Source organism: Corynebacterium sp. LK10 (assembly GCF_008042455.1).
Taxonomy (GTDB): domain Bacteria; phylum Actinomycetota; class Actinomycetes; order Mycobacteriales; family Mycobacteriaceae; genus Corynebacterium; species Corynebacterium jeikeium_D.
The window spans coordinates 1-57,339 of record NZ_NOVT01000022.1; the positions used below are offsets into that span (position 1 = coordinate 1).

Sequence of the window (57,339 nt, forward strand, 5' to 3'; positions counted from 1 at the left end):
GGCTATTTTTGACATAAACGCAGTCAGTAACTCACTAGCGCTGACACCAAAAGAAGAATCGGGCTTGAATAAGGTGTGAAACCTCATTCAAGCCCGATTTTTCTAGTCAAGCAGTTAGCCCCTGAACAACTCCAGGTTAAAGCTTTACTCCAAGTAGTCGCGCAGCACCTGCGAGCGCGACGGGTGACGCAGCTTGGACATCGTCTTGGACTCAATCTGACGGATGCGCTCGCGTGTCACACCGTAGACCTGACCAATCTCGTCCAGGGTACGTGGCATGCCGTCGGTAAGGCCGAAGCGCAAGCGGACGACACCGGCTTCACGTTCGGAGAGAGTTTCCAGGACGTCGCCAAGCTGATCCTGGAGGAGCGTGAAGCTGACGGCGTCCACGGCGATAACTGCCTCGGAGTCCTCGATGAAGTCACCGAGCTGAGAGTCACCCTCGTCACCGATGGTCTGGTCCAGCGAAATGGGTTCACGAGCGTACTGCTGAATCTCGAGAACCTTTTCCTCGGTGATGTCCATCTCCTTAGCGAGCTCTTCCGGAGTGGGCTCGCGGCCCAAATCCTGGAGCAACTCGCGCTGGATACGGCCGAGCTTATTAATGACCTCAACCATGTGAACCGGAATACGAATGGTTCGAGCCTGGTCGGCCATTGCACGAGTAATTGCCTGGCGAATCCACCAGGTTGCGTACGTGGAGAACTTGTAGCCCTTGGTGTAGTCGAACTTCTCGACGGCGCGAATCAGGCCGAGGTTGCCCTCCTGAATCAAGTCGAGGAAAGCCATGCCACGGCCGGTGTAGCGCTTTGCCAGGGACACCACAAGACGGAGGTTGGCTTCGAGCAGGTGATTCTTGGCGCGCTGACCGTCACGAGAAATCTCGCGCAAGTCGCGCTTTTGAGCGTAAGCGATGCGCTCGCCGGCTTCCTTGGCCTCGTCAATCTTGTACTGCGCATACAGACCGGCCTCGATGCGCTTTGCCAGACTGACTTCTTCCTCGGCAGTCAGCAGCGCGACCTTACCAATCTGCTTGAGGTAGGCGCGGACAGAGTCGGCGGAGGCGGTGAGGGCAGCATCTTTGCGGGCCTGACGCAGACGAGCGGACTCGTCCTCGTTCCAGACCTCGTCGCCCTCGTCCTCTTCATCCTCGTCTTCGTCCTCGTCGTCCTCTTCTTCATCATCGTCGAGGTCGTCGTCTTCGAGGTCGTCATCATCCAGATCGTCGTGAAGATCATCGTCTTCGAGATCATCATCCAGATCCGGGTCGTAGTCCTGCTCCTGCTCCAAGTCGTGGTCGAGTTCCTCGTCCTCGAGCTCTTCGTTCTCAGTTGCGTCGAGAGCTTGCGCGTCCTTCGCCTTCGCTGCAGCAGCCTTGGCCGCGGTGGCCTTCGCAGCCGTTGTCCGCTTAGTTGCCTTCTTGGCGGCGGCCTTACGCGTGGTTTTCTTAGCGACGGACTTCTTGGCCGCCTTCTTCACGGTCTTCTTGGCCGCTGCCTTCTTAGCGGTCGTCTTCTTCGCCGCAGTTTTGGTAGCAGCCGTCTTTTTGGCAGCAGTCTTCTTCGCGGCAGTCTTCTTTGCCACGGTCTTCTTCACTGCCTTCTTGATGGCCTTCTTTACAGCCTTCTTTGCAGGAGTAGCTGAACCGGTGCCACTCCCGGTGGATTGGTCCTGAGCTTGCCCCAGTTCGTTGCCTGCCACGAACGCCCTTTCACGATGTACGTTGTGTGCGCCGCCAAAGCCGCCGCCAGCTTCTCTCGGTCGAAGAGAAGCTCAACGCGCCAGTGGTGCGCCTTTACTTCGTCTATAGCCAACTAGCCGAATGGAAAACATTCAGAGCTGACCTTTTCGTGCCACGGTCATCAGTGTTGCTTTCTGGCTCCTAGCGAAGAAGTAATCGGTGAAAATCCTCATCGAAGCAGTGCGCTGGAATTCGATTTTCCCAATCCTCCTCGAGCCTGTTGATTATTCAACCTTGCCGTGAGTCAACTTCTTATTGTAAACCAATTCTTAAAATCGCCGCCACGGGGCATGGCTTCAAGCACGTGTCACGCCCGACACGTAGCTACCAATCCCCATATAAGAAATGAAAGTGGTTAAGGGTAAAGTCCCTGGTCAGCTGCAAAGGCGGCGCCAGCAATACCCGCATTATTATCCAGACTTGCGGGGACAACTGGAGTCTTACATGTCAACAGCGGAATCCACTTTTCGTGTTCGCGACTGATTCCGCCGCCGACGATGATCCGTGACGGCCAAAACAGTGCCTCGTAGGTCTTAAGCACCTTGCTCACGCGCTCAGCCCACTCTTCGAAGCCGAGCCCCTCCACATCCTTAACTCTCGCGGATGCAAAGTGTTCGGCCTCCATGCCATCAATGATGAGGTGGCCTAACTCCGAATTGGGGTAGAGCAGTCCGTCATGAATAAGCGCGGAGCCGATGCCTGTACCAAAAGTTAGCAACAACACGGCGCCTGTCTTATTGCCCGGATCGCCAAACTGGACTTCAGCGAGGCCGGCAGCGTCAGCGTCGTTAAGCACGTGCGCCTTGTTGTTGGGCAGGTATTTAGCGAAGAGCTCTTGGCAGTTCGTATTAACCCAAGAACCGTCAATATTGGCGGCCAGCAAGGCAATCTGATTCTGTACGACGGACGGAATCGTGATGCCGACATCGGAATCCCACTTCGCAATGTCCACAATTTCTGCAATGGTCTCCGCAACCGCTTCCGGAGTTGCCGGCTGTGGCGTGAAAATCTTAATGCGGTTGCCAATAAGCTGCCCAGTATCAAGATCCACGCGGCCCCCTTTGATTCCAGAGCCTCCGACGTCGATGCCAAATCCAATTCGTTGTCCCATAGCTCAAATTGTACGAAACAGACACAATGGGGGCATGAGCATTAACTCGCGTGGCACCGAACAACTCGCTAGCAGGGCAGATAATAGGGGGTTTAGTGCGTCGAATAGCCCCGGTTCCGTGCGACCCAGCGTCAGGGATCTGCGTGACCGCGCGGTACTTATCGCCCGCGCAGCCGCGGCGCACATCGCCAGTCGTCGGGTCGAACTCGGCTCCGATGGCGTTTTAGCAAGTTCCGAAACGAAGTCCTCAGCTGTAGACCCCGTCACCGTTGTCGACCGTGAATCTGAGGAGCTCATTCGTTCGCTTATCAAGACGTTTAGCAGCTCTGACCGCATTTTGGGCGAAGAAGGCGGGCTTGACGACGGCGCGAGTTCCCCAGCGCAGGCTGCCAACGAGGGCGAAGCGGTGACCTGGATTGTAGACCCCATCGACGGTACGGTGAATTTCCTCTACGGCATGCCCAATTTTGCTGTGAGTATCGCTTGCGCCGTAGGCGATGAGGTAGTGGCGGGTGCAGTGGCAAATGCGTCCTCGGGAGAGATTTACAGTGCAGCTAAGGGAGAGGGCGCTCAGGTTTCTCGACGGGACGGCACTGTGCAGACGCTTAGTTGTTCCCCAACGGCCGAGCTGGAAAAGACACTTGTGGCAACGGGATTCAGCTATTCCGCTAGTCTCCGGCAGGTGCAGGGCCGGATAGCGTCGCAGTTGCTGGGGGAGTGTCGAGATATTCGGCGCATGGGATCGGCGGCGCTGGATTTGTGCATGGTGGCGCACGGCCGTGTTGATGCGTATTACGAACACGACATCAAGATTTGGGATTATGCAGCTGGTGCTCTGATTGCGGCTGAAGCAGGCGCAAGGATTAGGGTCCCGGAATTCACTCAGTGTGCCAACGTTACTGGCCGGCCGGAGGGAGACCCGCTCGACTTTGGTGTCGGTGCGGCGAACTCTGAAGTTGCCGATGCGTTCTTCGAGGCATTGGATGGTGCTGTCGCGCAGGCTAGGAATTAGTGCGTCGGTCTAGGAGCAGGTGCTCGAGCCTAACGAGCTCAACCCCTCTAGGTCGGCTTGTTCGCCACGGTTCAATGCGGACATCGTTTCCTCAACCTGGCTGGCTACTTCGAGATCCTTAAACCCCTTACCCAAGGACACATCGACGGTTGCATCCGGCCGACCATCGTGGATGAGCTCAAAGCAGGGGAAAAGAGCGTGAAGCGCTGCGGCGTGGCCATTGAAGTCCTCGCCATAACGCAGCTGGCCGAAGCAACCGAGGTCTTGGTTTTCCACAATAGGGTCGTTGCCGTAGGGAACCTGCTCATCGAGGACAAAATCGAGCTGCCGCAATTGCTCGGCGACGGTTGTAGCCTGGCCGACTTTGCCGTTGGCATTATAAACGCGCACATGAACATCCGACGGTGGAACGACGTGCTCTCCGATTAGCGTGGTGGAGGAAACAGGGGGCCCAGCCGCGGGGAGGGAACAGGACACCGGATAACTTGCCGGTTGGCTGCGGAATGCCAACACCCACAACGTAGCGGCAATCACTACAGCAACGACGGAAACCACCACGTAGGGAACAATTTTTCGTCGATGTGACGTGCTCGAAGTGCTCGCGGGGCCTGAACTCATAGCCATCATGTTATCCTCTCCTCGGCTTATTGGCATAGAAACCTATTTTGACCTGCAGAGATGACAGATTGCGTGAATTGCCTTAATATCCGCTGAGAAAGGCGCTGGAGAGTACAGGGTGTCAATCGTCTCAACGCGTTGTATTCTCCGAGAAAAAGTCAGTTCACAATGTCTAGCAAAGGTCCAGAAAGAAGGTTTGGGACATGGCTGTAAACTACGATGCCCCGCGTACTCGTGAAACCGAAGAGCTGGAGACCGATTCCCTCGAGGGCCTTCAGGCTGCATCTGCTGAGAAGGAAATCGACGACACTGACGACGGCGAAATTGTTGAGCCGTTCGAGTTGCCGGTTGCCGACATCGCGGGTGAAGAATTCGATATGGATGTTGCCCCGAAGGGGGAGGATGAATTCACCTGTGGCTCCTGCTTCATGGTGATGCACCGCTCAATGATCGCAATCGATAACGGCGATGGATTCCCCATCTGTCAGGACTGTGCCTAATCCCCGCACAGCCGGGATAGCTTCCTAGGAAAAAGGAAAACCGCCACTACCACGGTTCTGGCGGCGCTGGGGCCGTCGGCAAGCGTGTAGCGGCGGTGAGAGATTTGACCTAGCGGTCGAAGAGACTGTCAAGCAGTGCCTCGGGGTGGCGGGTGGAGACCAGCCAATAGGGGGTGGGGTCGTCCGGATCGTCGAGGACTAGCAGCACCATCGTGGGAATCCACGTGTGTGTAACCAGGAACGCTGCTGGATCGAGCTGACGGCCCAACGCATTGCGCTGCGCGGACTTCGGGACCACCAGGGATTTGGCAACAACCGATGCTGGCAAAACTGCCGTGCCAGCGTGAAGCCAGCGTTCACCAGTGCTGTCCACTTCCACGGACACCGTGGTCTTCGACATAGTCAACAGCACCCACACGCCCACGGCCAGACAAATAATGCCGCCGATGACAAGCCAAATCGGTGAACGGTTAAAGCCAATCTGGGCCGTGCATACAAAAACGGCAGCAGCGCCGAGTACCCAGAACCACCAGGGAACCCAGAGCTTTTCGGAATAGACAATCGATGAATCTCCGCTCGAGCTCATTGCTATTGCCGCACCTTCAGAGACGGATGCTGAGCTGTCGTCGCGACGAGGCTGCAGGTTATCTTTTCCACTCACGGTTATCCATTCTAGGGCACGGCTATGCTCGGTACTGACAAGGCCGAAGTGCGGTTCTTAAAAGACGCGACAGCGAAGGATATACAAAGAGATGACTTATGCCCCGGTGCAAGTGAAAAAGCTCGCTAAAGACGCTGTGATTCCCCAGCGTGCGCATGCCGATGATGCCGGTGTGGATTTGAGCTCAGTGGAGGATGTCATCCTAGCACCAGGGCAGCGGGCGCTCGTGGGAACCGGTATTGCCATTGCTTTGCCGGCGGGCACAGTGGGATTGGTTCATCCTCGCTCCGGATTGGCTTTCAAAAAGGGGCTGTCCATCGTCAACGCACCCGGCACTATCGATGCCGGTTACCGTGGTGAGCTTAAAGTCTGCCTGATCAACTTGGACCCGACCAATGCGGTGGAGATCGCCAAGGGCGATCGAATTGCCCAATTGGTTGTGCAGAAGGTCGAGCTCAGCCCGATGGTGGAAGTCGATGAACTCGATGAAACTGAACGCGGTGCGGGCGGTCACGGGTCAACCGGAGTGTCCACGACGCTTTAAAACACCTCTGATAGCGCGGGGATCCTACTAAGTGTGGTTCAATGCGTGAAGAGCTCAATAAAGTGTTTACAAAGGCGTATACAAAGATTTCGTTTTAGCGAGGTGTCAATAAACCACCATGTGGCCATTTGGAAAGAAGAACCAGCCAGAAGAACCAGCTGCTGAGGCAGAGGCCGTTACCACCGACTCTGCGGCGCCAGCTTCTGAGGAGGCTACCGCAACCGTGCATGACGACGCGTCGGAAACCGCCGCGGAGAACGCACCAGCAAACGGCCCCTTCGATATCAACAGCGCTAGCCCGACGCAGTTTGATTTTTCGGACTTCGCGAAGGCCAGCCTGAACCTCGGTTCGATGCTGCTGCCTATTCCTCACGTTGGTGATATTCAGGTGGAGATGGGGCCGACAGGTCCAACCATGCTGCACGTCGCCACTGAGAATGGCCGCGTAACTCCTGTAGCATTCGCTGCTCCGACGTCGGGCGGTCTCTGGGAGGAGTCCGCTCAGGAAATCAAGGACGGTCTTGAGTCCGATGGCCTCGATGTCCATGTCGAGCAGGGGCCGTGGGGTTCTGAGGTCGTAGGTCGCACCTCCGACATGGAAATGCGAATCATCGGCGCCGACGGCCCGCGTTGGATGCTTCGCATGACGGCCTCCGGTCCAGCTAATCGGGCGGAGGAACTCGCGGACCTCGCCCGCGGTCTCCTTGCCCGTAGCTTCGTCTCTCGCGGTGAGAACCCGATGCCAGCAGGTCAGCCGCTTCCGGTTACGCTGCCGTCCCAGATGGCCGAGCAGATTCGTCAGGCATACCAGCAGCAGACCCAGGCTGCCCAAGCTGAAGGTGAACCCGGGCAGGTGCCAGGCGCTACTGGTATCAACCCAGATGGCTCCACCAATTAGTTTGGTCAACCCGCCAGCAGAGAGAAGCTAGCTGCTTGACCAGTTAGAAAAGGATCTGCAGGCGCGACTGTGCACTGCCCGCCGCCGTCACCCGACAGCGGCTTTTCTCTTGTCAGCGGGTAGTATCACACTGCGTGAACATCGAAGTGACTATTGACCGTCCCGCTGCCGGCGGAGAATTCATTGCCAGCTACGACGGACGAATCGGTTTCGTCACCGGCGGTATCCCCGGCGAACGCGTTGTTGTCGAAATTGCCAAACCTGATGCCAAGCTGTGGCGCGGCAATGTCGTTGAGGTTCTGGATGCCTCAGAGCATCGAATTTCGCAGCGTTGCGAAGCAGCTCAGCAGGGCGCGGGCTGTTGCGACTGGGGTTTTATTGATCCTGAGCACGCGGCGCGTCTCAAGGCTGATGTCTTGACCGATTGCCTGCGCCGTCTTGGACGTTTCACCGCCGACGAGCTGCCAGCTATCGATGTTCTTCCACTGGCTCCGACCTCCCGTTGGCGCACGCGCGTGCGGCTGGGTGTGGATTCCCAGGGACGAGCGGGATTACGGCGTTCCCGTTCCCACGAGCTCGTCATCGGCTCCGAGTGCGTCCAAACAGTTCCCAATCTCATCGCTGGCTTTTCGACGGCCGGAACCATCCCCGCCGCTAAGCCTGCTCGCGGTCGCGGGAGCAAGAAGCCGAAGCCAGGAGAACTCCATGTGGCCATGGACACGGAGGGTAACCGAAGTGCTGTGTACGTTTCCGGCAGCGGCAGGAACCGCAAGCAAACGGTGATTGAAGGCGAGCCAACCACACAGCACACTGTTCACGGAATCACTTTCGATGTGCCGACTACCGGTTTTTGGCAAGCCCATTGCCATGCCCCTGAGTTCTATGGATCGCGCATCATTGACCTGTTGGCCGGTCAGTCTTTCTCCTGTGGTTGGGATCTTTACGGTGGCGCAGGCGTTCTGTCGGCGGCACTTCGCAAGCTTGTTGACGCAGAGGGCTCAATTCTCTCTGTCGAGGGTTTTGCAGCGGCAGCGACGGCGGGGCGCAAGGCCTTCACTGCAGCTGACCACAGTGCGAATGCGTCGCCTGCGGCACCAGTCCGGTTCGTTACTGGGGATGTCGCCGAAGTAGTGCGCCGCGAAGTTGCTAATGAGGAAACTCCAAACCCGGATATCGTTGTTCTCGACCCTCCGCGCTCCGGTGCTGGTAAGGATGCCATTGCCGCTATTGCTGAGGCAAAGCCACGCGTGGTTGTACATTTCGGTTGCGATCCGGCGACTTTTGCCCGCGATGCCCGGTACTGGGCTGACTACGGCTACGCGTTCAAACACCTCGAGGTCGTGGACGCATTTGGTCTAACGCATCACTTTGAAACCATCGCAGTGCTGGAGCAGCTGTAGCTAGAGTGGCTGCCGCATGGGCGCAAGAACGTTGGCGCCGATCACGTCGGCAAGCAAATGTGCCTGCCATGGGCGGAAACCCTGTTCGCTGAGGTGAGCGGAGATTTCGGTAACGGCTGGCAAGCCGCCAGCGTAGTTGTCGTGGTGGCGGAAAACGAATGAGCCGACTGCGCGGCTGTGAATCCACCACACCAGTTCACGTGTCTGCGCGGAGGTAATGAGTGTGTCTTTGCGCAGGTGGATTTGGGCACAGACGTTGTCGATGCAGTCTCGCGTGGTTTCGAAAATTTCGGCGGCTTGTGGGGCATGCTCAGCCCAACGTCGAAAGTGGGGCATCTGGTTGGGAGCCTGCTTCTGGGGCTTCGGCCATGACGACCTGGGTTCCTGACGGGCTTCATTAACGACCTTCAACCAAGCGTCCGCGGCACCGCGACGGCGACGTGGAAATCCACGGATTGCAGTTAGTTCACGCTGCGTACCGGGGAGTTGTTCTGCGATTGTACGTAGAACGCTGTGACCCATGACGTGTGTTGGGGAGACATCACGGCGCTGCGCGATTTCGTCACGCTCAGTCCACAGTGCACGGGCGACGTTAAGTTGTTCGGGAGTGCGCAGCTTCCCAATCCCTTTGAGCCCCTGCCACGAGTGTACGACGTGCAGACCATCGAGGTATTTACGGTTTAGAGCGAGTTCGCGTTCGCATTCCTGTTCCAGCCATTCCAAACGGTCGAGCTCAGTCAGCGCCTGACAAAGAACCTCGGCGAGTTCGATGAGCAGCTCGACATCCAAGGCTGCGTAGTCCAGCCAATCTGCTGGCAGTGGACGAGTAGACCAATCCTCTCGACCGTGCCCCTTGGCAAGTCCAACTCCGAGGAGTCGCTCTGTCAGAGCTGCTAAGTTGACTCGCTCCAGGCCGAGAAGGCGGCCGGCCAGCTCAGTGTCAATGACTTTGGTGGGGTAGAGACCCAGAGCTGCGAGGCAGGGAAGGTCAGAATGAGCGGCGTGAATAATCCAGGTCAGGTCGTTGACTGAGGAACCGAAAACGGCCATCGCCTTGCGACCATCTTCGGGATCGATGAGAAAGGTGCCCGCTCCACGGCGGCGAAATTGAAGCAAGAAGGCGCGGTCGTCGTAGCGATATGCCGAAGCTCGTTCAGTATCGACTGCGAGCCAACCGTGTCCTTTGGCCAGCTGCTCACCGGCGTCAATAATGTCGTCGATGGCAGAAAGCACGCGTGGAGTTCCCTCGGCTGGGGCAAGTCTTACTTCTACGTCGGGACTAGTTTCCACGTCGGAGCTCATCGCACGCCTCTTCGGTCGTCGGTATCAGCAGTCGCCGGTATCAGCCCAGCAGGGAAACGCCGACGGGTGGCAGACCAGCGACGTTCGCTAGTACCTGAGCGAAGGATTCAACGTGGGTGCGCAGGTCGGTGCCACGAGCAGTCCACGATGCGCGCATTTCTAATTGAAAGGCCTGTGGCTTGCCGCCGATCTCGCCATAGCGGACAGAGTTCGTAGTAGTCACCGTGCCACCCAAGTTCGACAGTTCGGCGTTGTTCTCAGCCAGAGCCTCAGTGAGCCATTGCCAGGCAACCTGGGGAAGCAACGGATCTTCCGCGAGGGAGGCATCCATATCCGCCTGGATGTATGCAACCAAGCGCATGTCACCGTCCCAGGTTTCCTCACTGCGGGGGTCATGGAGCAAAATTAAACGACCAAAGGCATCGTCGTCCGAGGACTCGGGGACGATATCAGCTTCGGGCTGCGTGACCTCAAGCGAGACAGCGTGGCTAAACGGTGCCAGCTTCTGCGGTGGCCGAACGGTGCCCAGAGCAATCTCAGGTCGCAGTTCAGCAGAGTGCATTGACTGGACCGCGGCGCGGAAGTTCTGTGGCATTGAATCGGTTCCATTCACGCGCCTGAACTTAGCCATATGACGCTTGCGTTAGTGGGAGGCGCGCCGAAAAGAGTGGGAAGCGACCAAGCGGTTCGTCGAAAACGCACAGCAGGGCGAGAGAATTTCCTGTTCTTAGTACCCCACATATCAATTTCTAAGGTAAGTGGGGCATGATTGTCCGTATGAACAATCGTCGCACTTTGACTGATGCCCCGATTCTTGATGCAGCTTACGGTCGAACTCCTTCGCGCTGCCCGGTGTGGTTTATGCGGCAAGCTGGTCGTTCACTGCCTGAGTACCGTGAGGTGCGCAAGGACATCGGTATGTTGGACTCTTGCTTCCGCCCGGAACTGCTCGCTGAGATTACTATGCAGCCGGTACGTAGGCACGACGTTGATGCTGCGATTCTTTTTTCCGATATCGTCGTGCCGCTGAAGGCTGCGGGTGTCAACCTGGATATTGTTCCTGGCCGCGGTCCAGTAATGGATACTCCGGTGCGCTCGGAAGCAGACATCAAGGCTCTACCGGAAGTCACGGAAGAGCAACTCGCTCCGGTGGCCGAGGGTATCGGCCTCATTCTGCAAGAGCTGACTGATACCCAGGCACTCATTGGTTTCGCCGGTGCACCGTTCACCTTGGCGTCGTACCTGATTGAAGGCGGTCCATCCCGCAATCACGAGCGCACTAAGGCGCTGATGCACTCGGACCCTGAATTGTGGGATCACCTGATGCAGAAAATCACTCCGATGGTGATTGCTTTCCTGCGCGCGCAGATTGGCGCTGGTGTGGACGCTATTCAGCTCTTCGACTCCTGGGCTGGCTATCTCACCGAGCGTGATTACCGCCGCTTTGTGTTGCCGTACTCGAAGGAAATCTTCCAGGCTGTCGCCGACGCCGGCATTCCGCGCATCCACTTCGGTGTGGGCACCGGCGAGCTTCTCGGTGCGATGGCTGAAGCCGGCCCAGAAGTCATGGGCGTCGACTGGCGCGTGCCACTGGACGTTGCTGCCAACCGCATTCGTGCCACGCTTTCCGACGTTCACCGAGGCGCAGACCCGGCGGAAAACAGCCTTGCATTGCAGGGCAACCTTGACCCGGCGATTCTCTTTGCCGGTGAAGATGCAATGACCCAAGAGATTCAGCGCATCTGCTCTGAGGCGGACCGTGCAATTAAGCGTGGTGACGCCCGTGGACATATCTTCAACTTGGGTCACGGGGTGCTACCGAATACCGATGCCGACGCGATTACGCGCGCCGTTGAGATCATTCACGCAACGTAAAAGCCGACGCAACAGGCGTGTAAAACACGCACTAGCTAATTTCCTACAAGTCTTATCGACCGTGCCCGCTCGAGGCGCGGGCATAGAGAAAGCGTACGAAATACCGTGGTTGCACAACCTTCTACCATTGCCGTCATAGGTGGCGGTATCTCCGGCCTGAGCGCAGCGTATGAGTTGCGTAAAAAGCTCGGACCCGCCGCAAGAATAATTGTCATCGAGTCCAGTGCACAGGTCGGCGGCAAGCTGAAGACTCGACCAGGAGCTAACGGCCCTCTTGAGGCGGGCGCTGAGGCGTACCTGGCGTTCCGTCACGATGCCACCGATTTTTTCAAGGAACTCGGGTTGGCAGATCAGCTAGTCGCCCCTTCGGGGCTGCCTTCCAAGCTCTACATTGGCGGTGAACTCAAGGACCTTCCGCGTAACACGGTCACCGGTATTCCAGGAAGTTCAGAAGGGTTGGGCTACCTCCTCAGCGAGGCCACCCTCGCCAAGATTGATGCCGAGTCGAACCCCGAGCTCACTCCAGCCTTGCACTGGGTACTGGGTGACGACATGAATGTCGGCCAGCTGGTCGCGGCGCGGCTCGGTGAGGAAGTCGTTGACCGCATCGTCTCCCCGCTGCTCGGGGGCGTCTACTCAACCACCGCATACGATCTGGGTCTGCGTGCGACCATCCCACAGCTGGCGGCAGCGCTTGATGAAATGGCTAGTGTCGGTGACCATGTCAGCCTCACCGGCGCTGTCCAGCGCGTTCTGGAAGCACGTAAGGAGGCGCAGCAGGCGCGTCTGAGTAGTGAGGCTGCGACAGATTCGACGAAGACGAAGCGACCGGTGGTCTTCCAAACGTTCCGCGACGGCTTCGAGGTTCTCTACAACACGCTTGTCGACGAATCGGGAGCCGAACTCCTCTTGTCGACGAAGGCTACTGGTCTGCGCCAGCATGACAACGGCTTTGAGGTGACAGTGGAACTGCCGTCGGAAAGCGGCACGAGCATTAGCACTATCGACGTCGACGGTGTTGTCGTGGCGGCACCTTCTGCAACCACATCGGAGCTGTTGAGCAATCTTGCGCCAGAGGCGGCCGAGCTCATTGGTGGGGTAGACACGTCGAACTCGGCGGTGGTCGGTATGTGTTTCGACTCGTCGGAAGGACTGCCGGAGATCAACGGCGTGTTGTGCGAGATTGGTGCTGACCTGTCCGCGAAAGCTTTTACAGTGTCGTCCCGGAAGTGGCCACATATTGGTGAGCGCTACGGTGCCGTTGTGAGGGCAAGCTTCGGCCGTTTTGATGATGACTCGCACGTGCATCGTAGCGACGAGGACCTCATCGCCAGGGCAAAAGCAGATTTGGCTAAGGCGACTGGCTTTGATGCCGAACCGACAGCGGTTTTCGTCCAGCGTTGGTGGGCGGGGATTCCACGCTTCGATATGGGGCATGGAGGCCTGATGGATTTTGCTCGCCAGGATTTGGCCGAGGTGCCTAAGCTTGCAGCAACAGGGGCGTGGCTCAGTGGCCCGGGCATTCCGGAATGTATCTCCAACGCCAAGGCTGCGGCCAGCAAGATTGCTGCGGAGCTGGCATAAAGCTGCGAGATTGGTGCTGAGTACGAAACTGGCGCTGACCCATCGTTTTTAAACAAACCTTTCAACCGAACTAGGAGACAACTAATGACCAAGCTCGATTTCAAGAAGCTCAACGACACCATCCGCTACACCATGTGGTCTGCCTTCAAGGTGACCCCAGGTGCACTCGGTGATAACCGCGAAGAGGCAGTGGCTAAGACCAAGGAATTCCTGGCTCGTTACGAAGACACTGATCTGATCATCCGTGGTTTCTACGATGTTTCGGCCATGCGTGCTGAAGCCGACTTCATGTTCTGGATCCACGCAGAGAAGCTGGAAGACCTGCAGGCGTTCTACAACGCCTTCCTGCGCGAGACTCCGCTGGGCAAGGCATCCACTCCGCACTGGTCGAACGCTGCGCTGCACCGTCCAGCTGAGTTCAACAAGTCGCACCTGCCGTCGTTCATCATGGGTGAAGAGCCGGGACGATGGATTGCGGTTTACCCCTTCGTTCGTTCCTACGACTGGTACCTGCTGGAGCCGACCGAGCGACGCCGCATCCTTGCTGAACACGGTATGGCCGGTCGTGACTACCCGGATGTGCGCGCCAATACTGTCCCGGCGTTCGCACTCGGTGACTACGAGTGGATCCTTGCATTCGAGGGGCCGGAGCTCGACCGCATTGTGGACTTGATGTGGAAGATGCGTTACACCGAGGCTCGTCTGCACGTCCGCGAAGAGATTCCGTTCCACACGGGACGTCGCGTCGATGACATCGCAGAGATCATCAACGTTCTGCCGTAGCTCACGCAATCAACGAGAGAATCAGCAGCGCCGCTGGTCAAGCCCCGTTAACTGACGGGATTTTGACCAGCGGCGCTGCTTCTCTATCTAGTTATTCAGCCGTCTTGTCCGGTTCGAGCGTGAGTGAAATTGAATTGATGCAATAACGCAGGTCGGTCGGAGTATTGTATCCCTCACCCTCAAAGACGTGGCCGAGGTGAGACTTGCAACGACTGCACAGCACTTCGGTACGGACCATACCGAGGCTGGTGTCTCGGCGCTCAATAATCCGGTCTCCAGCTAGTGGAGAGAAGAAGGATGGCCAACCGCAGTGAGAGTCGAACTTCTCGTTCGACCGAAACAGCTCGTAACCACAGGCCCGGCAGCGGTAGACACCTTGAGTCTTGGTATCGGTGTACTCACCGGTGAAGGCGCGTTCAGTACCTGCCTGACGCAAAACCTGGTACTCCGCGGCACTGAGGCGTTCGCGCCATTCTTCTTCGCTCAGATTCCAGTCTTCGCTATGCGAATCAACCATTCTGAATAGCCTCCTCAGACTTGAGATCAGATTCCTGATTAGACTTCCTGCCTGCTATCTTCCAGTCGCTCAGCCAGCTGAAGCCGGATGCAAAGCTACGCCCATTGACGGCATCCACAATCGTCATTCGAATGAGTGCTGCCGTGATGGAGAGAATAAGAACGGCCCATCCAATACCGCCGATTGCAACCGTGAACCACGGGAAAAAGAGGTCATCTTCATCAATCCACCAATTGGCGTAGAAGAAACAGAGTACGACTCCGAGTCCTGCGCCCCAATTCAACATGACTGTCGAACCAATATTTCCTTCATTGTCGCGAGCCAAAACCAATGGGCGAAGCACGGTGAGAACCATTGGCAAGAGCGTCATCGAGTAGTACTGCTGGCCCAGGCTGGAAAGGAAGAACGCGCCGGTGAAGAGAACTCCGGAAGTCGTAGCAATCCAGAATTTCTCATCCCTTTCGAGCCAGCGAAGAAGGAGCACGACGGATACCAAGACGAAAATGCCGAAAAAGATCTGCCACAGCAAAATCAGGGTCGGATGGGCACCTAGCCAAACAAGCTGTCCAGTCAGTGAAGCATTTGCAAAGTCACGGACAACTCCCAGGTAGGGGACGGTGATATCTAGGTAGTCACGTGGTTGGACCATGAGCGGCCACGCAATGACATTGGCTGCAATTACCACTCCGATACTGGTCAGTACCGTAGAGAACTGCCTGCGCATGAACGGTAGGAACAGCATTGGCAAGAAAACAGGTTTAATGGTGATTGCGATACCGATGATCAGGCCGGCCAGGATATTGCGCCGCTCGGTCAGAGCAATAAAAAACAGCACTAATGCAAGGAAGAGTGAACCGTTGACGTTCGTAAAATCAAGGGTGTTGGTAACGGGTTCCGTGAGGTAGAGCAGTGCTATCGACGCTGGAATGATGGGGCCAGAGCGCGCAATACCAAGCCACCTCAGCAGCAATACAATTGCCGCAATGATTGCAGCTGACTGAAACACCGCAAACCAGATTCGGCCCGATTCAAGCGAGCCGAACAAATCAATCGGGGCTAAAAGTAGGGTAGCGCCTGGGGAATACAGATAGTGCGGATCGGCTGTTACGTAGTCTTCCGAATAAACGGGTACCTGCGATACGAATCGATTAATTGCCGACCAGACGGTCGTAAAGTCATCTGTGCCAGAAACGTCTTTCGGCAAAACCCAGGTGCGGTGAAAAATCACCACAGCTGCGATAGGCCACAAGAAAGCGCTGAGTCCTCGCGACACGTGCCGAGACAGAGAGCGTGGAGCCACCGAATTTGTCTCTGGCGTGTCCTTGGACGCTTGCGTTAATGCCGTTGCGCTTGCGCTCACGTCGATTTTTGGTTTACTCACAATACTCCACCCTACTGGGTGAAGCTGCGGGAATAGCGTAGGAAGATGTGTGAGTCGGAACGTAGGATATCTCGCACTTCAAAAGCCTGCGGGGTCGTCGAGTTCGAGTCCTCATCAGGGTCGTTCTCGCCGAAAGTCAGGGGGCCGTTACCCACCCACATCGGCGACAATGTCAGGAACAGTTCGTCGACGCACCCGTTTTTGAATGCTTCTCGATATATCGTCGGCCCACCCTCTACGACAATGTCCTGATACCCATGTTCGGCCAGCCACGCTAACGCCGCTTTTACCGAGGGGTCAGGAAGCTTAACGACGCGAGCCCCGGCCGACTCCATCTTTTTAGCTTTGTTCTTGTGAGCGGCTCTTGCCTCTTCATCATTAAAAGCATCTTCAGTCGGGGTGAAGATTATCGGAGGATTGACTTCTGCATTCGTGAAAAAGTCAGATTTTATATCTAAATCCAACGAGCGCGAAAGTGTGGACATCGCCACGTGCTCGGAGCGACCTAGCTTCTGTCGAACGGCCTCTAGGTACTCCGGTATCTCAACTGGCCCGTACCCCTCGGACGCAATGGTGCCTGTACCAACGAAAACGACGTCGGCAAGCGCGCGAAGCGTGTTGAAAACCGTGGCATCGGTGTCGTTGCCAAGCTGGCCCGAGGTGCCTTCGACGGCGCCGCGTCCGTCCAAGCTGGTGACGGCGATGGCCGTGACGGTGGAGGCGTTGTGAGACACCGCCGCTGTATCATGTGTCGTTTGCGCAGGTCGAGAAAGAAACTGCAGAATTTCGTCGGTCGATGGGCTTACGGAGGTGAGTGTAGCCATACCGCCGAGGTTAAGCCGACGATTGTAAAATAGGCAAGGCCTGGCTTATAAGGGAAGTATTATAATCGTTGCCATTTATAAGGGTTGGACTTATAGTAGGGGCATGCGACTAACAGATACTCTTGAGAAGGCATTCAACGACCAGATCACTATGGAGCTCACCGCTTCCCACGTCTACCGCCAGCTGGCAATCGAGCTGGACCTGCTGGATTTCTCCGGCATGGCAGACTGGATGCGTGCACAGGCGGATGAGGAAGTTGATCACGCGAACCAGTTCATCGCACACCTCGATGCTCGCGACAACCACCCGCAGATTGGTGCTGTCGACGCACCGGAGGTGAAGGTCACTTCCGCAATCGATGCATTCCGCATCGCTCTGGAGCATGAAGAAAAGGTTTCGGCATCTATCCGTAACCTCCGCAAGCTTGCTGATAGCGAGGGTGATCTCGACTCCCGCCCGCTGCTGGACAGCTTCGTGGTTGAGCAGATTGAGGAAGAGGACACCGTGCGTGGCATCATCGGTCGCCTGGAGATTGTCGGCGACAACGGTGCTGGCCTGCTGCGTATCGACCGGGAGCTCGGTGCTCGCGACGCAGCTTAATATCGAGCTCGGTTCACAGTTTCGATAGAAATGACCGCCCCAGGCACTTATCCCTGGGGCGGTCATTTCTATTCAGCTGGAGTATCAATTGATGGGCTTGGCGTCCAGGCAAACCGAAATTTGTGGAGCGGTTCTGGGTTGACCATCCATAGCCTTTAGACGAGCGAGCTGCTCAGCAGAGCTCGCCGAATTGGGAAACCTGCCAGCCGAGACGCCTGCCGGACAACATTTTTCCTGCTTAACCCAGGGGAGCGGTAGGACTCAATGAAACTGGTTGCCTAGCAAAGGTTAAACGAAAACCCCCCTCCCGGATACCCGGGGAGGGGGTTAGTCTGAGCGGATGACGGGACTCGAACCCGCGACCCTAACCTTGGCAAGGTTATGCGCTACCAGCTGCGCTACATCCGCAAATACGCTCGCCCATAAGGGCTTACGTGGTGCGCGATACTAGGATTGAACTAGTGACCTCTTCCGTGTCAGGGAAGCGCTCTCCCACTGAGCTAATCGCGCTGGGGTAAAAGCTATATAGAAGCTTTCAAGCGCAACCCCCTTCCAGGGGAAGGGGGTTTTGCACTGAGCGGATGACGGGACTCGAACCCGCGACCCTAACCTTGGCAAGGTTATGCGCTACCAGCTGCGCTACATCCGCAAATACGCTCGCCCATAAGGGCTTACGTGGTGCGCGATACTGGGATTGAACCAGTGACCTCTTCCGTGTCAGGGAAGCGCTCTCCCGCTGAGCTAAACGCGCATTACATCGAAACCTTAAAGGAATCTCTGCTGAGGTGGAAACGGGAATCGAACCCGTGTACACGGCTTTGCAGGCCGTTGCCTCGCCACTCGGCCATTCCACCGTGAGGCTGCCGCCTCAGTGGTTGCCTCGAAGTTATACCACAGGGTCTAACTTCTTGGGAAACCAGAGCGGATGACGGGACTCGAACCCGCGACCCTAACCTTGGCAAGGTTATGCGCTACCAGCTGCGCTACATCCGCATTGCGATGCAAGGAAAGGCGAAAACGATAATCTCATTTGCTCCCTTGCGGTGCGAAAGATACTTTAGCGTGATTGTGTGAGGGATTACAAATGCCCTGGTGAATGTGTTTATTGGGGCAGTCGAGGTATGGCTAGTTTGGTGATTGTGAAGTGTTTAAATGGCAATGATGTCATTTTGAATCGGGCGGACGTTATTTGGCTGGGTCAAGCCATGTGGTAGCGATGTCGGGCGTAGTTGAAGTTCTGTATTTAAAGAGGGTGATCCTCCGAACAGCGTAATTATGGAAAATTCTAAGACGCGTGCTAACTTATTGCGCAGAGCAGTGAGGTTCACTTGAGTCGCCTGCCATAGTCCCATAGCTCAGTGGAAGAGCGTTCCGTTCACACCGGAAAGGTCGCTGGTTCGAACCCAGTTGGGACTACCACGTGTAAGGAGCTCCCAATTTTTTGGGAGCTCTTTTTTGTTACTTCGAACTGCGATGTGTCGCAGGTGCTCGCTGAATTCCATGGAAGCTGAGACATGAAGTCTCATAGCGACTACCGTTTTCCTACAAAACGTTTGTGTGTAAACAAACCTATGGTTTTCAAATATAGGTTTGTGCTGGAGCGGTAGGAGGGTGCCGTAAACATGGGTTACGTGAAGAAGGCCAGGTTTGCTGGGATTTTGAGTGTCGGCCTCTTTGTTGCTGGTGGTACAGGCGTCGCCATGGCTCAAAATGGACTGTCCGCTAACCTTGCTCTGTCTGGCACCGTGATGACACTGACCGTGGACGAATTGGTAGGAGACTCCTCAAGCCTTTTCGTTGGCGCTGAGAAGGCAGGGGAGTCGGAAAAAGGTGTGTCCAAGCTGCGCTTTGGTAAGGCATCCGGCACCGATGTGTGCCTTTCTGCACCAATAAAGAACATACCTGGCGTAGGTGAAGCCACATTCAAATTGCTTGTTCCCGGGAAGAGCTTGTCTGCGGATAATCTACTCGTAGGTGCAAAGGATATTAATGGGGCCATAACCATGAGCCATCCGCAGATCGGCATTGATGCAAGCCAAGCTGACAGTAGAGCCGGTCGGGGGACTTGGGGGTTGGTAGCTACGCAGATGATCGTTCGCAATCAGCGCTTGCAAGTCACTTCGTTAGCTGCAGACTCGCTTACCATTTCGGGAGCCAAGGTCACTGTGGAATCGGGTGAAGGTCATGGATGCTAAATCATCCGCTGGGCCACAGAATAAGGCGTCGTTAAGCGTTCGGTTTAACAATTGGCGCAGAATGAGACCCTTCGGAGCAGGGCTATGCATGATTATCAGTGGGCTGGTTATGCTAACTCCTGCGTATCTGACCATTGATGTGCAGGGCATCCTCATAAGTATTTCCACACTCTCGGGTGTGTCGACACTTTTGATCGGGCTATTGCTCATCGCTGCCGGCGTTTTAACCTGGACGGGCGGAAGCTCCAGGATTCTGACGGGCACCACTGCTCTTGTACTGTCCATTGTCGCTCTTCCGACATCGAATTTTGGTGGATTTGTACTCGGCACAGTTCTGGGGCTGATTGGGGGAGCTTTAGCTCTGTCATGGTACCCGGATTATGAGATGGAAACTGGCGACGAGGGGGACCAGAAAGACGTAGAAACTCCTAGTAGGCCGAAGGGGAAGCAGTTTCTCGTAAGCACTATTTTGGCTGTGGGAGGCGTTCTTATGGGCATGTTAGCTCCAGCTCCGCACGCTTCTGCAGCTCCTGGCTTCGCGCCACTACCGATTCCCGGGATTGCCAACTTTAATCAGCTGCCAACTCTGCCTGAAATACAGCTGCCTCCAGGGAACTCGATTACAGATTCGCCATTACCAAGCGGTGTCTCGAATTCTCTAGTCGACGAAGCGGATGGAATTTCCCTGCGGGAAGCTCCGACGCCACAACCCGGTGAACTAGGGCTTTCGGATACCCTCGAGATGATTACAGCCGATTCTGTTCGACTTATCGGAAACGTTCACTTTTCGCTTGTCGACCTGACTATGCCGGCAGGTGATAGCGTGCAGGCAATTAGATTGGACGCGAATCGAGTGGAATTGAATAATCTGGGGTTGAGCATCCCCGGCGGCGGTGTGCAATTAGCGACGGGTCCCGGGAGCGCCTCAATCTTGGATGGCAACTTCCATATCATTGTGCGGAAAATGACTGTAAGTCCTGAGGTGGCTGGATTGAAAGGCCCGTCCATTTCCCTCGATTACCAGAGTCTCCAGGACAAAGATGTGCGTTCGGTTATGAGTGAGGCTCTTGGGCTACCCGACTGGGCTACTAGTCAATTAGTGCTACATGACGTGATCTTAGAGACATACGTTGTTCGTTCCGACGCGCTCGAGCTACCGTCGACAACCCAGATTTCAAACTCGTAATCACAATCTAGCCGGCTTGTGCCATACGCCGGTCAGATTGCAGCACTCGCTTGAGCTCGGTGATGAAGACATCGTCGGATGTAGCTTCGTATTCGCACACCACTGCCTCAAGTAGTCCCGCAAGCCGTTTCGTGATGAGGTCTGCCGATTCCGTAGTTTTCTTGTCGTTGGCTCGCTGTTGTAGCCAATCACGTACCTCGTACTCGGCAGCTGCTATCCATGCTCTAAGGGCCCGACGACCCAACGGAGTTTCTTCGATGGGATAGATACGCCGAGAGATTTCGGCAGCCACGGCATCGCGCATCCCCTCTGCAATTGAGCCCTGGCCCTGATTGTCCAATAGCAAAATGACATCAGAGCGAAACATATCAGCGATGCGCAGAAACTCCCTGATGCCAGCGATCAGCTCCAGCCACTGATTGTCGAATCCGAAACCTGAAAACATTCGAGTTTGGAATGCTGTAGCAATCCGACCAATAATGCAGGCGCGGAGATCCTCGAGCCCTCGAAATATTCGATAGAAGGTCGCGCGGGAAACTCCGGCTTTTCCAATCACGTCGTCAACTGTGAAATCCGTCGGTTGGCCGGAGACATAAAAATCAGCAGCGGCGTCGAGAATTTCTTCGCGTCGCTGCTGCGCTGATAAACGACGGCGTGGAGGACTACCACCGCCGTCGTCTTCCTGAAATGAATTAATAGAGTCTCGTCTGCGCTTACCCATCACAGAGCCAAGGATAACGGCGCGTGTGAGAAATGGTCCGTAATTCCCGCTACTTGTCGTTCCAATGCTTGCCAACGGTAGCTAGAGTGCCTCGAGGATTTGGCTTTTCTCCAATAGAGACAGCGCCGATGACAATGCCATCCCGAACCACCGCTGATTCGAATGTCCCGGATAGTGGTGAGGTGGCCACGTGTTCTACGCCGGAGGATACGTCTCCGACGGTGGTGACGCGGAGACCTGCTTGCATGCTCCAGCGGCGGGAAACAGGGAGCTCGAAGGAGGGGGAATTCTTCATTTCTCCAGCATCCACGAGGATGCCCGTAGCACTACGTATGCCCGACGCGCGGGCAGATGCTAGATCCTCGTCCCGACGATGGTCATTGCCGATACGTAAAGTAGTGCAGTCGCCTGCCGCATATATCCCAGGTCTGGATGTACGGCCGAGAGCATCGACGACGATTCCATCCATTACTTCGATACCGAGGCTGTTCGCCAATTCGGTATTAGGAGTAATGCCGATGGATACTACGACGGTATCGGTGCTAGCCAATGCGGCGGAGGTTCCCAAAGCAAAGTGAGTGCCACGGCTTTCGTGGATGTGGCGGAGCCACTTTGCGGCTTGACCGGGTAAGAATCGTTGCATTACCTCTGGTGCTATATCGTGGACTACTACCTCGTGGCCGAGGGTCGTCAATGCGCTAGCCGTCTCCATGCCGAGTACCCCTGCGCCGAGGACGTGGACTGTGCGCGCGCCACCGGAAAGATGCTCTCGTAGACGTTGCGAATCTCTATATGTGCGAAGCACGAATCCATTCTCGAACGCTGGGAGTGACTTAGGCGTGCCGCCGGTTGCGAGGACTGTAGGTCCTTCTATGTGCTGGCCATCATTGAAACGAATGAGCCTGCCGTCCTTGACTTTGATCGTCTCACCTTGGTGTAAGGTAACTGACTCAGGTAGTGCGCCTAGCGCAAAATCAACAGGTGTGGCCTCACTGGTCAGAAACGCCTTAGAAACCTGTACTCGGTTGTAAGGGGTCTGTGGCTCTTGGCCATAGAGGTCAACTGACCACCCAGCTCGTCCGAGTTGGCGAGCTGCTGCCCAACCAGCAGGGCCCGCCCCAATTACGTTTGCGTGATTCAAGGGGAAACCTCAACCATTTCGAAGTCAGACTTCGAAGCCCCACAGTCGGGACAGGACCAGTCGTCAGGAATATCCTCCCAGCGAGTGCCAGGAGCAATTCCTTCCTCTGGCCAGCCTTCAGCTTCGTTGTAGATGAAGCCGCACTGGAGACATTCGTAGGTTTTGTATGGCATTGTGAACCTTTCGGATAGCGAAGTGGACTGGGGGAGAGATAGCGGGCAAATTCGCGCGGTACAAACGCTTAGTGTGGCCGCTGAACCTCCCTGTTATGCCTGGTGTCGTGCGGCAATAGCCTTCTCTAACTTTGGTAGTTTGGACGGCATGACGTTGATTCGTTCGACATCTCCTTCCGAAAGGTCAATTACACGGTTGTCCATGATCGCTCGCCACAGCGGTGGAAGCATTGCGACCGCGATCATGGCGGCATAACCCGAGGGAAGATTGCCCGCCTCGTCGAATGAGCGAAGGATCTGGTACCTACGAGTCGGATTAGCATGGTGGTCCGAATGGCGCTGCAGATGGTACAAGAAAACATTTGTCACGATGTGATCAGCGTTCCATGAATGGCGAGGTTGGCACCGTTCGTAGCGACCATTCGGTAGCTTCTTTCGGCGTAGGCCGTAATGCTCGATGTAATTGACCGTCTCCAGGTAAAGAATGCCAATGAGCGCCTGCATAATCAGGTACGGGGTAATTTGCACTCCGAATACTGCGATAAGTGTTCCGAACAAAACGATTGTGATGGCCCAGGCATTGAGAACGTCATTATCTGGGTTCCAGAAGCTGCGCTTTTGCCTTTCAGCGCGCTTTTTCTCAAGTGCGATGGAGTGAAGAAGGCTGCCCCAGCCACTTCGGAGCACGAAGGTGTAAACGGTTTCGCCCCAACGTGCTGACGCGGGATCTTCTGGGGTCGCGACGCGAACGTGGTGCCCACGGTTGTGCTCTACATAGAAGTGACCGTAAGCCGCGGGTGCCAGGGTAATTTTCGACAACCAGCGCTCGAGCTTGTCTTTCTTGTGTCCAAGCTCATGGGCTGTATTGATGCCAATGCCCGAAGCGACTCCGGCGGTGAGTGCCAATCCTATGCAGTCCCACACGGAAAGGTCTCCGCGGCCCCATAGATACGCTGCCGCAATGAGAGAGCCATATTGTAGAGGGACGTAAGCGTAGAGCACCCACTGGTAGTACTTGTCCGCCTCAAGTCGAGCCATGATTTCGTCAGGTGGATTGGAGCCATCGTTGCCGACAAAGTAGTCAAATAGCGGAATGATGATGAACACCACAATAGGGCCGCCCCACCAAACCCAGTCAGCGCCAAGCCCGGTGAACCAGATACTGAGAATCGAGTGGATGCCCCATGCAATAAGTACCGCTGCAGCAGGAATCAACCCCAGAAACCAAAGATAGCGTTTCGGGTCTTTCCATGAGTATGGACTTACCTGGGAATTGAGCTGGGGGTCGGCTGCCACTCGGCGCAACCCCATGGCCTCAGTTCGCGACCGTCGGCGGGACGCATCGATGTGTGAAGTCAATGTTCTGCTCCTGTCTATGTGGAGACACCGCGCAGGCAAAGTGAGCCAACCACGGCGATAGAGGGCTATGAGACGCAATGTCTCATAAGGGGATTTTCTATGACAGGGGTCAAATTGTCAATAGGTTTTGACAACAAAAGTTGAAAATCATGGCCTCACCGGGAACTTTCATCCTCGATGCTACGACTAGTAATTGAACCACTTCGATGCTTCATCCCTCCCTATGGGTTTTATTGGCGTAAGCTTAGGAGTGGTTTGTAATGAACTGGATTCTGACCATGAGATAAATGGGGAGCGGTAGATTCTGTGAATTCTTCACGCAGTCGTTGGGGAAGGTCGAGCGCTGTTAAATCGAGTGTCGCCACGCTTGCCGTATCTGTAGCTATCTCGATTTTTGCCGCTTCACCTGCGGTAGCTCACGACGCGGTGATGTCATCAACGCCAGGCGACAAGCAGGTTCTCGATGAATTTCCGCACCACGTTTCTCTCAAGTTCTCTGGTAACCCCAAGAACAATTTCAACACCGTTGCAATTAGTGATGCGGATGCCAAGAAAGTCCTGTACTCCCATGAGCCAGAAGTAGTGGGTAACGAGGTCTCTTTGGATATCCCTGAGGATATTAATCCAGGCCCTGGTAACTACATCATTGGTTTCCAGATCACGTCCTCGGATGGCCACTCCACTCGGGGTAAGACCACTTTCTCAGTGGCTGATCCGGATGCGGTAGACGCAACTGAAGTTGGTGCAGAATCTCGTCAGACCGGTGCGCACGCCGAGGAAACGAAGTCAATACCACTATGGGCTTATGGCCTCGGTGGTGGACTCATCGTCATCATCGCCGCTGTCGTCACCGTTATTAATCGAAAGGCAAAATAGACACATGAAGCTCAATCGCACTGCAACTGCACTGATCGCTGGTTCCGCAGCTCTGACCCTTGCTCTGGCAGGTTGCTCGTCCGACGATAACACTGCTGCTGAGGTGACTGAGTCCGCAACCTCCGCTGCGACCGCGGCTACTTCTGAGATGGAGAAGAGCGATGCTGCTGTGCAGCTGGCCGATGCCTACATCAAGGAAAAGCCGGCTGACAAGGGCATGACCGCCATCTTCGGTACGCTGACCAACAACACCGATAGGGACATCAAGGTTTCCTCCTTCAAGCTTGAGGGGCTGAAGGAAGGCACGAAGTTCGAGCAGCACGACACCAAGGACGGCAAGATGTTCGAGGTGCCGGAAGGTCTGACGATTCCGGCTAATGGCGAACTCGTTCTCGAACCGGGTAGCACTCACTTCATGATCATGGACAATGATGAAGCTATGGATGTGGGAGCTGAATACAAGCTCGTCATTGAGCTTTCCGACGGCTCTAGCATCACCCAGGATGTTGAGGTTCGTGTCCAGCCGGCGGGCGAAGAGGACTACGGTAATGACGGTGACCTGAACAACCCAGAGCATATGGGCGACGGTGAGATGGATCACTCACACCACTAATTCTTGTGACGAGTTGGTCAAGTAATCGCTCGTCGTAAAGCGGGCGTGAGCTCAGGTACGTCGAGGAATTGACTAACTGGATCTAATGGTGGCAGAAGCGCTGGGGTTGGCAGGTTATTGCGGCATATGCAACGAACTCCGGCGCTTTTCTTTTTCCGAAAAAGGTTTTCGATACGGTCGAATTGGATAGGCCAGTGGTTGCGTTGAAGCCATTGAAAAATTGGTGGATTCCCAGCCACCTCATGGGCTCCAGTTTGAAGTAATCAGGAAGGTAAGAGTGCACAACATGTCCGAAGGCTTTTCCAGAAGGCGTTTTCTTGGCGGGCTTGGCACCGCCGCAGGAGCCTCAGCGCTCGCCCTGGGGGCGCCGGAAGCCCAGGCGATTGGGTTAGAACGTCCACAGGAAGCGCCGCCGAAACCGCCTTTGCAGACAGCAACCGTACCTTTTGATGGCGCCCACCAGGCGGGGATTGCGACGCCCGCACAGGCGAATCTATGGCTAATAGCCTTCAACGTAAAGAAGGGGGTTAATCGCAATCGTCTCCAAAACCTCATGCGTGCCTGGACCGATGACGCTCGCCGAATGACAGCCGGCAAGGCTACTCGAACGGACTTGGAGCCTGAGCTCATGGGGAGTCCGGCCAATCTGACTATCACAGTTGGATATGGGGAAAACTTCTTCACAATCATCGATAGGGAAGACCAGAAGCCCGAGTGGCTGGGGGATCTGCCAAAGTACGTTAACGATGAGCTCCGCCCGGAGTGGAACGGTGGAGACCTGTGCCTGCAGATTTGTGCGGATGACCCGGTAATGGTCTCCCATGCGGCCCGAATGATGATCCGAAATGCGGGCTCTTATTTGGACGTCCATTGGGTGCAGGCTGGCTTCCAGCACGCCAATGGTTCTAGGCAGGAAGGCGAGACCCCGCGCAATCTCTTCGGCCAGAAGGACGGTACGGTCAACCCGCGCACTCGTGAAGAATTCGACAAGCAGGTCTGGATTGACAGTGGCCCGGATTGGTTGCGGGGCGGTACAGCGATGGTTGTCCGCCGTATCGAAATGGATATTCCAGGCTGGGATGTCTTGGACCGCGAAAGCCGCACTGTTATTACCGGCCGAGATATCGGCACCGGTGCGCCAATTGGAGGTAAGGACGAGTTTGAGACCGTCGACCTGGCGAAGACTGATGAATATGGTCTGCCTCTGACGGATCCGAACAGCCATGTTGCACTGTCCATGCCTCCGAAGGAGAAACCTAATCAGCGGATTCTGCGACGGGTCTACAACTATGACCTGCCACCGGAACCGAATGGTCGATTCGAGACCAACACTGGCCTGGTATTCATTTGTTTCCAGAAGGACCCGTTGGAGCAGTTCAATCCGATTCAGGAGCGGCTGTCTAAGAACGACCGTCTCAATCAGTGGATTTTCCACATTGGATCCGCCGTGTTTGTTATGCCGCGAGGAACTTCTGAGGAGGAGTACTGGGCGCAGGACCTTTTCGAGGCCTGAGTTTTGACCGTGCGGTAAAGTGTGTGAACGACTGACGAAGGTCACCAGGTATGTGATTTTCGAAGACATTTTGAAAAGGAGTACACGCACGCCGTGTCAGAAGAATTTGCAACCCCAGCACCGTTTTCCGTGCCCGCAGGAGTTTCTGCGGGCGAGGCGATGAGAGACTTGGGTTTCCCGAACAAGGGCGTTGACGCCATCGTTTGTGTCCGCGATCCTGAAGGCAATTTGAAGGATTTGTCCTTTAAGCCAGAAGTGGAAACCGTCTTCGAGCCCGTTCCGGCGAATACTCCGGACGGTCGTGATGTCATTCGCCACTCTGCGACTCACGTGATGGCTCAGGCCGTGCAGTTGGAGTTCCCTGGGACGAAGCTGGGCATTGGCCCTGCCATCGACAATGGTTTCTACTACGACTTCCGTGTCGATGAGCCTTTCTCTCCGGAGGATCTCAAGCGCATCGAAAAGCGTATGAAGAAGATCATCAAGTCTGGTCAGCGATTCGAACGCTTTGCGTTCGAGTCTGCTGATGAGGCGCAGGAAGCGCTTGCCGACGAGCCGTATAAGCTCGAGCTGATTGTTGAAAAGTCGGCCGGCAAGGTGTCCGAAGATGATGAGGCCAATGTCGACGTCGGTGGTGCAGGCACGACCTTGACCGGCTACCGCAACGTCAATCCGCGTACCGGTGAGACCGAGTGGTTTGATCTTTGCCGCGGCCCGCACGTGCCGACCACCCGCTACATCCCTGCTTTTAAGATCACGCGTTCTTCCGCTGCGTACTGGCGGGGTGACCAGTCTCGCGATAACTTGCAGCGTGTTTACGGCACTGCGTGGGAGTCCAAGGAAGCGCTGGACGAGTATCTTGACCGCATGCTCGAGGCTGAGAAGCGCGATCACCGCCGCTTGGGCTCCGAGCTGGATCTGTTCAGCTTCCCAGATGAGATTGGTTCTGGTTTCCCGGTATTCCATGTCAAGGGCGGCATCATCCGCAACGAGATGGAGCAGCATTCCCGTCGCCGTCATATCGAAGCGGGCTATGACTTTGTGAACACCCCGCACGTAACCAAGGGCGACTTGTTCAAGAAGTCCGGTCACCTGGACTTCTACGCGGATGGCATGTTCCCGCCAATGCAGCTCGACGGCGAATATGACGAACACGGCAACTGCACCAAGGCTCCGCAGGACTACTACGTCAAGCCGATGAACTGCCCGATGCACAACCTCATTTTCGCATCGCGTGGTCGCAGCTACCGTGAACTTCCGATTCGTATGTTCGAGTTCGGCACCGTCTACCGCTACGAGAAATCAGGCGTTATCCACGGTCTTACCCGAGCCCGTGGCTTTACGCAGGACGATGCCCACATCTACTGCACCGAGGATCAGCTGGAAGAAGAGCTCACTAATGTCCTCGACTTCATCATTTCGCTTCTGCGTGACTACGGCCTGGATGACTTCTACCTGGAGCTGTCTACGAAGGACGAAAAGAAGTTCGTCGGCTCGGATGAAATTTGGGAGAAGTCCACAGCTATTCTCCAGCGCGTTGCCGATGCTTCTGGCCTCGAGCTCGTTCCTGATCCGGGCGGAGCCGCTTTCTATGGTCCGAAGATTTCCGTCCAAGCCCGCGATGCCATCGGCCGTACTTGGCAGATGTCGACGGTACAGCTCGACTTCAACCTGCCGGAGCGCTTCGAGCTCGAGTACACCGCACCTGACGGAACCAAGAAGCGCCCGATTATGATTCACCGTGCGCTTTTCGGCTCCATCGAACGTTTCTTTGGCGTCCTATTGGAGCACTACGCAGGTGCTTTCCCGGCTTGGCTGGCTCCGGAACAGGTTGTTGGTATTCCGGTTGCGGATGACTGTATCCCACACCTGGAGGACTTTGCTGCACAGCTGAAGTCTCGTGGCATCCGTGTCCACGTGGATACGTCCGATGACCGCATGCAGAAGAAGATTCGCAACCACACCCAGGCCAAGGTTCCGTTCATGATTCTGGCTGGTGCCCGTGACATTGAGGCAGGTGCCGTCAGCTTCCGGTTCCTCGATGGCACCCAGATTAACGGGGTGGCAGTTGAGAAGGCTGTGGACATCATCTGTGATTGGGTTGCTTCGCGGAATAACGAACAGCCGAACAAGGAGAATGTCTCTGCTCTCTAGAGGTCGTTAACGCTCTCTAATTCGACCGCGTTGTTTTAACTGGTGAACCACGCGTGGTAATCCAAAGAAGTTGACCGCGAGGTCGTAAACTACAGCAGAGAAATATATGTGGTCGGGGCTCGAATGGGGACCCGGCCACGCAACGAAGGGGATGGCAGTGAATCAGTCGGGAAGTGAAGAGTTGCCTCCGCAGCAGCAGGGCAATGCCGGCCAGCAGGAATCGTCTGATGGCGTATACGTCGACAGCGGTTACGGCGAACCGGATCGGCTCACGCGCTTATGGGCACCGTACCGGCTGGATTACATCGTCAAGCGTGGTGTGCATAACTCCAAGCCATCCCGTAACCCCTTCGTTGATTTGCCGAAGCAAAGCGATGAGGAAGCACTCATTATCGCTCGCGGCGAGTGGGTGTACGCCGTTTTGAATCTGTTCCCGTACAACCCAGGGCACCTCATGGTGGTTCCATATCGCGAAGTTGCCAACCTTGAGGACTTGACCGACGAAGAAACGGCCGAGATGATGCGGTTTGCCAAGCATGCGGTTCGTACCCTCAAATCGGTTTCGCGTCCGCACGCCGTCAATGTAGGTTTCAACTTGGGCAAAGCCTCCGGCGGTTCGGTCGCCGATCACCTGCATATGCACGTCGTACCGCGCTGGTCGGGTGACAGCAATTTTATGACCGTGATCGATGGCACCAAGGTGTTACCGCAGGCTCTTCGTCAGACTCGCGAGTTGCTTGCCGACGGCTGGCGTGCCCTTAATCAAGAGGATGGGGCAGCATGCTGAGTGTCCGTGGCAGGGCTCCAATCCGCCCAGTAGTTGAACCGATTGCCGCTGCACTTTTGCGGGTCGGCATTAGCCCGAACACGGTCACCCTGGTGGGAACGGTAGTTTCCGTTCTGCTTGCGGTAATCCTGATTCCTACCAACCATCTTTTCGCAGCTGCGGTGTCAATCGCTATTTTCACTGCTTTTGACCTGCTCGATGGCACGATGGCCAGACTGCGAGGGCGGGGAACGAAATACGGAGCGACGCTGGATGCTTCCTGTGACCGTATTACGGATGCTGCACTGTTCGGGGCGATAGCGTATTGGGTGGTGTATCACCATGGCGCGGATTCAGTGCTGCTTATTCTGACACTGATTACCATGGGATCGTCCCAGGTCATTTCCTACGTTAAGGCTCGAGCAGAGGCTAGCGGCCTCAAGGTCAACGGTGGTCTCGTCGAACGTGCGGAGCGCCTGATTATCGGTCTAATTGGCGTCGGGCTCCAGGGGCTTGGCGTGGACTATGCCCTCTACGTCGCGATGTGGCTCCTGGCGATTGGGTCGGTCTTCACCGTCGTTCAGCGCTTGTACATGGTGGCTAAGCAGCCAGGAGCGTTGGATCCCATCGCCCCGCCAGAAGGTGCAGCTGATAGTTCATCTATCAACCCTGACTCTGCTACGAAGTCCACGGGTTCGGCTGATTCCAACAACTAAAGGAGGATACGATGACTAGTTTCTTCCTGCCTCGCTCGAAAGATGATTTCGTTGCGCTCGGCTATATGGCCGGGTGGAAGATTTTTGGTCTGCTGCCGGAACGCGTGGCCTACCGTATCGGCAACATAGCCGCCGATCGTGTAGCAGCAAATCCAGCGACTACCCGCCAGCTTCGCAAGAACTTGGCTCGCGTTATGGGCTGTCCGCCTGAGGAAGTGCCGCAAGGTCTTATTCGGGCTTCCATGCGTTCCTATCTACGTTATTGGGTGGAGGCATTCCGGTTGCCCTCCATCGCGTCGCCAGAGTTGGCAGACACGGTCGAGTCCACCAGCGATGGGCTCGAACGAGTTGCTGAGGCCCTCGAGGCCGGAGATTCCATCGTCATCCCACTGCCGCATTCTGGTAACTGGGATATGGCAGGTATGTGGCTCGTTTCCCGCCATGGTCGGTTCAGTACCGTGGCGGAACGGCTGAAGCCAGAGGTACTTTACGACGCTTTCGTGGAGTACCGCGAATCCCTCGGATTCCGCATTCTCCCGCTTACCGGTGGCAAACCCGCGATGCCGGAACTGCAGAAGCGATTGGAAGACGGTGGCGTTGTGTGCCTGCTGTCTGATCGTGACTTCGGCGGCCACGGGGTCCCGGTCACTTTTTTCGGCGAGCAGACTACCATGCCGGTCGGTGCAGCAAAGCTGGCACTGGACACTGGCGCTCGGCTTATGCCCGCGGGCCTGTCCTACACGCGCGATGGCTGGCGTTTTGTAGCGCATCCATTCGTGCCGACTGAGGGGCGCAATCTAGCTGATATTGTCCAGGACATCGCTACTGTTTTTGAATCTGATATTGCCCAGCATCCAGCGGATTGGCACATGATGCAGCCACTGTGGCCAGCGGATAAGAAGAGGTCAAAGTAGCTGTGCGAATCGGAATGGTGTGCCCTTACTCGTTCGATGTCCCAGGCGGTGTTCAAGCTCACGCGATTGACTTGTCTGAGGAGTTCATCCGTCGCGGCCACGAGGTCAGTCTTATCGGCCCAGCTAGCGCGCAGGCGGACGTGCCGGATTTCGTTGTTCGAGGTGGTGCCGCCATCCCGATTCCATACAACGGCTCGGTCGCTCGGCTGTCTTTTGGTCCCCGCACCAGCCGTCGAGTCCGCACGTGGATTGAGGAGGGTAGCTTTGACATCCTTCATATCCATGAGCCGAATTCGCCCAGTTTTTCAATGCTGTCGTTAGTAAACTCGGTCGGGCCGATTGTCGCGACCTATCACTCTGCGGCGACGGACTCCCTAGCATTGAAGTTGGCCACGCCATTTTTGCGGAAGTACCTTGAACGCATTCGGGGAGGCATCGCTGTCTCGGAAGTGGCTCGTCGCTGGCAGGTTGAGCAACTCGGCGGCGACCCGGTTCTCATTCCCAATGGTGTCCGTGTTGGAGATTTCGAGTCCTGCCCGGCCGCCTCATCGTTGCCTGAGATTCCGCCACGGCGTGAAGGGGTCTATCGGCTTGTCTTCCTCGGACGCTTCGACGAATCTCGTAAGGGCTTTGACGTCTTGCTCGACGCGTTGCCAACAATACGTGCGGAGATTCCACAGCTTGAGGTCTGTGTCGTTGGTGATGGTGATATCGCGGCAGCTCGTCGTAAAGCGGGCAGAAACGCAGATGTCCTGCATTTCGTCGGCAGACTGTCGGAGGATGCTAAGGCGTCAATACTCGCCGATGCGGATGCGTACATTGCCCCGCAGCGTGGTGGGGAGAGTTTCGGCATCGTGCTGGTAGAGGCGATGGCGGCGGGTGCGCCGGTGATCTCCAGCGACATCGATGCGTTCAAACTCGTGCTTGACGACGGCCATTACGGGCTTCACTTTGAAAACGGTAACTCCGCAGACCTTGCGGATGCAGTCGTACGCCTTTTGACGCAGCCAAAGTTGGGGGAGGAGCTTCGCGCACTCGGGCATAAGCGGGCTTGGGAGTATGACTGGTCGCAGGTCGCCGACGGCGTTCTGCGTGTGTACGATACGGTGCGCATGGATGGCGAAAAGGTCGTCATTGCGCCATAGAGATTTCCGTCGTGGCAGCTGATTAAACGCAGCGGAGTGAAAGTGGGTTTTCGGTGGACGTAACCGTTCCAATCTGGGTCGTTGTCCTAGTCATTGCGCTGATTGTCGTACTCGTTGGCGGTTTGGTGGCTTCATCGACAGCGACGCGTTTGAACCGTATGCACATTCGCACGGACTTGGCGCGTTCTTCACTGGAAGCGGCGTTGGGGCGAAGGGCCGCAGTCGCTCGTGCCGCCTACCCGGAACTCGCCGGGGTAGTGGCGAAGGTGGAAGCCACACCACTTAGAGCCAACAACACTGGGCAGCGTGCAGACGTGGAAAACGAACTGACTAGGAAAATTGTGGCGCTCTATGAGGAACAGCCCGTGGACCGGACGATGGCAATTGAGCTTTCTGACGCCCATACGCGGCTCGAGCTCGCCCGCCGTTTCTACAATGATGCGGTGACGGATACGAAAGCACTGCGAGCCAGGCCGCTAGTGCGCGCGCTGCGGCTGGCGGGCACTGCACCTGAACCGGAATATTTCGATGTTGCAGATGGACTGACAACGGCTTAATTGTGGGAAAACCCGCTGTTGTGCTGGAAGTTCGCGGTGTTTTCTGACTCAATGAACAGCACTGTCTAGTTCAGGCGTTATAGTGTTAAACGACTACAAACAGTCACATTCACCAGTTTTATTAGGGAAGTAGGGTTCGTTGAGCACGGTTGAGAACAACTCCGGGCAGGGCACCGCACGCGTCAAGCGCGGTTTCGCTGAGATGATGAAGGGCGGCGTCATTATGGACGTCGTTACTCCGGAGCAGGCCAAGATCGCTGAGGATGCCGGCGCAACTGCCGTGATGGCGCTGGAGCGCGTCCCCGCCGATATTCGCGCAGAGGGTGGCGTGTCACGTATGTCTGACCCGGACATGATTGAGGGCATTATCAATGCCGTCTCCATTCCGGTTATGGCCAAGGCCCGTATCGGCCACTTTGTTGAGGCACAGGTTCTGCAGTCCCTCGGTGTTGACTTCATTGACGAGTCCGAGGTTCTGACCCCGGCCGACTACTCGAACCACATCGACAAGTTTGACTTCACCGTGCCGTTCGTCTGTGGCGCGACCAACCTGGGTGAAGCTCTGCGCCGCATCAACGAGGGCGCTGCCATGATTCGCTCGAAGGGCGAGGCCGGTACCGGTGATGTCTCCAACGCTGTGACTCACATGCGCACCATCCGCGCTGAGATTAACCGTCTGCGTTCTATGGCTCCGGACGAGCTCTACGTTGCCGCCAAGGAGCTGCAGGCACCGTACGAGCTGGTACGCGAGGTCGCTGAGACCGGTAAGTTGCCAGTCGTGCTGTTCACCGCAGGTGGCATTGCAACTCCGGCTGACGCTGCAATGATGATGCAGCTCGGTGCTGAGGGTGTCTTTGTTGGTTCCGGTATCTTCAAGTCCGGTGATCCGGAGAAGCGCGCCAAGGCTATCGTCCAGGCAACCCAGCACTACGATGATCCGAAGGTCATCGCTGATGTCTCCCGCGGTCTCGGCGAGGCAATGGTCGGCATCAACGTCGACGAGATTCCGCAGCCGCACCGACTCGCTGAGCGTGGCTGGTAAAAATGGCTAACATCCGCGAGGTATTAGATCTGGAGCAGATTGACCGGGACATTTTCCGTGGCCCAGTCATTAAGTCAATCCTGCAGCGCACTTTCGGTGGCCAAGTTGCCGGCCAGTCCCTCGTCGCGGCGACGCGCACGGTGGGTAATACCTTCGCGGTGAACTCCCTCCACGCCTACTTTGTAGGCCCGGGCCGCCCCCATATCCCGACGGTGTACATGGTCAAGCGTATTCGCGATGGACGGTCTTTCTGCCACCGCTCCGTCGAAGCTGTGCAAGATGGCCGTACGATTTTCGTAATGCAGGTCAGCTTCCACCGTAAGGGGGATGAGGGACTCGAGCACTCTGACGTGATGCGCAAGGTGCCAGATCCTGAAGATGTGGTCACCGACACCTCTGAGATGACGAACACACGTCGTCTACTAATGCGCGAGTGGGCGGACTGGGATATCCGGGTAGTGCCGGATGATCAGTTCGAACACAACAAGTACACCCCGTCCCAGCAGCTGGTATGGTTCCGGTGCAAGGATCGCCTGCCGGATAACGAGACCTTCCACGTCTGCACGCTGGCGTACATGTCGGATATGACTTTGCTGTCATCGGCACTCGTTCCGCATCCAGGCGTTGAGGTCCAGGAAGCCAGCCTCGACCACGCGATGTGGTTTATGCGTCCGTTCCGTGCGGATGAATGGCTGCTCTACGACCAGATTTCGCCATCGGCGCACGCGGGTCGCGCATTGACTCACGGTCGCATCTTTAACCAAAAGGGCGAGCTCGTGGCCGTCGTCACGCAGGAAGGGCTGACCCGAAGCCTGGCCCCGGGTGTCGAGCCCGTGCCAGTGGCGACGAACTTCGATGCTCGCAGTGAGAACCTAGATTAATGGCACAGGAAACAATCGGTATCCTCGCTCTTCAGGGCAACGTTGCCGAACACGGATATGTGCTTGACCAGCTCGGCGTCCCGCACCGAAAGGTGCGCTTGCCCCGTGATCTGGAAGGGCTTAGCGGCCTAATTTTGCCCGGCGGCGAGTCCACAACCATGAGCAAGCTGATGGTCTTCAATGAGCTTGAAGACCCGCTGCGGGAAGCCCTCCGCGATGGCCTTCCGGCATATGGCACCTGCGCCGGCATGATTTTGCTTGCCGACGAAGTGCTCGATACCCGTCCGGATGCCGTTAGCCTGGGAGCGATTGACATCACGGTCCGTCGTAACGCATTTGGCCGGCAAGTGGATTCCTTCGAAACTGACTTGGATATTCCGCAGCTGGCGATTAGTGGTGACCAGCCGCCTGTACACGCCGCCTTTATTCGCGCACCGTGGGTCGAGCGTGTCGGTGATGATGTTGAGGTGCTAGCGCGGGTGCCAGAATCGGCTGGAGAGACCGCAGGTACAGTGGTCGGAGTACGGCAGGGGGCTGCGATGGCCACCAGCTTTCACCCGGAGTCGACGGGGGAGACGCGGCTCCACGAGTTCTTTTTGCGAGAGCTTGTCGGCATTTAAATCCCCGGTTTGTATAATGAACACCTGACGAATTCCCATCTACATGGGTATTGACGAGAGGAATGGTAGGAACTAGCACATGGCGGGTCATTCAAAATGGGCAACCACAAAGCACAAGAAGGCTGCTAATGACGCCAAGCGCGCCAAAGAGTGGGCAAAGATGATCAAGAACATCGAGGTCGCGGCTCGTACCGGCGGCGGTGATCCTGCTGGTAACCCCACCCTCGATGACATGATTAAGAAGGCCAAGAAGGCCTCGGTTCCCAACGACAACATTGAGCGTGCCCGCAAGCGTGGTTCCGGCGAGGAGTCCGGCGGTGCTGACTGGGAGACCATTGTCTACGAAGGTTACGCACCTGGCGGTGTCGCTTTGATTGTGGAGTGCCTGACCGATAACCGTAACCGTGCTGCTTCCGATGTGCGCTCGGCGTTCAACAAGAACAACGGCAACATGGCAGACAACGGCGCCGTGGCGTACCTCTTCGAAAAGAAGGGTGTCGTCGAGCTGCCGAAGGGCGAGCTGACCGAGGATGACCTGCTTATGGCGGTTCTCGATGCTGGTGCAGAGGAGGTCAACGACCTGGGCGAAAAGTTCGAGGTTGTCTCCGCCTTTACCGATCTGATGAATGTCCGCACCGCTCTTGTCGATGCCGAAATGGAGTACGACTCCGCAGATCAGGACTACCGCGCTTCTACCACGGTGGCTCTCGATGCTGACGGTGCACGCAAGCTCTTCCGTCTGATTGACGCTCTCGAAGAGTCCGACGACGTGCAGAACGTCTACTCGAACGCCGACATCAGCGACGAGGTTATCGCCGAACTCGAAGACTAGGCGTTTGCTTGGCGACGGTTCCGCTGACCGGCTTCCCGGCGTTAAAGGATGCTCGTGCAGGGTAGTCTGCAGCGCTGAATTGCGCGGCGAGCTGGTGTGAATGGAAGATCCCCATCGGAGAGTCGTCCGATGGGGATTTTTTTGGGGGGAGAGAGACAGACAGAGTCAAAGAGTGTGTCTGATCCTCAGGATAGCGACTGGTCAGAGCCCGCCTGCGGGTAGCTCCACACCCTGGGGTTAAGGAGAAAAACTGACAACCCGACACACTGGCAACCTCAAAAAATTACGGGCTGCGCGTGTGAATACGGCTGCAAATGTGAAACTGTGCAGGTTTATGTCACTTTCAGACGATTTTTCAGGTCATTTTTGTCATAAACGCAGTCAGTAACTCGCATTGGGGTAAGTAGCGAAGGGTGCCCGCCCGCCGACGCGCCGGTCGACACGCCAGGCGGACATATTTTTGTCTATTAAACCGATTTTGGTTTCTGAAAGTTTTAGTTGAACCGTTTTAGGAGAACCACTGAGTCGGAGGTCCGGCCATCAGCAACAGTGTGAAGACCACGACGAGAACAATGAGGATGACGAATGCCGAGATAAACGGGCGGCGAATAATCATCGCGAGTGCCCACTCGAAAATGTCCTGTGGCTCCTCGGATTCGTCGGTAAAGCGCCAGGGCCGATCCAAGAGGCCTGCCTTCAGGGTGTTTCGTTCAAACGGATAGGTTGCGAATGGAATGATAGAAGAGGCGAGGCCGATGACACCGCGGCCAAAGCTCCACTGCTGGTTGATCCACACCATGATGGTGGTGACTACGTAGCACAGGAACGTAAAACCGTGGATGCCGCCGAAGATGGTGGTGGCGATGTCAGTGACTTTGAACAGGTACTTCAGTGCCAGCCCCAAGAGCAGCAGAGCCCACGTGACCATTTCAGCTGCAGCGAGAACGCCGTAGAGCTTCTTCGGTGAATTCATGGTGTTAAACCTATCAGAATCAACGGTTGGTACCCCGTGTAGCTACGATACAAACAGCTGTTCGAAATGTGGTATTAGTGGAGAGGTGAATTATCGAGCTGGATCTCTGCGGGTGATGGGTATCGACCCTGGCCTTACTCGTTGTGGTCTCTCCATTGCGGAAGGTGCTCAGGGCAGGAAAGTCATTCCCATTGCGGTGGGGGTCGCCCGCACACCAACCACGGCATCGTTGGAGGATCGTCTTCTACGGCTTTCCAATGCCGTGGAGCAGTGGATGGATGAGTACGAGCCGGACGTGGTTGCGATGGAACGGGTATTCGAGCGCGGCAATGTGTCCACCGTAATGCAGACTGCGCACGCGGTTGGTGTCCTTGTCCTCGCTGCGGCGAGACGCGGTTTGGAAGTGCATATGTACACGCCGTCGGAGGTAAAGAAGGCGCTTACCGGCAACGGTCGGGCTGATAAGAAGCAGATGACCATGATGGTGACGAGAATCCTCGGGTTGGAAACTCCGCCAAAACCTGCGGACGCAGCGGATGCGTTGGCCATCGCTATCTGCCACTGTTGGCGTGGTCCGGTTCTGCAACGCCAGCGCGACACCTTGGCTGCGCTTGCTAAGCAACACGAGGAGCGGGAGTTGGAGCTTTCTCGCCGTGAGAATCCCTCGCGGTAGGGGAGCCTGCTAGAGCACACTTGTGAGTTCGGCGTTTATCTCGGTGTCTTTCGGGAAGCCGTAGTGAAAGGAATTGTGAGAAGTGATTGCATCTCTACGCGGTGAGGTTATCGATCTCGGTGCGGACTATTGCGTTATCGAGTGCGGTGGTGTCGGGCATTTGGTCACCATTACGGGCAGGTTAGCTTCTCAGTTGGTGAGGCATGAGCAGACTTTCATGTTGACCACAATGGCGGTTCGTGAAGATGCGATTACGCTTTTTGGTTTTGCCAACTCGCAGGAACGTGAGATGTTTGCGCTCTTGCGCACTGTCTCAACAGTGGGGCCAAAAGTAGCGATGTCTGTTCTATCGGTACTGTCGCCGGCCGAGATTGCCAATGCGGTTGCCTCAAAGAATGCCAAGGCCCTCCAGGCGGCTAACGGCGTCGGCAAGCGATTGGCGGAGCGCCTGTTGGTTGAGTTGAAGGATAAGGTCGAGGTTTTCGCGGATAGGGCGGTATCCCAGCCGGAGGAAGCTGCAAGCGGAGCAGCGCCTGGCATTGTTTTGAAGGCAGATCTGGATCAGGTCGTTGGTGCTTTGGTCGGGCTTGGGTTCCCGGAAGCTGATGCGAATGAGGCAGCGGAGACTGTTGTTCGGATTGATCCGACCTTGGATACATCAATGGCGCTGAAGGCGGCGCTAAAGACATTGGGCGAAAAGTAAATCCAGGTCGAGGACCTGCAGCTACATTGATGATGAAAAATGGCAGTGCACTAGGATGAGGGGACTATGAGCGATATCGAGCGCACGGAGTTTAACGTGTCGGGCAATCCCTTCAGGGACTCTTTAGATGGAGCAGCCAACGACCATTTTGGCGGTGGGGGAAATGGTGCACAACGTGATGTCGATGCCCGCGCTCAGGTCGAGGAAGTCGATGCGGAATCGAACCTGCGACCAAAGTCGTTAGGGGAGTTTATCGGCCAACCCAAGGTCCGCGAGCAGCTGGATTTGGTGCTCTCCGGGGCACGGGGACGAAATGTGACTCCGGACCACATTCTGCTGTCGGGACCTCCCGGCCTGGGTAAGACCACCATGGCCATGATTATTGCGCAGGAGATGGGGTCGTCCCTGCGAATGACGTCCGGTCCGGCGCTTATTCGCGCTGGCGATTTGGCAGCAATGCTATCGAACCTGCTCGAGGGCGATGTACTCTTCATTGACGAGATCCACCGCATTGCCAGGCCCGTGGAGGAAATGCTCTACATGGCAATGGAAGATTTCCGTATTGATGTCATCGTGGGCAAGGGGCCTGGAGCTACGTCAATTCCACTCGAGATTCCACCTTTTACGCTGGTAGGCGCAACGACGCGCTCGGGTATGCTGACTGGCCCACTGCGTGACCGTTTCGGTTTTACTGCGCAGATGGAGTTCTACGAGGTCGAGGATCTGACAAAGGTGGTTACCCGTGCCGCTGGGATCCTCGGGGTGGATATCAGCCCAGAGGCTGCAGTGGAGATTGCCTCGCGTTCGCGAGGTACCCCGCGAATTGCCAACCGCCTACTGCGTCGCGTTCGCGATTTCGCAGATGTTCACTCCGGTGGCGTTATTGATCTTGGTGCGGCCAAGGCGGCGTTGATTGTCTTCGATGTCGATGAGCTTGGGCTGGACCGCTTGGACCGCGCAGTGCTGACTGCCCTGGTCAAGGGGCACGGTGGCGGCCCGGTGGGCGTGAATTCCCTGGCGTTGGCAGTCGGTGAGGAGCCCTCGACTGTGGAAGAAGTGTGCGAGCCCTACCTGGTCCGTGCCGGGATGATTGCGCGTACATCGCGCGGACGCGTGGCAACTGCCCGAGCATGGCGGCACTTGGGGTTGCAGCCGCCGGAGGGAACTATCGGAGAATAGCTTTCTCATCGACCTGGCCGGGGCAGTGTGGAATTGCTAGCTGGCAATTCGTTAAACTCGGCAGACATGGATCAAACTATTCTCCTCCTACTTATTTTCTTGTTCCTGGCGCTGCCAATTTGGCAGATCATCAAGCAGAACAAGCAGGTGCGCACCATTCGGGACATGCAGGATAAGTTGGCCCCGGGCGCAGAGGTCATCACCGGTTCCGGTATGCATGGTGTGGTCGTTGATACGACCGAAACAACCGTCGACCTGATTATCGCTGACGGCATCGTGACCCGTTGGGAAAAGGGCGCCATTGCCCGCAACCTCACCACCGGTACCGGAGCTAGCTACGCTCACCGTGACCGACGTGGCCGTGTTTCCGATGCGCCAGATGACCACGTCGGCGATGTCCAAGAAATCACCGGCCACGGCCCGGCTGACAATGCAGCTTCGGACGTCAATGAGCAGGTCGAGAACCCGAATACTCCGAGTACCTCGGATAACCCGGGTACAGACGGTTCCACTTCCACCGAAAAGCAGTAGCAGTTTTTTGCACGCCCACGCCCCGTCGGTTTGCATGCATCCAAGCTGTAGCGTGCGCCGTGAGGCTAGCGGGCGCGTCCCAGGTTTCGCCGTCGGCAAGCGTGGGCAAGATTTTCACTAAATAGGTACAAGTCAAAACCGGCGCACTACGCTAAATCGGTTATTCTCTAGCGGTTGGTGTTTATAGCTTTGCTTAGCGACGCCCGCAATGCCTCTTCCTGGTATCGCGCGATTTCGCGGTGCGGTTATAGACCTGCGTTTCTACCCGAAGCGCTTAAGTACCTAAACGTCACGATTCAGGAGACTTTGCTTTGAACAGCAAATCCAGATCCGGTGCGAATACATTCAAGAGGAACTGGCCGCAGTGGCTGTTGGCACTGTTTGTTGGCTTCCTCATCCTTACGTACGCACTCGTCTTTTTCACCGGCGGCGGATCAGCCAAGCCAAAGTTGGGCATCGACTTGCAGGGTGGTACCCGAGTAACCTTGGTGCCGCAGGGCGAAAAGCCGACGCGCGATCAGCTGGACCAGGCTCGCAAGATTCTGGAGAACCGCGTAAACGGCATGGGCGTCAGCGGCGCTCAAGTTGTCACCGACGGTGACACGCTGGTCATTACCGTGCCGGGTGAAGACTCACAGGAGGCGCGTACGCTCGGCCAGACTTCGCAGCTCTTCTTCCGTCCAGTAGAACAGCCCACCCAGGGCCCTGATGAAGCTGCCTTTGGCGAGGTAGTTAAGAAGACTGCTGAAGATTGGGTGTCAGTCGGTGTCCTGTCGAAGGAGGAAGCCACCAAGCGTGTTGATGACCTCTACAAGGACATGAACGAAACGCAGAAGCGTGCAATTGATGCCTTCAAGGAACAGAACCCAGATCAGCCGGTTCCCGAGGAGCTGTCCAAGTCGCTGGGCGAGGCCCCGAAGTTGGACGCAACAGCTCCGGCAAAGCCGGCGAACTCAATTGAAGCGGCCGAGCTGCGTACGAAGGTTCGTGACGTGCTGTTGGCGACTCGCCAGTCCGAAGACCCAACGACACAGTTTGCAGCCGCTGCGCTGATGACCTGCGATAACCGCGATGCAGTTGATCCGCTACAGGGTGCCGATGACCCGGCCAAGCCGCTGGTGACCTGTGCGCCCGAAGGCGGTAAAGCCATCTTCCTGGGCAAGGCTCCGCTGTTGATTGGGCAGGAGGACGAGGCCAAGGGCCAGCGTCTGTCCGGCGACGCTATTGATACCAATGCGCCGATTAACGGTGGTTACGATCAGCAGTCTGGTCAGATTCAGGTCTCCTTTAGCTTCAAGTCCGGGAAGAATGACACCGGCGCTCGCACATGGACCAAGTTGACCAATGACTACCTGCAGCGGCAGGTCGCTATCGTGTTGGACTCGAAGGTCATTTCCGCCCCGGTGATTCAGGAGGCAACCCCAGTTGGTTCTGCCACCCGCATCACGGGCGACTTCTCAATCGACGAGGCACAGGGGCTGGCCAATAACCTGCGTTATGGTGCACTGCCGCTGTCGTTCGCAGGTGAGGACGGCGAGCCGGGCGGCACCACCACGACTATCCCGGCCATGCTTGGTTCGGCTTCCTTGGAAGCCGGTCTGCTTGCCGGCATTATCGGTATCGCCCTGATTGTCGTCTACGCGATTGCTCTCTACCGCGGCCTGGGCGTGATTTCGCTGGTTTCGCTGGCAGCAGCTGGAGCGATGGTCTACGGCGTCCTTGTCCTTCTTGGTCGTTGGATTGGCTACTCGCTCGATCTCGCTGGCATCGCCGGCATCATCATCTCTATCGGCGTAACGGCTGACTCCTTCATCGTCTTCTTCGAACGCATTAAGGACGAAATCCGCGCGGGTAGAACTTTCCGCTCCGCGGTTCCGCACGCTTGGCGACGAGCACGGCGCACCATCCTATCGGGTAACTTTGTGTCCATCATTGCGGCTGTGGTTCTTTACATCCTGGCCGTTGGCGATGTCCGCGGTTTCGCGTTCACACTTGGTCTCTCCACAGCATTCGACATTGTGACGGCTTTCCTCGTGACTGCGCCGTTGGTCATCCTGGCTACTCGTAAGTGGCCAGCTTTGTCCAAGCCGTCGATGAACGGCTTCGGCTCGGTCATGGAGATTGCACAGAGGAATAAGACTGTAGCTGCCGGTAAGAAGGCCGGAGCCTCCGATGCCTCCGCCAGTACGGCTGCCGACACCGGTGCAGCTCACTCCAGCGCGAATGAGGGGAAGTAGGAATCCATGAATACTACTCAGACGAATCCGGCGCTAATCACTGAGCCAGAAAGCGTGAAAGACGACTCCTTTTTCCGCCGCCTCTACACCGGCGAGGGTGGAATCAACATCGTCGGCAAGCGGAAGCGCTGGTACCAGATTGCCGTCGCCATCATCGTTGTTGCTTTCGCAGCGATGCTGATTCGCGGGTTCAGCTTCGGTATCGACTTCGAGGGCGGTACCAAGATGACTATGCCGCCGGCCTCAGTGACAACTGAGCAGGCCGAGGAGGTTTTCACCGAGGCGACCGGCGTGAAGCCGGAGCTGGTACAAATTATCGGTTCTGGTGAGGGCCGAATCCTGGAGATCACCTCTGAGAAGCTGACTCAGGACCAGATTAATAGTGCTCGTATCGCGTTGAATGATGCATTCAAGCCCGTCGATGTGCAGGGGCAGCAGACCCCGGATGCCATTGGTGACTCGACCGTGTCGGAGTCGTGGGGCTCTTCGATTACCAACCGAATGCTGCTGGCTGCAGTGGTGTTCCTGGGTCTGGTGTTCATCTACATCACCATTCACTTCGAGCGCGACATGGCCATTGCCGCAATTCTCGCCCTGGTTGTGGATGCAATCGTGATTATGGGCATCTACGCGCTCATTGGTCTTGACGTCACCCCGGCAACCATTATCGGCTTGCTGACAGTGCTGTCGTTCTCCCTGTACGACACCGTCGTGGTTTTCGACAAGGTCGACGAGAACACGGCAGGCTATCGTTCATCGACCCGTAGAAGTTACGCCGAGTTGGTGAACCTGGCGGTCAACCAAACCATCATGCGTTCTATCAACACCACGGTGTCGACGCTCCTGCCAATCCTGGCACTGATGGTCATCGCCGTGGGCATGCTAGGGGTCGGAACGCTGAAGGACCTTGCACTCGTTCAGCTCATCGGCATTATTCAAGGTACGTTCTCTTCGATCTTCCTGGCTTCGTCGCTGTTGGTGTCTCTTAAGTCGCGGCAGCGTGAATACCGCAAGCATGAAGAGGCGGTACTGTCTGCCCGCGCAAAGGCATCTGAGGGAGCCGGTTCGGGCACCGATTCCGCCACCACTGATGTTGCGGAGGACTCGGGCTCGAAGGAGCCGTCGGCAAGCGAAATGGAGCAGTCGACGCCGAAACGAACGGTGACGACTCCGACGCTTGAGGGCGATGAAAACAAGCCGCTGTCCTGGCGTCCGGGGCAGTAGGAGGTAGCGCCTCCCAGTGGTTCGGGTGAAACTACTTTAAAAGCGCATTGTGCGGGTATCGTTGACAGGTACCCGCACTTTTTCTTTTCGCCGAAAAGGAGCTTAAACCTGTGTCGTATGCACACGCGCGTGAGGCATTAGCCGATCAGATTCGGTTTGTGCCCGATTTTCCAGTTGAGGGCGTACTCTTCGAGGACTTGACGCCGGCGCTTGCCGACGCCACGACGTTCGCCCTGATTGTGGACGAGATTTCCGCCAAGGTGGAAGAGTTCGGGGCTGATGTTATAGGCAGCCTAGATGCGCGTGGATTCCTGCTGGGTTCTGCGGTGGCGTACAAGCTCGGACTGGGAGTGCTCGCTATTCGTAAGAAGGGTAAGCTGCCACCGCCTGTGCTGACCGAGACCTATGAACTGGAATATGGTACGGCCGCGCTTGAGATTCCGGCTAGTGGTTTTGAGCTGAAGGGCAAGAAGGCCGTACTTGTCGACGATGTGTTGGCAACTGGTGGCACCCTGTGTGCAGCTCGCGCTCTGCTGGAGACAGCTGGAGTCGAGGTAACCGGGCTGTGCACCGTGCTGGAGGTTGAAGGCCTGGGAGCTCGGGAGAAGCTTGCTGATCTGCCTCTGTACGTGGTTAATAAGGGGTGAATGAGTCATGGCTGAAGGGCCCGCACGCCGTTATGGTGCCCGCCTAGCGCGAAGCCTTACCGGCAACAGAACGAAGATCCGCCCGGTGCTAGATCCCCTTGTCGCGGTGCATCGACAGGTGCATCCGCGCGCAGATTTGGCTGTGCTTCAGCGTGCCTACGATACCGCCGAGCGCCTTCACGACGGCGTCTATCGGAAATCCGGCGAGCCATACATCACTCACCCGCTTGCAGTCGCTACTATTGCGGCCGAGATCGGCATGGATACCACCACGCTGGTGGCAGCGCTGCTGCATGACACGGTCGAAGATACCGATTACACGCTGGAGGACCTGGAGCGGGACTTCGGCCCAGAAGTCGCACGGTTGGTCGACGGCGTGACCAAATTGGATAAGGTCGCGTTGGGCTCCGCCGCCGAGGCAGAGACCGTGCGAAAAATGATTATCGCCATGAGCCAGGACCCGCGCGTGCTGGTTATCAAGGTGGCTGACCGGCTGCATAACATGCGCACAATGCGCTTCCTGCCGCCGGAAAAGCAGGCTAAGAAGGCCCGTGAGACCCTCGAGGTGATTGCACCGCTGGCGCATCGTTTGGGAATGGCCAGCGTGAAGTGGGAGTTGGAAGATCTCTCCTTCGCCATTTTGTACCCGAAGAAGTACGACGAGATTGTGCGTTTGGTCGCAGATCGAGCGCCGCAGCGGGACCGGTACATCCAGGAAGTCTCCGAGATGATTCAGAAGGATCTGAAGGAGTCTCACATTGCTGCTGAGGTACAGGGCAGGCCGAAGCACTACTGGTCGATTTATCAGAAGATGATTGTCCGCGGCCATGAGTTCGACGAGATTTTTGACCTGGTCGGACTTCGAGTTCTGGTGGACACGACCAAGGACTGCTATGCCGCCATGGGTGCCGTCCACTCGCTGTTCAAACCCATGCCGGGGCGATTCAAGGACTATATTTCCGCGCCGCGTTTCGGGGTTTACCAGTCGTTGCACACAACGGTCATCGGTCCAGGTGGCTCCCCGCTAGAAGTGCAGATTCGCACCCATGAGATGCACTACAACGCTGAGTACGGCATTGCCGCACACTGGCGCTACAAGGAAACCAAGGGCTCTCACAAGGGAGATTCCGCCGAAGTCGATCAGATGGCGTGGATGCGTCAGCTGCTGGATTGGCAGCGCGAGGCCGCAGATCCTAACGAGTTCCTGGACTCCCTGCGCTATGACCTCTCAGTCACTGAAATTTTTGCGTTCACGCCTAAGGGCGATGTCATCACATTGCCTGCGGACTCCACGCCGGTCGACTTTGCCTACGCGGTCCATACTGAAGTAGGTCACCGCTGTATTGGTGCCAAAGTCAACGGCAAGCTAGTGGCGTTGGAATCACCGCTAAAAACTGGCGACCGCGTCGAGATTTTCACGTCCAAGGATGCCGATTCCGGTCCGTCTAAGGACTGGGAGAAGTTTGTTAAAACTCCACGTGCGCGGGCAAAGATCCGTCAGTGGTTTGCCAAGGAGCGCCGCGAAGAGGCACTCGATGCCGGCCGTGACGCGCTGGCTGCAGAGGTACAGCGCGGCGGTCTGCCGATGCACCGCCTGTTCACTCCGGCGTCCATCAAGCAGATTGCCTCCGAGCTGCACTATGCGGATGTCGATGCGCTCTATACCGCTATCGGTAAGGGGCAGGTCTCAGCGCAGCATGTGACTCACCGGCTGATGGCGCAGTTCTCGAGCGCGGACGATGCCGAAGAGCAGTTGGTCTCCCGCACGCCAATTTCAAAGATGAACGTGCACAACACTCCGCGCCGCGCTGACAGCACGGGTGTGTTGGTAGAAGGCAGCGCGGATATGGCCGCTAAGCTCGCCAAATGCTGTACGCCTGTGCCGGGCGATGCCATCTTTGGCTTCGTCACCCGCGGCGGTGGGGTCAGTGTGCACCGTACGGACTGCACTAATGCGGAGAAACTGCACCAGGAGCCCGAGCGCATTATCGAGGTTTCCTGGGCAACGGATTCCTCCGGTGCGGTCTTCATGGTTACGGTGCAAATCGAAGCACTTGACCGTCACGGACTGCTCTCGGAGATCACTCGCGTTTTCTCCGATCAGAAGGTCTCAATCCTGTCGACGTCCTCTCATACCTCCGATGACCGCGTTGCCGTAATGCGTTTTAGCTTCGAGGTTTCGGACACTAAGCAGATGGGCTATATCTTCAACATTCTGCGCGGTGTCGAGGGAGTGTTCGATGTCTACCGCATTACTTCTGGTCAGTAGGCGGTTTAGTAGCCATCGATATGTGAAAAAGGATGAGACCGCGTAGATACTAAAACAGGGCCAAGGTGATTCACCTTGACCCTGTTTTTGATTAATTTCTCAATCAGTTAGTTGAGTCAACTACTTGACTTCCGCCTTCTCAATACGGACTTCCTTAGCTGGCTTACCGTCAGAGGTACCGCCACCCTCGATACCGTTCTTCGCAATGTCCGCAACCGTCTTGGTGCCCTCGTCAGTCATGGAGCCAAGCACGGTGTACTGCGGAGGCAGCTGAGAATCTGCCCAGTTGAGGAAGAACTGGCTGCCGTTGGCATCCGGGTCACTCGGGTTTGCCATGGCGATAGAGCCCTTCGGGTACACCAACGGGGTGTTCTGATCCAGGCCGGAATCCTTGACCGGCCACTCGCCAGCGAACTTGAAGCCCGGTCCGCCGGTACCGGTACCAGTCGGATCGCCACACTGCAGAACGTTCAGGCCACCACCGGTAATACGGTGGCACACGGTGTCGTTGAAGTAGTTGGACTTGGCCATGTGCTCAATTGCATTGACGCCGCAAGGTGAAATAGCGCGGTCCAGCTCCATCGGAATGTCGCCCTGGTTAGTCTTCAGGGTGATGGTTACAGTGCCAGTGGCGGGAACGTTGTCGGTAGCTGGCTTATCTATGTCCTTCGATGCCTCGCCATCATCCGGGTAGTCACAGGTCACGGTTTCCGGAAGTGGGGAAGAGCGCTTCATTGGAACCTTTTCACCGCTGACGGGAGTAGCTGTCAGAGCTGCAGGTTCGACTGGAGTCGTGGATTCATCAGCGGCCTCATTGTCGTCAGCGCCGCCAGCCGTGGTCAGCAAGTAGATGCCGCCACCGATAAAGAGCAGGATAGCCAAGGTAGTTACGACAACGCCCAGTGGCTTCAGCTTCTCGGCACGTGCACGGCGCTTAAGTTCGCGCTCGAGCGTCCGCATCGCATCTTTGCGCCTTTGCTCATTATTGGCCACTAGTCTTTCTCCGTATCTGTTAGTCATCTATTGCTGGTGACGGAACACCAGCGGACGATTTTGCCCATTGATAGTGACCGCATTTGAAGTAACAGCTCAGTCGGTCACCGTCGCGTACACAATCGACCATTATGCCCGGGATTGCTTCCCATTTGCGAGATGACAGGCCAACGAGCAAGGGGAAAGGTGCTCTCTTCCCGTTGTTGGAAGGCGCAAATAGCCTGCCGGGGGCTGTACACAATCGTTACAATGGAGCGCCATGGAGATATTTGGTTTTGCAGCCGGCCCTTTTCAGACCAACTGCTACGTGGCAACAGGCGCTCCGGAAATGGACGGCCTGTCCACCCCATGCGTCATTGTTGACCCGGGCATGGGGGCGTTCGAGGTAGTACGCGGCGAGGTTGAGAAGCGAGATTGGAAGCCGGAAGCAATTCTGCTGACCCATGGTCATATCGACCATGTCCGCGATGTCGCGGAGGCCGCCGACTTCTGGGATATCCCCGTCTTCATTCACGAAAGCGACAATGTGTTGCTGGCCAATCCGAAGCTCGGCGGTTCTTCTTTCGGACACCTCTTTGACATCGATTCTATGCAGGCTTATACGGAAGCCGATTTCTTCGAGGATGGCGACGAAGTAAAGTGGGCAGGGTTGAATTTCGAAGTCATTCACGCTCCTGGTCACTCTCCGGGATGCGTGATGCTGCGCGCTTCCGATGGGGAAGATGAGATTGTCTTCAGCGGGGACGTCCTCTTTAAGGGGGCTATCGGTCGCGTAGATTTGCCGGGCAGTAGTCCGGAGCACATGCAGCAGTCGTTGAAGGATAAGGTCCTCCCGCTGGCGGATGACCTCATGATTCTTCCGGGCCATGGCTCCGCATCGTCGATAGGCGAGGAGCGCGCGACCAACCCGTTCCTGCAAAACCTCACCTAGCCTGGCTGACACGTCGTGAGAGTTGGCAGGTAGAGTTAGCGGGGTGAACTCTAGCCAGAAGCCAAAGAAGTTGAAGCCATTCTCCGCGCCCAAGGGCGTGCCGGATTACGTCCCGCCGGTCTCCCGCGAATTCGAGGCGGTGCGAAACTCATTCCAGCACCGCGCACGACTTGCGGGCTATGAGCACATTGAGCTGCCAATTTTCGAGGAAACCGGGCTTTTTGCACGTGGCGTAGGTGAATCGACGGACGTCGTCACCAAGGAGATGTACACGTTCGCCGACCGCGGCGACCGTTCGGTCACCCTGCGCCCGGAGGGTACCGCGGGCGTGATGCGCGCGGTCATTGAGCACAATTTGGACCGCGGTCAGTTGCCGGTCAAGCTTTCCTACGCGGGGCCATTCTTCCGCTATGAACGCCCGCAGGCAGGCCGTTACCGTCAGTTGCAGCAGGTGGGCGTAGAGGCAATCGGCGTCGATGATCCTGCGCTGGACGCTGAAGTCATCGCGCTTGCCGACGCATGCTTCCGCGGTATCGGGCTCGAAGGCTTCCGCCTTGAACTGACAAGCCTTGGCGACAACACCTGCCGCCCTGAATATCGCGCTAAGCTGCAGGAGTTCTTGTTTGACCTGCCTTTGGATGAGGAAACGCGCCACCGTGCAAACATCAACCCGCTGCGCGTTCTCGACGATAAGCGACCGGAAATGCAGGAAATGCTTGCCGACGCGCCGCTGATGCTGGACCACCTTTCTGACAGCGCTCGCGGTCACTTTGAAGCTGTGACTGGACTGTTGGATGACATGAAGGTGCCCTATGTCATCAATCCTCGAATGGTGCGCGGACTGGACTACTACACCAAGACGTGCTTCGAGTTTGTTCACGACGGCCTTGGTGCTCAGTCGGGTATCGGTGGCGGTGGTCGCTACGACGGGCTGATGGCGCAGCTAGGCGGCCAAGAGCTGTCTGGAATTGGCTTTGGTTTGGGTGTGGATCGCGCGCTGCTCGCACTGGAAGCAGAGGGCAAGCAGGCCAGCGATGGTCGACGCGTCGATGTGTATGGTGTTGCGCTCGGTGAAGAAGCCGCTCACGCTATGGCGGTGCAGATCAATAAGCTGCGCCAAGCGGGTATCCGCGCAGATATGTCCTACGGCGGCCGCGGTCTGAAGGGCGCGATGAAGGGTGCCGATCGCGCTGGAGCCCGATTTGCGTTGGTCCTCGGCGAGTCTGAATTGGCCGCGGGCGAGGTTCAGCTGAAGAACCTTGAGTCCCACGAGCAGCACGCAGTCGCCCTAGATGCACTGGTTCAGGAGTTGCAGTCGCGCATCTAGGAAACGCGCATTTGTTGAGTGCGGAGTCTAGCTGTAGACGCCGCGCTCGAGAGTGTCGCACTGAGACATCTTTCCTGACTTGTAGCCGGTGAGGAATGCCTTCGTACGCTGCTCGGCCGAGCCGTGGGTCCAGGAGTCCGGTTGAACACCACCGCCGGAATGCTGCTGGATGGTGTCATCGCCAATGGCCTTCGTAGTTTTGAGGGCATCGGCAACTTGCTCGTCGGAAAGCGGTTCGAGGATTGCGTCCGGCCCCTTGTCCGCGTAATGAGCCCAGATACCCGCGTAGCAGTCGGCCTGCAGCTCGATCTTTACAGCGTCGGAATCGGGGCCCGGTTCGTTGTAGTTACTGCGGCCGAGTGTGCCCTCCAACCTTTGGATATGGTGGGCGAATTCGTGGGCCACGACGTATTCCTGTGCGAGCGGTCCGTTGCCTCCGCCCATGCGCTCCAGGGTGCTAAAGAACTCCGTGTCGAAGTAGGCCGTTTGATCGGCGGGGCAGTAGAACGGGCCGGTGGACGAGGACGCTGTGCCGCAGCCCGACTGAGTGGAGCCTTCAAAGAGGACTAAGCCTGGGTTCGTGTACTCGATGCCGGCCTGTGCGGGGAGTTGTTCTTCCCAGACTCGGTCGACCGAAATACCGGTGAATTCCATCCGGCAATCGATGCGGCTGTTGGCATCTTCGCCGGTCTTGCATGGATCCTCGCCAGGGGACTGCTGTGCAGTCTGCGAGGACTGGTTGTTCTGGGCACCTGTCAGCTGTCCCAATTGTCCCGGGTCGCCGCCGAGAAGTAAGTACAGGCCGATGAGGACAAGGCCGCCGATACCGCCACCGCCTACGGCGATAGCGCGGCCACCACCCGAGCGTCGCTCGGCACGAGCCGAGCTCTTTTGGAAGTCATTCCGGAAGGTCATAGGAGTAAGACTATTGCATAAGGTGCGGAAAACGGGCCATTGAATAGCGCTGCGTCATAGTATCCGCATGTAAATCAACGTCAGGATCTACGGAGAACTTTGTCTAAGTGAGTACATGAAGCCCGAGGTAGGCCCAAGGCGATGACCGGTAATAAGCAAAATAGCCGGGGTCTTCTTCTCACCTTTCTGGCTTCAAGGTAGACTACACGGACGAAACCGCTATCCACAGCGTTAATCCCTATAGCACCAATTTTGGAAGGACCAATTCGCAGTGCTTCGTACGCATCTTGCCGGAGACCTCCGCGCTGACCTCGCCGGCAGCACAGTAACCCTGACCGGTTGGGTAGGACGCCGCCGTGACCATGGTGGCGTGATCTTCATCGACATGCGTGACCGCTCCGGTTACGCCCAGGTTGTGTTCCGCAACAGCGAAGTTGCTGAGCGTGCACACCACCTGCGCAGCGAATACTGCATTCAGGTCACCGGTGTCGTTGAGAAGCGCCCGGAGGGCTCCGAAAACCCGAACCTGGCATCGGGTGAAATTGAGGTCAATGTTACGGAGCTGACCATCCTCAACGAGTCGGCGGCATTGCCGTTCCAGCTCGAGGATGTTGGAACTTCTGGCACTGTCGGCGAGGAAGCCCGCCTGAAGTACCGCTACCTAGACCTACGCCGTGAAGGCCCGGCCAAGATTATGCGTCTCCGTGCGGCTGTCAACCGCGCAGCCCGTAAGGTGCTGGACAGCCACGACTTCACCGAAATCGAGACCCCGACGTTGACTCGCTCTACGCCGGAAGGTGCTCGTGACTTCGTGGTGCCGGCTCGTTTGAAGCCGGGCACTTTCTACGCACTGCCGCAGTCCCCTCAGTTGTTCAAGCAGCTGCTTATGGTCGCTGGCATGGAGCGCTACTACCAGATCGCCCGCTGCTACCGAGATGAGGACTTCCGCGCTGACCGCCAGCCGGAGTTCACTCAGCTCGACGTTGAGATGAGCTTCGCCGAGCAGGACGATGTCATTGCGCTGGCAGAAGAGATTCTGGTTGCTATCTTCGCCGAGGCCGGTGTCACTGTTCAGACCCCGATTCCACGCATGACCTTCAAGGAGGCCATGGAGAAGTACGGTTCTGACAAGCCGGACCTGCGCTTCGACATTCCGCTGGTGGAGTGCACCGAGTTCTTCAAGGACACCACTTTCCGTGTCTTCCAGAACGATTACGTCGGTGCAGTTGTTATGGACGGTGGCGCATCGCAGCCTCGTCGTCAGCTCGACGCTTGGCAGGATTGGGCCCGCCAGCGCGGCGCAAAGGGCTTGGCCTACATCCTTGTTGGGGAGGACGGCACTCTGGGCGGCCCGGTTGCCAAGAACATTACTGACGCAGAGCGTGAAGGCATCGCGGCGCACGTAGGCGCGAAGCCGGGTGACTGCATCTTCTTCGCTGCAGGTGACGCTAAGAGCTCCCGTGCACTGCTGGGTGCTGCTCGTGGAGAGATTGCCAAGAAGCTCGGCCTTATCAAGGAAGGCGACTGGGCATTCACCTGGGTCGTCGACGCACCGTTGTTCGAGCCGGCTGCCGACGCTACCGCTTCCGGTGACGTTGCCCTGGGCCACTCGCAGTGGACTGCTGTGCACCACGCCTTCACCTCGCCGAAGCCAGAGCACATGGATACCTTCGACAAGGATCCTGGCAACGCACTGGCTTACGCCTACGACATCGTCTGCAACGGTAACGAAATTGGTGGCGGCTCCATTCGTATTCACCGCCCAGATGTCCAGAAGCGCGTCTTCGATGTTATGGGCATCGGCGAGGAAGAGGCACAGGAGCAGTTCGGCTTCCTGCTGGATGCCTTCCAGTACGGCGCTCCGCCGCACGGTGGTATCGCATTCGGTTGGGACCGTATCGTTTCCCTGCTGGCCGGCGTTGACTCGATTCGCGAAGTTATCGCCTTCCCGAAGTCCGGTGGCGGCGTTGATCCGTTGACTGACGCCCCGACTCCGATTACCGCTCAGCAGCGCAAGGAGACCGGTATCGACTTCAAGCCGAAGCCAAAGCAGAAGGCAGACGGCGTTAAGGCAGCAGCCGACGCAGGCGACAGCAAGTAAACAAAGAAATCACATTGCGAGGAATGTGATCTGTCACTCCAGCGTGAACAGCGCGAGTGGCGCCAATTCCTCCTAACCAAGGCGTTACTGGCCACAACGCAACATCCGTATCGCCTGACTGAAACTGGCTCATTGAAAGGGCATTCAATGGAGTACTCGGACGACGCTGCAGCAGAAGTTGACAGCGTAGTTAAAGATGCAGAGACACTGCTTTCCGCACGATTCGGCGGCACTCCAGTGTTGTCGGATCCAGAAGTACTTACAGGTCAGTCAAACGCTCTTGTTGTCCGCGTACGGGTCGCCACAAATCCCTTTATGCAGGAACGCACGGTCGTCGTAAAGCAAATTCCTACGACGACTGAAGGCGTCGATCCCGCCGTTTTACGGGAAGTCGTGGCGTACCAGTTCATCAATACACTGCCTGACGACGTCCGCCCGGGGCCTCAGCTTCTTGCTTACGATGTTTCAAAGCAGCTATTGGTTCTCAGCGACGTCGGTGTCGTGGACACTCTTGCGGACGTACTCTTTCGTGGCGATGAAGAGCGACGATTGCGCGCATTCCGCAGCCTCGGCGCTTCGCTGGGTCGGATGCATATTCACACGCATACTCGTGAAGAGGGATTTGAGACCCTGCGTCGTCGTATGTGGGTGAAGAACAAGGTCGATCGCGAGGCTCTCGAGGCGCGTGACCACGGCATTGTGTCGGGGATTCGCTTTGGTATGCGAGCTGTCGAGGGGTCCGGCATTCCTGTTCCCGACGCTGTGCGCTCTTTCGGTGAGGATGCTGCTCGTCGAATTGAGAAGGGCACGCATAGGGCGTTTACTCCGTTTGACCTCGCCCCGGACAACATTCTGCTGGCGGATAAGGTCCAGTTCCTCGACTATGAGTGGGCTGGTTACCGCGATGTCATCTTCGACGTGGCCAGCGTCGTCGCAGGCTTCCCGCTGCACGTTTTCGTGGAGCGTCCATCGGAGGCAGAGGTCGACGTGTTTGTCCGTGCCTGGATGGAAGAGATTCGTGACCATTGGTATCGCGGCACGAGCGACCGCCGTTTGATGGCGTTCATCGCTGCGGCGTTGCTCGGTTGGTTTTTCATCTCCGCAACGGTTTCCTTCTTCGGTTCTCCAAAACAAGCGCTGTGGGTGGGGCATGAAGGACGCACGGACCTGAAGCCGGAAGTTGGCGGCTCAGCACTGGAGCGGCGCGACATGGCTAACACGGCTCGCGCGATTGCACAGTTCGCCCATAAGTGTGAGGACGATCGTGCCGACGAGCTGGAACAGTTCGCGCATGCAGTCATCGATTTCTTAGAGCAAGAGGAAGGCTAGGGCACACGTGGCGGATCCGAATAAGCTGCCGTCAGGCGGTGCAAACGGCTCCGCCGATGACGCTCCAGGGCTTTTCGACGAGCCTTCGGTCGCCGGACCTACAGCGGCCAAGAGCCAAGGTCGGAGTGCGGGGCCAGCAAGCACTGGCCTGAACTCCGATGCGAGCGCCTATTTTCACCCAGGTGCACACGCGCCGTTGGCGGTTCGGATGCGACCGCGAAACCTCGATGAAGTCGTTGGTCAAGACCACCTGTTAGCCCCCGGAGCACCGTTGCGCCGTCTGGTCGAAGGTGGCGGCGACACCTCCGTTATTTTGTTTGGCCCTCCCGGAACTGGCAAGACCACTCTCGCCAGTTTGATTTCCGCGGCGACTGGACGACACTTTGAAGCGCTTTCCGCGCTTAATGCCGGGGTAAAGGAAGTGCGTGCGGTTATCGACACTGCTCGTCGCACGCTCGTTAACCAGGGCATTCAAACGGTGCTCTTCATCGACGAGGTGCACCGTTTTTCCAAGACCCAGCAGGATGCCCTGTTGGGTGCCGTGGAAAACCGGATTGTCCTTCTCGTCGCGGCAACGACGGAAAACCCATCCTTCTCAGTGGTGTCCCCGCTGCTCAGTCGGTCACTGCTGTTGCAGTTGCAGTCACTGGACGACGAAGCCGTCGGCACGCTCATTGATCGAGCACTTACCGATGAGCGCGGCCTGAATGGTCGCGTCAGTATGACAGACGATGCACGTAAACAGCTCATTGCGCTGGCAGCTGGTGATGCTCGTCGTTCCCTCACGTACCTCGAGGCAGCCGCAGAAGCCGTCGCCGATGGTGAGCAGATTACCGCTGAGTCGCTTGCCAATTCGATCAACAGAGCCGTGGTTCGCTATGACCGCGACGGCGACCAGCATTACGACGTCACCAGCGCGTTTATTAAGTCCGTTCGCGGATCTGATGTCGATGCTGCCCTGCATTACCTGGCGCGGATGATTGAGGGTGGGGAAGACCCTCGGTTTATTGCCCGCCGAATCGTTATTCTGGCCAGCGAAGACATCGGTATGGCCGACCCGACAGCTCTGCAAACCGCCGTCGCCGCGGCGCAGGCAGTTGCCTTGATAGGGATGCCGGAAGCCCGGCTGACGCTGGCGCAGGCCACGATTCACTTGGCAACAGCACCGAAGTCGAATTCGGTCATAAGCGCAATCGACGGGGCATTGAAGGATGTTCGTTCCGGGAAGACCGGACCGGTGCCACCACATTTGCGGGACGGACATTACAGCGGGGCTAAGGACCTTGGTCACGCGGTGGACTATATCTACCCGCACAATGACCCCATGGGTGTCGTCGCCCAACAGTATCCACCAGATCAGTTGGTGGGCACTGATTATTTCGTCCCATCCAATCACGGTCGTGAAAACGGCATGGCTGAATACCTCGGACGCATTCGCCGAATTATCCGGGGGAGCCGCCGGAAATCGAAGTAGGCGAGATCGGTCGGAATCTACGGGGTGCCGGTGGGGTGGTTTTAAAGTTGCTCGAACCGAGCGGGTAGACTGCTAGTTTTGTATTAAACATCTCGGACGCTCGACGTGAAACGAGGAAGTAGAACACCGTGCAGACTCATGAAATTCGAAATCGCTTCATCCAGCATTTCGTAAAGGCGGGACACACCGAGGTCCCCAGTGCCTCCCTGGTTTTGGATGACCCGAACCTGCTGTTCGTTAATGCCGGCATGGTGCCGTTCAAGCCCTACTTCCTCGGCAATGAGACTCCGGACTTCTCCACCGCGACCTCAATTCAGAAGTGCGTGCGCACACTGGACATTGAAGAGGTGGGTATCACCACCCGCCACAACACCTTCTTCCAGATGGCGGGTAACTTCTCCTTCGGAAATTACTTCAAGGAAGGTGCCATCACTCATGCATGGAGCCTTCTGACTGGTGCTGTTGAGGACGGCGGCTTTGGCATCCCGGCTGAGAAGCTGTGGGTGACGGTTTTCCTCGATGACGATGAGGCCCATGACATCTGGCACGAGAAGGTTGGTGTGCCGGAAGAGCGCATTCAGCGCCGAGGCATGGCGGACAACTACTGGTCCATGGGTGTGCCTGGCCCGTGTGGCCCGTGTTCAGAGATTTTCTACGACCGCGGCCCGGAGTACGGTGCTGACGGTGGCCCAGAGGCGGACGAGGATCGCTACATCGAGATTTGGAACCTCGTCTTCATGGAAAACGAGCGTGGCGAAGGAACAGGCAAGGACTCTTTCGAGATTCTTGGCCCACTGCCGAAGAAGAACATCGATACCGGTATGGGCATCGAGCGCGTTGCTTTCCTGCTACAGGGTGTCGACAACGTCTACGAAACCGATCTGCTGCGTCCGGTTATCGACGAAGCTGAGCGGCTCACCGGTTCGAAGTACAGCTCCAACCACCAGGACAACATCCGTTTCCGCGTCATCGCCGACCACAGCCGCACCGGCTTGATGCTGATGCTCGACGGTGTCACCCCCTCGAACTCCGATCGTGGCTATATCCTGCGTCGCCTGCTGCGCCGCATCATCCGCT

General features: G+C 56.8%; 54 protein-coding genes and 7 tRNA genes (1 of these 61 only partly in view). 39 read left to right on the top strand and 22 right to left on the bottom strand.

Going from position 1 to position 57,339, the window contains the following annotated elements:
- Positions 1-144: 144 nt before the first annotated feature.
- Positions 145-1,701 carry an RNA polymerase sigma factor gene (locus tag CHU70_RS09385; protein ID WP_049193023.1) on the bottom strand — a complete coding sequence of 519 codons (1,557 nt, stop codon included), beginning with the start codon at positions 1,699-1,701 and terminating at the stop codon, positions 145-147.
- A gap of 395 nt (positions 1,702-2,096) precedes the next feature.
- Entirely contained in the window at positions 2,097-2,852 is a 756-nt protein-coding gene (ppgK, locus tag CHU70_RS09390) for a polyphosphate--glucose phosphotransferase (protein WP_069358722.1), read from the bottom strand.
- A 118-nt stretch (positions 2,853-2,970) separates the two neighbouring features.
- On the opposite strand from ppgK, the gene CHU70_RS09395 reads away from it, so the two are divergent.
- Positions 2,971-3,864, top strand: a complete 894-nt coding sequence (locus tag CHU70_RS09395; RefSeq protein ID WP_239660062.1) for an inositol monophosphatase family protein — start codon at positions 2,971-2,973, stop codon at positions 3,862-3,864.
- A gap of 9 nt (positions 3,865-3,873) precedes the next feature.
- On the opposite strand, the gene CHU70_RS09400 is transcribed toward CHU70_RS09395, so the two are convergent.
- Positions 3,874-4,482: a LytR C-terminal domain-containing protein gene (locus CHU70_RS09400; protein ID WP_168161654.1), complete on the bottom strand. Its 609-nt coding sequence runs from the start codon at positions 4,480-4,482 to the stop codon at positions 3,874-3,876.
- 203 nt (positions 4,483-4,685) lie between these two features.
- On the opposite strand from CHU70_RS09400, the gene CHU70_RS09405 reads away from it, so the two are divergent.
- Positions 4,686-4,982, top strand: coding sequence for a DUF4193 family protein (locus CHU70_RS09405; RefSeq protein WP_016422655.1), 297 nt, complete (start codon positions 4,686-4,688; stop codon positions 4,980-4,982).
- Between the two features lie 109 nt (positions 4,983-5,091).
- On the opposite strand, the gene CHU70_RS09410 is transcribed toward CHU70_RS09405, so the two are convergent.
- Positions 5,092-5,568, bottom strand: coding sequence for a DUF3093 domain-containing protein (locus tag CHU70_RS09410; protein WP_049173043.1), 477 nt, complete (start codon positions 5,566-5,568; stop codon positions 5,092-5,094).
- 166 nt (positions 5,569-5,734) lie between these two features.
- On the opposite strand from CHU70_RS09410, the gene dut reads away from it, so the two are divergent.
- From dut to CHU70_RS09425, 3 genes are all read left to right on the top strand, one after another.
- On the top strand, positions 5,735-6,187 hold the full coding sequence (gene dut / locus CHU70_RS09415; protein ID WP_049173041.1) for a dUTP diphosphatase: 453 nt from the start codon (positions 5,735-5,737) through the stop codon (positions 6,185-6,187).
- 118 nt (positions 6,188-6,305) lie between these two features.
- Entirely contained in the window at positions 6,306-7,085 is a 780-nt protein-coding gene (locus tag CHU70_RS09420; protein WP_069358721.1) for a DUF3710 domain-containing protein, read from the top strand.
- Between the two features lie 134 nt (positions 7,086-7,219).
- Complete coding sequence (locus CHU70_RS09425) at positions 7,220-8,485, top strand: class I SAM-dependent RNA methyltransferase (RefSeq protein WP_069358720.1); 1,266 nt, start codon at positions 7,220-7,222, stop codon at positions 8,483-8,485.
- Here CHU70_RS09425 and CHU70_RS09430 read toward each other — a convergent pair whose 3' ends face one another.
- Together CHU70_RS09430 and CHU70_RS09435 are read right to left on the bottom strand one after the other, a co-directional pair.
- Positions 8,486-9,787: an HRDC domain-containing protein gene (locus tag CHU70_RS09430; RefSeq protein ID WP_069358719.1), complete on the bottom strand. Its 1,302-nt coding sequence runs from the start codon at positions 9,785-9,787 to the stop codon at positions 8,486-8,488.
- A gap of 40 nt (positions 9,788-9,827) precedes the next feature.
- Positions 9,828-10,382, bottom strand: a complete 555-nt coding sequence (locus tag CHU70_RS09435) for a DUF3000 domain-containing protein (RefSeq protein WP_016422661.1) — start codon at positions 10,380-10,382, stop codon at positions 9,828-9,830.
- Positions 10,383-10,552: 170 nt separating this feature from the next.
- On the opposite strand from CHU70_RS09435, the gene hemE reads away from it, so the two are divergent.
- The 3 genes from hemE to hemQ all read left to right on the top strand — a co-directional run bounded on the left by hemE (position 10,553) and on the right by hemQ (position 14,029).
- Complete coding sequence (gene hemE, locus CHU70_RS09440) at positions 10,553-11,662, top strand: uroporphyrinogen decarboxylase (protein WP_147719055.1); 1,110 nt, start codon at positions 10,553-10,555, stop codon at positions 11,660-11,662.
- 105 nt (positions 11,663-11,767) lie between these two features.
- Positions 11,768-13,246 (top strand): protoporphyrinogen oxidase, encoded by a 1,479-nt coding sequence (gene hemG / locus CHU70_RS09445; protein ID WP_049173033.1) that lies wholly within the window; start codon positions 11,768-11,770, stop codon positions 13,244-13,246.
- Between the two features lie 84 nt (positions 13,247-13,330).
- On the top strand, positions 13,331-14,029 hold the full coding sequence (hemQ, locus tag CHU70_RS09450; protein ID WP_049173031.1) for a hydrogen peroxide-dependent heme synthase: 699 nt from the start codon (positions 13,331-13,333) through the stop codon (positions 14,027-14,029).
- A gap of 91 nt (positions 14,030-14,120) precedes the next feature.
- Here hemQ and msrB read toward each other — a convergent pair whose 3' ends face one another.
- From msrB to CHU70_RS09465, 3 genes are all read right to left on the bottom strand, one after another.
- Positions 14,121-14,546 carry a peptide-methionine (R)-S-oxide reductase MsrB gene (gene msrB, locus CHU70_RS09455; protein ID WP_048733231.1) on the bottom strand — a complete coding sequence of 142 codons (426 nt, stop codon included), beginning with the start codon at positions 14,544-14,546 and terminating at the stop codon, positions 14,121-14,123.
- Entirely contained in the window at positions 14,539-15,795 is a 1,257-nt protein-coding gene (locus tag CHU70_RS09460) for a glycosyltransferase family 87 protein (RefSeq protein ID WP_222865028.1), read from the bottom strand. The genes msrB and CHU70_RS09460 overlap by 8 nt, the downstream gene beginning before the upstream one ends.
- A gap of 143 nt (positions 15,796-15,938) precedes the next feature.
- Entirely contained in the window at positions 15,939-16,751 is an 813-nt protein-coding gene (locus CHU70_RS09465) for a dihydrofolate reductase family protein (RefSeq protein WP_070642216.1), read from the bottom strand.
- 103 nt (positions 16,752-16,854) lie between these two features.
- Between CHU70_RS09465 and CHU70_RS09470 the strand changes: the two genes are divergently transcribed.
- Positions 16,855-17,352 (top strand): ferritin, encoded by a 498-nt coding sequence (locus CHU70_RS09470; RefSeq protein WP_048733225.1) that lies wholly within the window; start codon positions 16,855-16,857, stop codon positions 17,350-17,352.
- A 335-nt stretch (positions 17,353-17,687) separates the two neighbouring features.
- Here CHU70_RS09470 and CHU70_RS09475 read toward each other — a convergent pair.
- The 6 genes from CHU70_RS09475 to CHU70_RS09500 all read right to left on the bottom strand — a co-directional run bounded on the left by CHU70_RS09475 (position 17,688) and on the right by CHU70_RS09500 (position 18,345).
- Positions 17,688-17,760: transfer RNA gene (locus CHU70_RS09475), tRNA-Gly, on the bottom strand.
- A gap of 27 nt (positions 17,761-17,787) precedes the next feature.
- Positions 17,788-17,862, bottom strand: a tRNA-Val gene (locus CHU70_RS09480).
- 66 nt (positions 17,863-17,928) lie between these two features.
- Positions 17,929-18,001: transfer RNA gene (locus CHU70_RS09485), tRNA-Gly, on the bottom strand.
- Between the two features lie 27 nt (positions 18,002-18,028).
- Positions 18,029-18,103 (bottom strand) — tRNA-Val (locus tag CHU70_RS09490).
- Between the two features lie 32 nt (positions 18,104-18,135).
- Positions 18,136-18,206: transfer RNA gene (locus CHU70_RS09495), tRNA-Cys, on the bottom strand.
- A gap of 66 nt (positions 18,207-18,272) precedes the next feature.
- Positions 18,273-18,345 (bottom strand) — tRNA-Gly (locus tag CHU70_RS09500).
- Positions 18,346-18,696: 351 nt separating this feature from the next.
- Between CHU70_RS09500 and CHU70_RS09505 the strand changes: the two genes are divergently transcribed.
- The 3 genes from CHU70_RS09505 to CHU70_RS09515 all read left to right on the top strand — a co-directional run bounded on the left by CHU70_RS09505 (position 18,697) and on the right by CHU70_RS09515 (position 20,733).
- Positions 18,697-18,771 (top strand) — tRNA-Val (locus tag CHU70_RS09505).
- Between the two features lie 203 nt (positions 18,772-18,974).
- On the top strand, positions 18,975-19,547 hold the full coding sequence (locus CHU70_RS09510) for a DUF6230 family protein (protein WP_049173023.1): 573 nt from the start codon (positions 18,975-18,977) through the stop codon (positions 19,545-19,547).
- An 88-nt stretch (positions 19,548-19,635) separates the two neighbouring features.
- The gene (locus tag CHU70_RS09515; RefSeq protein WP_053087330.1) at positions 19,636-20,733 is read left to right on the top strand and encodes a DUF6114 domain-containing protein; all 1,098 of its coding nucleotides are present in this window, start codon (positions 19,636-19,638) and stop codon (positions 20,731-20,733) included.
- 7 nt (positions 20,734-20,740) lie between these two features.
- Here the strand turns inward: CHU70_RS09515 and CHU70_RS09520 are convergent, their stop codons facing one another.
- The 4 genes from CHU70_RS09520 to CHU70_RS09535 form a co-directional block, all read right to left on the bottom strand.
- Positions 20,741-21,454 carry a TetR/AcrR family transcriptional regulator gene (locus CHU70_RS09520; protein ID WP_141752731.1) on the bottom strand — a complete coding sequence of 238 codons (714 nt, stop codon included), beginning with the start codon at positions 21,452-21,454 and terminating at the stop codon, positions 20,741-20,743.
- A 49-nt stretch (positions 21,455-21,503) separates the two neighbouring features.
- Entirely contained in the window at positions 21,504-22,595 is a 1,092-nt protein-coding gene (locus tag CHU70_RS09525) for an NAD(P)/FAD-dependent oxidoreductase (RefSeq protein ID WP_049173020.1), read from the bottom strand.
- Positions 22,592-22,768, bottom strand: a complete 177-nt coding sequence (locus CHU70_RS09530) for a rubredoxin (protein ID WP_049173018.1) — start codon at positions 22,766-22,768, stop codon at positions 22,592-22,594. The genes CHU70_RS09525 and CHU70_RS09530 overlap by 4 nt, the downstream gene beginning before the upstream one ends.
- A gap of 93 nt (positions 22,769-22,861) precedes the next feature.
- Positions 22,862-24,079, bottom strand: a complete 1,218-nt coding sequence (locus CHU70_RS09535) for an alkane 1-monooxygenase (protein ID WP_049173049.1) — start codon at positions 24,077-24,079, stop codon at positions 22,862-22,864.
- A gap of 354 nt (positions 24,080-24,433) precedes the next feature.
- Between CHU70_RS09535 and CHU70_RS09540 the strand changes: the two genes are divergently transcribed.
- The 13 genes from CHU70_RS09540 (at position 24,434) to CHU70_RS09600 (ending at position 36,756) form a co-directional block, all read left to right on the top strand.
- On the top strand, positions 24,434-25,003 hold the full coding sequence (locus tag CHU70_RS09540; protein WP_049173016.1) for a copper resistance protein CopC: 570 nt from the start codon (positions 24,434-24,436) through the stop codon (positions 25,001-25,003).
- A 4-nt stretch (positions 25,004-25,007) separates the two neighbouring features.
- Positions 25,008-25,616, top strand: a complete 609-nt coding sequence (locus CHU70_RS09545; protein ID WP_147719054.1) for a copper chaperone PCu(A)C — start codon at positions 25,008-25,010, stop codon at positions 25,614-25,616.
- 286 nt (positions 25,617-25,902) lie between these two features.
- The gene (locus CHU70_RS09550) at positions 25,903-27,129 is read left to right on the top strand and encodes a Dyp-type peroxidase (RefSeq protein WP_147719053.1); all 1,227 of its coding nucleotides are present in this window, start codon (positions 25,903-25,905) and stop codon (positions 27,127-27,129) included.
- A gap of 159 nt (positions 27,130-27,288) precedes the next feature.
- Positions 27,289-29,283, top strand: a complete 1,995-nt coding sequence (thrS, locus tag CHU70_RS09555) for a threonine--tRNA ligase (protein WP_222865459.1) — start codon at positions 27,289-27,291, stop codon at positions 29,281-29,283.
- Between the two features lie 151 nt (positions 29,284-29,434).
- Positions 29,435-30,070 (top strand): HIT domain-containing protein, encoded by a 636-nt coding sequence (locus tag CHU70_RS09560; RefSeq protein WP_042388668.1) that lies wholly within the window; start codon positions 29,435-29,437, stop codon positions 30,068-30,070.
- A complete protein-coding gene (gene pgsA, locus CHU70_RS09565) occupies positions 30,064-30,765 on the top strand; it encodes a phosphatidylinositol phosphate synthase (RefSeq protein WP_048731329.1) in 702 nt (233 codons plus the stop codon). Before CHU70_RS09560 ends, pgsA begins: the two co-directional genes overlap by 7 nt.
- 11 nt (positions 30,766-30,776) lie before the next feature.
- On the top strand, positions 30,777-31,679 hold the full coding sequence (locus CHU70_RS09570; protein ID WP_147719052.1) for a phosphatidylinositol mannoside acyltransferase: 903 nt from the start codon (positions 30,777-30,779) through the stop codon (positions 31,677-31,679).
- A 2-nt stretch (positions 31,680-31,681) separates the two neighbouring features.
- A complete protein-coding gene (locus CHU70_RS09575; RefSeq protein ID WP_147719051.1) occupies positions 31,682-32,824 on the top strand; it encodes a glycosyltransferase family 4 protein in 1,143 nt (380 codons plus the stop codon).
- Between the two features lie 53 nt (positions 32,825-32,877).
- Positions 32,878-33,381 (top strand): NUDIX hydrolase, encoded by a 504-nt coding sequence (locus CHU70_RS09580; RefSeq protein WP_070595762.1) that lies wholly within the window; start codon positions 32,878-32,880, stop codon positions 33,379-33,381.
- Positions 33,382-33,520: 139 nt separating this feature from the next.
- Positions 33,521-34,423: a pyridoxal 5'-phosphate synthase lyase subunit PdxS gene (gene pdxS, locus CHU70_RS09585; RefSeq protein ID WP_005511452.1), complete on the top strand. Its 903-nt coding sequence runs from the start codon at positions 33,521-33,523 to the stop codon at positions 34,421-34,423.
- A 2-nt stretch (positions 34,424-34,425) separates the two neighbouring features.
- On the top strand, positions 34,426-35,304 hold the full coding sequence (locus CHU70_RS09590) for an acyl-CoA thioesterase II (protein ID WP_016422678.1): 879 nt from the start codon (positions 34,426-34,428) through the stop codon (positions 35,302-35,304).
- Complete coding sequence (pdxT, locus tag CHU70_RS09595; RefSeq protein WP_070832238.1) at positions 35,304-35,924, top strand: pyridoxal 5'-phosphate synthase glutaminase subunit PdxT; 621 nt, start codon at positions 35,304-35,306, stop codon at positions 35,922-35,924. The genes CHU70_RS09590 and pdxT overlap by 1 nt, the downstream gene beginning before the upstream one ends.
- A gap of 79 nt (positions 35,925-36,003) precedes the next feature.
- Entirely contained in the window at positions 36,004-36,756 is a 753-nt protein-coding gene (locus CHU70_RS09600) for a YebC/PmpR family DNA-binding transcriptional regulator (RefSeq protein WP_048731316.1), read from the top strand.
- A 508-nt stretch (positions 36,757-37,264) separates the two neighbouring features.
- Here CHU70_RS09600 and CHU70_RS09605 read toward each other — a convergent pair.
- Entirely contained in the window at positions 37,265-37,729 is a 465-nt protein-coding gene (locus CHU70_RS09605; RefSeq protein WP_049193684.1) for a DUF3817 domain-containing protein, read from the bottom strand.
- A gap of 115 nt (positions 37,730-37,844) precedes the next feature.
- On the opposite strand from CHU70_RS09605, the gene ruvC reads away from it, so the two are divergent.
- The 8 genes from ruvC to CHU70_RS09645 all read left to right on the top strand — a co-directional run bounded on the left by ruvC (position 37,845) and on the right by CHU70_RS09645 (position 47,192).
- A complete protein-coding gene (ruvC, locus tag CHU70_RS09610; protein WP_048731311.1) occupies positions 37,845-38,402 on the top strand; it encodes a crossover junction endodeoxyribonuclease RuvC in 558 nt (185 codons plus the stop codon).
- Between the two features lie 82 nt (positions 38,403-38,484).
- The gene (ruvA, locus tag CHU70_RS09615) at positions 38,485-39,105 is read left to right on the top strand and encodes a Holliday junction branch migration protein RuvA (protein WP_048731308.1); all 621 of its coding nucleotides are present in this window, start codon (positions 38,485-38,487) and stop codon (positions 39,103-39,105) included.
- 66 nt (positions 39,106-39,171) lie between these two features.
- Positions 39,172-40,284 carry a Holliday junction branch migration DNA helicase RuvB gene (ruvB, locus tag CHU70_RS09620; protein ID WP_049190793.1) on the top strand — a complete coding sequence of 371 codons (1,113 nt, stop codon included), beginning with the start codon at positions 39,172-39,174 and terminating at the stop codon, positions 40,282-40,284.
- Positions 40,285-40,350: 66 nt separating this feature from the next.
- Positions 40,351-40,815 (top strand): preprotein translocase subunit YajC, encoded by a 465-nt coding sequence (yajC, locus tag CHU70_RS09625; protein ID WP_147739799.1) that lies wholly within the window; start codon positions 40,351-40,353, stop codon positions 40,813-40,815.
- Positions 40,816-41,126: 311 nt separating this feature from the next.
- Positions 41,127-43,052 carry a protein translocase subunit SecD gene (secD, locus tag CHU70_RS09630; protein ID WP_049193686.1) on the top strand — a complete coding sequence of 642 codons (1,926 nt, stop codon included), beginning with the start codon at positions 41,127-41,129 and terminating at the stop codon, positions 43,050-43,052.
- Between the two features lie 6 nt (positions 43,053-43,058).
- The gene (secF, locus tag CHU70_RS09635; RefSeq protein WP_088611530.1) at positions 43,059-44,276 is read left to right on the top strand and encodes a protein translocase subunit SecF; all 1,218 of its coding nucleotides are present in this window, start codon (positions 43,059-43,061) and stop codon (positions 44,274-44,276) included.
- Between the two features lie 110 nt (positions 44,277-44,386).
- Positions 44,387-44,923, top strand: a complete 537-nt coding sequence (locus CHU70_RS09640) for an adenine phosphoribosyltransferase (RefSeq protein WP_016422687.1) — start codon at positions 44,387-44,389, stop codon at positions 44,921-44,923.
- A 7-nt stretch (positions 44,924-44,930) separates the two neighbouring features.
- Entirely contained in the window at positions 44,931-47,192 is a 2,262-nt protein-coding gene (locus tag CHU70_RS09645) for a bifunctional (p)ppGpp synthetase/guanosine-3',5'-bis(diphosphate) 3'-pyrophosphohydrolase (RefSeq protein WP_016422688.1), read from the top strand.
- 120 nt (positions 47,193-47,312) lie between these two features.
- Here CHU70_RS09645 and CHU70_RS09650 read toward each other — a convergent pair whose 3' ends face one another.
- The gene (locus CHU70_RS09650; protein WP_016422689.1) at positions 47,313-48,152 is read right to left on the bottom strand and encodes a peptidylprolyl isomerase; all 840 of its coding nucleotides are present in this window, start codon (positions 48,150-48,152) and stop codon (positions 47,313-47,315) included.
- Positions 48,153-48,444: 292 nt separating this feature from the next.
- On the opposite strand from CHU70_RS09650, the gene CHU70_RS09655 reads away from it, so the two are divergent.
- Positions 48,445-49,116 carry an MBL fold metallo-hydrolase gene (locus tag CHU70_RS09655; RefSeq protein ID WP_016422690.1) on the top strand — a complete coding sequence of 224 codons (672 nt, stop codon included), beginning with the start codon at positions 48,445-48,447 and terminating at the stop codon, positions 49,114-49,116.
- Positions 49,117-49,159: 43 nt separating this feature from the next.
- The gene (gene hisS / locus CHU70_RS09660) at positions 49,160-50,443 is read left to right on the top strand and encodes a histidine--tRNA ligase (RefSeq protein ID WP_016422691.1); all 1,284 of its coding nucleotides are present in this window, start codon (positions 49,160-49,162) and stop codon (positions 50,441-50,443) included.
- Positions 50,444-50,470: 27 nt separating this feature from the next.
- Here hisS and CHU70_RS09665 read toward each other — a convergent pair whose 3' ends face one another.
- Positions 50,471-51,358, bottom strand: coding sequence for a neutral zinc metallopeptidase (locus CHU70_RS09665; protein ID WP_147719050.1), 888 nt, complete (start codon positions 51,356-51,358; stop codon positions 50,471-50,473).
- A gap of 271 nt (positions 51,359-51,629) precedes the next feature.
- On the opposite strand from CHU70_RS09665, the gene aspS reads away from it, so the two are divergent.
- From aspS to alaS, 4 genes are all read left to right on the top strand, one after another.
- Positions 51,630-53,459, top strand: a complete 1,830-nt coding sequence (aspS, locus tag CHU70_RS09670; protein ID WP_016422693.1) for an aspartate--tRNA ligase — start codon at positions 51,630-51,632, stop codon at positions 53,457-53,459.
- Between the two features lie 147 nt (positions 53,460-53,606).
- On the top strand, positions 53,607-54,788 hold the full coding sequence (locus CHU70_RS09675; protein WP_016422694.1) for a phosphotransferase family protein: 1,182 nt from the start codon (positions 53,607-53,609) through the stop codon (positions 54,786-54,788).
- Between the two features lie 148 nt (positions 54,789-54,936).
- Positions 54,937-56,262, top strand: coding sequence for a replication-associated recombination protein A (locus CHU70_RS09680; protein ID WP_224433708.1), 1,326 nt, complete (start codon positions 54,937-54,939; stop codon positions 56,260-56,262).
- A gap of 128 nt (positions 56,263-56,390) precedes the next feature.
- On the top strand, positions 56,391-57,339 hold the start of the coding sequence (gene alaS / locus CHU70_RS09685) for an alanine--tRNA ligase (RefSeq protein WP_016422696.1). Its footprint extends 1,712 nt past the window's final position; the window shows 949 of its 2,661 coding nt (coding positions 1-949); it begins with the start codon at positions 56,391-56,393; its stop codon lies beyond the right edge, outside the window.

Bases quoted from the DNA above. Each gene is read 5' to 3' on its own strand.
- ppgK (WP_069358722.1), bottom strand. From the start codon at position 2,852: ATGGGACAACGAATTGGATTTGGCATCGACGTCGGAGGCTCTGGAATC.
- CHU70_RS09400 (WP_168161654.1), bottom strand. From the start codon at position 4,482: ATGAGTTCAGGCCCCGCGAGCACTTCGAGCACGTCACATCGACGAAAA.
- CHU70_RS09405 (WP_016422655.1), top strand. From the start codon at position 4,686: ATGGCTGTAAACTACGATGCCCCGCGTACTCGTGAAACCGAAGAGCTG.
- CHU70_RS09410 (WP_049173043.1), bottom strand. From the start codon at position 5,568: ATGAGCTCGAGCGGAGATTCATCGATTGTCTATTCCGAAAAGCTCTGG.
- dut (WP_049173041.1), top strand. From the start codon at position 5,735: ATGACTTATGCCCCGGTGCAAGTGAAAAAGCTCGCTAAAGACGCTGTG.
- CHU70_RS09420 (WP_069358721.1), top strand. From the start codon at position 6,306: ATGTGGCCATTTGGAAAGAAGAACCAGCCAGAAGAACCAGCTGCTGAG.
- CHU70_RS09430 (WP_069358719.1), bottom strand. From the start codon at position 9,787: ATGAGCTCCGACGTGGAAACTAGTCCCGACGTAGAAGTAAGACTTGCC.
- CHU70_RS09435 (WP_016422661.1), bottom strand. From the start codon at position 10,382: ATGCCACAGAACTTCCGCGCCGCGGTCCAGTCAATGCACTCTGCTGAA.
- hemE (WP_147719055.1), top strand. From the start codon at position 10,553: ATGATTGTCCGTATGAACAATCGTCGCACTTTGACTGATGCCCCGATT.
- hemQ (WP_049173031.1), top strand. From the start codon at position 13,331: ATGACCAAGCTCGATTTCAAGAAGCTCAACGACACCATCCGCTACACC.
- msrB (WP_048733231.1), bottom strand. From the start codon at position 14,546: ATGGTTGATTCGCATAGCGAAGACTGGAATCTGAGCGAAGAAGAATGG.
- CHU70_RS09465 (WP_070642216.1), bottom strand. From the start codon at position 16,751: ATGGCTACACTCACCTCCGTAAGCCCATCGACCGACGAAATTCTGCAG.
- CHU70_RS09470 (WP_048733225.1), top strand. From the start codon at position 16,855: ATGCGACTAACAGATACTCTTGAGAAGGCATTCAACGACCAGATCACT.
- CHU70_RS09510 (WP_049173023.1), top strand. From the start codon at position 18,975: ATGGGTTACGTGAAGAAGGCCAGGTTTGCTGGGATTTTGAGTGTCGGC.
- CHU70_RS09515 (WP_053087330.1), top strand. From the start codon at position 19,636: ATGATTATCAGTGGGCTGGTTATGCTAACTCCTGCGTATCTGACCATT.
- CHU70_RS09520 (WP_141752731.1), bottom strand. From the start codon at position 21,454: ATGGGTAAGCGCAGACGAGACTCTATTAATTCATTTCAGGAAGACGAC.
- CHU70_RS09530 (WP_049173018.1), bottom strand. From the start codon at position 22,768: ATGCCATACAAAACCTACGAATGTCTCCAGTGCGGCTTCATCTACAAC.
- CHU70_RS09535 (WP_049173049.1), bottom strand. From the start codon at position 24,079: ATGGGGTTGCGCCGAGTGGCAGCCGACCCCCAGCTCAATTCCCAGGTA.
- CHU70_RS09545 (WP_147719054.1), top strand. From the start codon at position 25,008: ATGAAGCTCAATCGCACTGCAACTGCACTGATCGCTGGTTCCGCAGCT.
- CHU70_RS09550 (WP_147719053.1), top strand. From the start codon at position 25,903: ATGTCCGAAGGCTTTTCCAGAAGGCGTTTTCTTGGCGGGCTTGGCACC.
- thrS (WP_222865459.1), top strand. From the start codon at position 27,289: ATGAGAGACTTGGGTTTCCCGAACAAGGGCGTTGACGCCATCGTTTGT.
- CHU70_RS09560 (WP_042388668.1), top strand. From the start codon at position 29,435: ATGGCAGTGAATCAGTCGGGAAGTGAAGAGTTGCCTCCGCAGCAGCAG.
- pgsA (WP_048731329.1), top strand. From the start codon at position 30,064: ATGCTGAGTGTCCGTGGCAGGGCTCCAATCCGCCCAGTAGTTGAACCG.
- CHU70_RS09570 (WP_147719052.1), top strand. From the start codon at position 30,777: ATGACTAGTTTCTTCCTGCCTCGCTCGAAAGATGATTTCGTTGCGCTC.
- CHU70_RS09590 (WP_016422678.1), top strand. From the start codon at position 34,426: ATGGCTAACATCCGCGAGGTATTAGATCTGGAGCAGATTGACCGGGAC.
- pdxT (WP_070832238.1), top strand. From the start codon at position 35,304: ATGGCACAGGAAACAATCGGTATCCTCGCTCTTCAGGGCAACGTTGCC.
- CHU70_RS09600 (WP_048731316.1), top strand. From the start codon at position 36,004: ATGGCGGGTCATTCAAAATGGGCAACCACAAAGCACAAGAAGGCTGCT.
- CHU70_RS09605 (WP_049193684.1), bottom strand. From the start codon at position 37,729: ATGAATTCACCGAAGAAGCTCTACGGCGTTCTCGCTGCAGCTGAAATG.
- ruvC (WP_048731311.1), top strand. From the start codon at position 37,845: ATGGGTATCGACCCTGGCCTTACTCGTTGTGGTCTCTCCATTGCGGAA.
- ruvB (WP_049190793.1), top strand. From the start codon at position 39,172: ATGAGCGATATCGAGCGCACGGAGTTTAACGTGTCGGGCAATCCCTTC.
- yajC (WP_147739799.1), top strand. From the start codon at position 40,351: ATGGATCAAACTATTCTCCTCCTACTTATTTTCTTGTTCCTGGCGCTG.
- secF (WP_088611530.1), top strand. From the start codon at position 43,059: ATGAATACTACTCAGACGAATCCGGCGCTAATCACTGAGCCAGAAAGC.
- CHU70_RS09645 (WP_016422688.1), top strand. From the start codon at position 44,931: ATGGCTGAAGGGCCCGCACGCCGTTATGGTGCCCGCCTAGCGCGAAGC.
- CHU70_RS09650 (WP_016422689.1), bottom strand. From the start codon at position 48,152: ATGCGGACGCTCGAGCGCGAACTTAAGCGCCGTGCACGTGCCGAGAAG.
- CHU70_RS09655 (WP_016422690.1), top strand. From the start codon at position 48,445: ATGGAGATATTTGGTTTTGCAGCCGGCCCTTTTCAGACCAACTGCTAC.
- CHU70_RS09665 (WP_147719050.1), bottom strand. From the start codon at position 51,358: ATGACCTTCCGGAATGACTTCCAAAAGAGCTCGGCTCGTGCCGAGCGA.
- CHU70_RS09675 (WP_016422694.1), top strand. From the start codon at position 53,607: ATGGAGTACTCGGACGACGCTGCAGCAGAAGTTGACAGCGTAGTTAAA.